We start from the raw sequence: 56985 nt of genomic DNA, 5'->3' as shown, positions 1-56985 counted from the left end.
GGGGCGCCCGTGGCCAGGGCCACCCGGGCCAGGCCGCCGGGCTTGCCGCGGTAGAGACGGCCGTCGGGGGAACGGGTGCCCTCCGGGTAGATGCCGAACAGCTCACCGCGCTCCAGCACCTCGATGCCGCTCTTGATCGCGGCCTCGCCGGCCCCGCGCGCACCCGAGCGGTCCACGGGCAGCTGGCCGACGCCCTTGAAGAACGCCGCCGTCAGCTTGCCCTTGACCCCGGGGGAGGTGAAGTACTCCTGCTTGGCGATGAACGTGATCTTGCGGTCCAGCACCGCGGGAAGGAAGAAGGAATCCGAGAAGGACAGATGGTTGCTCGCGAGGATCGCGGGCCCCTCGGCCGGTACGTTCTCCAGCCCCTCCACCCACGGCCGGAAGGCAAGCTTCAGCGACCCGCCGATGGACAGCTTCATAGCGCCGTAGAACAACCGAGAACCTCCTGTGTGTGACGAGGAGACCTTAACCTGCCTACCCCCCGTGCGGCGCTCCGCGTAGGCTGAGGGCTCAAAGCCCCTCGTGTCCGTTGTCCCGTTGCTTCGATCGGAGATTCCGGTGCTGCTCCTCCCCGGAGCCGAGCCGTTCCGCCATGAGGGCGGAGAGGTCGGCGTCCTTGTGTGTCACGGCTTCACCGGTTCCCCGCAGTCCGTCCGGCCCTGGGCCGATTATCTCGCGGAGCGGGGCCTGACGGTGTCCCTGCCGCTGCTTCCCGGGCACGGCACGCGCTGGCAGGACATGGCGATCACGGGCTGGCAGGACTGGTACGCCGAGGTCGACCGCGAGCTGTGGCGGCTGCGGGAGCGCTGCAGGCAGGTCTTCGTGTGCGGCCTGTCGATGGGCGGCGCGCTCGCCCTGCGCCTGGCCGCCCACCACGGCGATGCGATCTCCGGCATCGCCCTGGTCAACCCGGCCAACAAGGTGCACGGCCTGGCGGCCCGTGCCCTGCCGGTGGTGCGCCACCTGATGCCCACCACCAAGGGCATCGCCAGCGACATAGCCAAGCCCGGCGTGACCGAGACCGGCTACGACCGGGTGCCGCTGCACTCCGCGTACTCCTTCCGCCGCTTCCTGCAGCAGCTCGACCGCGAACTGCCCCAGGTGACCCAGCCGTTGCTGCTGATGCACAGCCCCCAGGACCATGTGGTCCCACCGGCCGACTCCGCGCGCATCCTGGCCCGCGTCTCCTCCCTCGACGTCACCGAGCGGCTGCTGGAGAACAGCTTCCACGTGGCCACCCTCGACCACGACGCACCGAAGATCTTCGAGGAGACGCACGCGTTCATCGGCCGGCTCACCCTGGCCGCCGAGCTGCCCGGGGCGGCCGCTCATGGCTGAGCCCGACGCCGGTCGCGACCGCGACGACAGCCGCGACCCCCTCGACGAGGACCGCGCCTGGGCCGAGCTCGTCGCCGCCTACGGCGAGCAGCCCGACCCCGAGAAGGGCCTGTGGCCCGCGACCGGCAACGACGAGCCGACCGGTTCCGGCCACCGCACGGCGGAGCGTACGGAGGAGGCCGGCACCACCGCGGACCGCGCCCCGAAGGACCCCGGCACCGACCCCGGCCCCACCCCCACCGCCCCGCCCGCCGACAGCGGCCCCGTCGTGCGCGCCGCCGCCTCGCCGGGCCCGCGGGACTGGAGCCCGGTGGAGAAGGCGGGCGACGCGGACGACGAGGGTCACTTCGTCCCGCCGGAGCCGCCCCCGCTGCCCACGGGGGACACCACCTCCCGCTTCGCCTGGATCGCGGTGCTCGGCGGCCCGTTGCTGCTGCTGGTGATGGTGCTGCTGCGCCAGGAGCTCACCTGGTGGATCACCACCCTGGGCGTCGGTGGCTTCCTCGGCGGCTTCGCCACGCTCGTGCTGCGCATGAAGGACGGCGACGACGAGGACGACGACGACCCGGGTCGCGGAGCCGTCGTCTAGACCGTCCGGCCTTCCTCGTTCAGACCCGCTCGTCCCGCAGGGCCTTGAGCCGGGCCACGTCCGCGGCGTGCCCCTCCTTGCCGCCCGGCGTCTCGATCGTCAGCGGCACGCCCGCCGTCTCCGGGTGCGCGAAGAGCTCCCCGAAGGGCTCCGCGCCGATGTGCCCGGCGCCGATGTTGGCGTGCCGGTCCTTGTGGGCGCCGACGACGTCCTTGGAGTCGTTGGCGTGGATCAGCCCCAGCCGGCCCTCGCCCACCACGGACACCAGCTCGTCCAGCGTGGCCTTCACCCCGCCGGGCTCGGCGAGGTCGTGGCCGGCCGCGAAGAGGTGGCAGGTGTCCAGGCACACCCCCAGCTTCGGATGGTGCTCCAGCGCCTCGAAGTACGGACCGAGGTCGGCCACCAGGGAACACAGCGACGCCCCCTGGCCGGCCGTCGGCTCCAGCAGCAGCCGCGGATCGTCGTCGTGGGTGAGCTCCGCCAGCAGCGGCAGCAGCCGCTCGTGCACCTGGGCCAGCGCGATCTCCCGGCCCCGGCCGCCGGTCGCCGAACCGGTGTGCACCACCACGCCCAGCGCACCGATCTCCCGGCCCCGGCGCAGCGAGTGGCGCAGGGAGGCGACCGACTGCTCGACGGTGGCCTCGGTGTGCGAACCGAAGTTGATCAGGTAGGGGGCGTGGACGTAGACGGGGAGCTCCTCGGCCGCGCACGCGGCGCGGAAGGCCTCGTCCTGGGCGGGGTTGCCCGGCGGCGTCGCCCAGCCGCGCGGGTTGGCGACGAAGACCTGCACGGCCTCGGCGCCCATCCCGCGGGCGTACGGCAGGCCCGTCCTGGCCAGCCCGCCGGCCACGGGGATGTGGCCGCCGACAGGATTGCGCAGCCGGCCGCTCACCGGGCTCGTGGTGCTCACAGTCCGCCCTTCATCCTGATCACGATCGTGTCGCCCTTGGCCGCCTGGTCGCCGCCGCGCACCGACTGGGCCTCCACGGAGTCGCGCGGGAAGAAGAACGGGCGGTCGACCTGTACCTGGAAACCGGCGGCCTGCAGGATCTTCTTGGCCTCGGCCTCGCTGCGGCCGGTGACGTCCGGGACGATGACCATCTCCTTGCCCTTGGAGACCGTCACGGTGATCTCGTCGCCCTCGCCGGCGGTCTGCCCCTTGCCCGGCGTCTGCTGGGCCACGGCGCCCTTGGGCTTGTCGGAGAAGACCTGCTCGTCCGCCACCTTCACCGCCAGGCCCGCGTCACGCAGCCGGGCGGTGGCGTCCGCGACGGACAGCCCGGTGACGTCCGGCACGGAGATCTGGCGGCCCTTGCTGACCACGATCGCCACCTGCGACTCCGGCCGCATCTGCGTACCCGGCGCGGGGTCGGTGGAGAGCACCGAGTCCTTGGGGGTCTCGTTGCTGAACTGCCTGGTGATCTCGCCGACCGCCAGGCCCTGGTCCTCGATCTTCTTCTTGGCCTGGTCGAAGGGCATGCCCGCGACGTTCGGCACCTCGGCCTTCTGCGGGCCGCGGGAGACGGTCACCGTCACCTTGCCGGTGTTGCGGATCTTCTGGCCCGGCTTGGGGTCGGTGGCGATGACGTGCCCGCGCTCGACGGTGTCGCTGAACGCCTGCTTCACGCCGATCTCCAGGCCGGCCTTGTCCAGCTCCTGCTCGGCCTTGGCCTGGGTCATGTCCAGCACGGCGGGTACGGAGGTGAACTGGCCGGAGTTGATGTACCAGATGCCGGTACCGGCCAGGATCGCCAGCAGCGCACCGGCCGCCGCGAGCAGCCACAGCCGCGGGCGTCCGGGGCGCGGACGCGCGGGGACGGGCGGCGCCGCGGGCGGTGCGGGGGGCGGCGTGGCCGGCAGCTCGATGCGGGTCGTCCGGTCGATGCCGGGGTCCGCCGGCACCGTGCGCGGGATCACGCTCGTACGGTCATCGGCCGGCACGGGGCGGGGGATCACGCTCGTCCGTTCCTCGGAGCCGACCGGCTGCGGGCCCTGCTCGGGCGTCCGGGCACCCGGCGGCACGAGGTCGAGCTGAGCGTCGTCCAGGCCCGCCCGCACCTGCCGGACCTGCGCCAGCAGGGCCGCGGCGTCGACCGGCCGCAGCTCGGCGTCGCGCGCGGTCGCCGCGGCGACCAGCGCGTCCAGCCCGGGCGCGAGGCCGGGCACGGCCTGCGACGGCGCGGGCACGTCCTCGTGCAGGTGCTGGTAGAGGATCTGCGCGGGGGTGCCGCCGGTGTGCGGCTTGGCGCCGGTGAGCATCTCGTACAGCACCACGCCGCAGGCGTAGACGTCGGCACGGGTGTCGGCCGTGCCGTGCTCGATCTGCTCCGGGGCGAGGTAGGAGACGGTGCCCAGCACCGAACCGGTACTGCTGCTGGTGTTGGCGTCCACCGTCCGCACCAGGCCGAAGTCGGCGACCTTGACCCGGCCGTCGTCGCCGATCAGCACGTTCTCCGGCTTCATGTCCCGGTGCACCAGCCCGGCACGGTGCGCCGCGCCCAGCGCCGCCAGCACCGGCTCGGCGATGTCGAGCGCCGCCCGCGGGCGCAGGGCGCCGCGCTCGCGCAGGATGTCGCGCAGGGTGCAGCCGGCGACGTACTCCATCGCCAGGTAGACGTACCGGCCGTCGGTGCCCTGGTCGAAGACCCCGACCACATTGGGGTGGTCGAGCCGGGCCACGGCCCTGGCCTCCCGGATGAAGCGCTCCACGAACGCCCCGTCGGCGGCGAGGGAGGGGTGCATGACCTTCAGGGCGAGCACGCGGTCCAGCCGGGTGTCCAGGGCGCGGTACACCGTGGCCATGCCGCCCACGGCGACACGCGCCTCGACGCGGTAGCGGCCGTCGAGCAGCTGGTCGACGAGGGGGTCCGGCAGGGTCGTATCCACGGCACACGAGTCTACGAGCCGAGCCGGGCCCCCCTGCAGGGCCTTCGGCCCGCACGCCCTTTCTGCAGCCGAACAGTGACAGGAGCCGGCTTTCCCGTGCCCCGGGGGCAACGGCTCAGACGGGACCGAGCCCCGCCTGAGCCTTGATCGTGTCCACGGCTTCCCGGGTGAGCAACCGCAGGGGGACGACCGTCCAGCGGTCCCCCTTGCGCATGACCACGGCCTGGCCGTCCCTGGTGCGGCCGATGTGGACGAACCCGTGATCACGCCGCAGGTCCTCCGCCAGGTGTTCGCCGTGGATCACGGGGCTACTTCCTCTCGCGCTCCTCGTCGTCCGCAGCGGACGACCAGACGTCGCCGTTCTGGGACACGCGGGTGCCGGGGTCGGTGGCGGTGCCCTGGTTCTCCTGCGGGTCCCACTCGTCCTCGTTCTTCTTTCCCATGGTCCTGTGCTCCTTCCTGGTCATCAACACGGTGATGAGGTCTCTCGGTGCCGGTGCCGGTGCCGGTGCTGCAGCTCGTGGCGGCGGCGGAGCACGACCAGATCGGTGGCCAGGCTGTGGTCGCTGGCACTTCGTGCCTCGGCGCGGAGGCGCTCAAGGCGAGCACATTCCTGGCACGTCGCCTGTGCGAGTTCGCTTCTCACCGGCTCACCGCCGTCATCGATCTCGTGAGCCGGTAGGTGTCCAGCAGAACGCGTCCTTCGGGACAGGCCTTGTGCATTGTGCAGCGGCTGCATCGCGAGCCGTGGGCCAGGTAACGTGCCCGGGCTCTTTCGACAGCCTCGGGGGCCCAGCTGTCTGGGACCGGAAGGATGATCAAAGCTCCGTCTCCGAGGCGCATCCTTCGCCTTCCCCGCGCTCCTGTCGCGCTGCGGCGACGTGCCCCTCGGGCCACAGGCCGACGGCCGCGTCAGCAAGTGCAGCACGGCGGTGACGATCGCAGGAGGAGCGCCGCGAAGTGCTCTGCGCGCTGCGGCCGCAGAGGAGATCGTGCAGCTCGGCGCCGAAAGCGGTGGCCTCGTCGTGGGGCATGACGAGTACGCCGTCGCCGACGTGCGAGCCGTCGATGAGTACCCGGAGTTCCATTGCGAAACGGCCCGCCTCGGTGAGCTTGAGACGCCTTCCGGGAACGCGTTCGATCCGCAGCCCCTGTGCCGGGTTGGCAGTGGTGGTGGGCAACCCTTCTCGTGATCGCCCCTGTGTGGTCGTCATGTGACGGACGGTAGGGGTCGAGTCGTGCGTCGGCCCGGAAAATTCTTCCGGGCCTGGCAGGCTTCCGGGTTACGCGCCGGCCAGCATGCCGACGTGTGCCGCCAGCTCGCGCACCTCGCGCCGGTACGTCGGCCGGTCCCGCTTCAGCAGGGCGCCGAGCGCGTCCCGTACAAGAGGGAAGTAGCGGATTTCCTCGGGCGAGACTTCCTTGATGTTCCGGAGCACATGAAGTGTCCCGTAGTCGTCCCCCACCAGTCGGTTCGCGTGCATGACCTCGACCAGGTAGCGCGTGGTGCGCTCCAGCGGCAGGACACCACCCGCCTCCGGTACCTCCACGGTGTCGGCGAGCCGCAGGGCCTCACCTGCGTCGCCTTCCTCGACGGCCAGGTGCACGGCGTGCATGGCCACATTCGTGGGGCCGAACGAGGTGTGGAACTCATTCCTGTCGTTGCCGAGCCGTGCCGCCACTGCGTCGGCTTGGTGCAGCAGGTCCCAGGCTGCCGCTGCCCGGCCGCTGCGCACGGCAGCAATGACGGCTGCCAGGTGCAAGGCGCCGTACGCCGAGAGGTGCTCGGCACCGGCATCGTCGCCGGGCCGCACGTGGTCGATGGTCGAGCGCGCCAGCTCGAAGGAGTCGGCGACATCGCCCGAGCTGGTCAGGATGCCGCATACGTTCCAGGCCGAGGCCGCGATCAGGGCGGGGTCTCCCGTACTGTCCGCGATCTGCATCGCCCGGTCCGCGGCCGCCGTCGCCAGTGTGCGCTCACCGACGCGGCGCAGATAGACCTGGAGGAGGTGGAGCAGCGAGATGAGCGATCGCGCTGCCGAGGCTTCCTCCTCGCCCTGTGATGTGCGCAGGGTCAGGTACGCCTCGGCCAGCAGCCCGGGCAGCATCTCGCCCACCGGCCCATAGCGCTCTGTATGCGTCTCGTAGATTTGCCATGCTTCGTCGACGCGTTGTGCGAGCTCCGCCGCTGTCAGGGGCTCCCCGGGAAGGTCCGCCCCCAGCAGGGAGGGCAGGGTGTTCAGGGCGCGGCTGATCGCCGGTACCGCCGGATGCCTCGGTGATGCGGTGAGGGACAGTGAGACGGCAGGTCCGGTGAGGTCCGACAGGTCGCGCACACCGAGAACGCGCGCGATGTCGAGGAGCAGCGAGAAGTTGTTGACGGGGATCAGGTTCCGCTCGACCTTTGAGACCCAGTCCTCGGAGCGCCCCACCAGGCCTCCCAGAACCGCTTGCGACTTGCCGCTCCTGATCCTGAAGTGCCGGATGCGTTCGCCGATGCCGAGCTCAGGTACATCGATCATGTGTTCCCCTAGTGTGAGCACTCAACTACCAGAGTACGCATGTAGTTTGGCGCCGGTCTGCTGCCTGCTCGCAGACTACGGCCGCCGCCCCGCCCGGCCTGCCTCCGTAGGCTCGTCACTGTGACCGAGAACGAGCATGAACAGTGCATGGCACGCCCACGCATGGCGGCAGGCGCCCTGTTCTTCGACGAACAAGGGCACGTGTTGCTGGTGCGCCCGTCGTACAAGCCGAAGTGGGAGATCCCGGGCGGGTACATCGAGACGGGAGAATCACCTCTGAATGCCTGCCGACGTGAAGTGCGGGAAGAACTCGGCATCTCGCCGTCGATCGGCCCCCTCCTTGTCGTCGACTGGGCGCCGAGCGACGCCGAAGGCGACAAGGTGCTGTACGTCTTCGACGGCGGTCGGCTCAACGCCGACGCAGTGGGTGCGATCGAACTCGCGTCGGATGAACTGCTGGCCGCCGCATTCCACCCCGTCGACGTGCTGGACGAGCTACTGATCCCCCGCCTCGCCCGCAGGGTCCGGCATGCTGTCAAGGCGAGAGCGGAGGGACATCCTCAGTACCTCGAACACGGCGAGCCCGTCTGAGACGGCTCACGCGAACGCCGGCCGCTCCGGGTCCAGCGTCGCCAGGCCCTCCGTGGGGGAGGAGGCCTCGGCGAAGTGGCGGCGGGGGATGCGGCCTGCGCGGTGGGCGAGGCGGCCGGCTTCCACTGCGTGGCGCATCGCCTCCGCCATCAGGACCGGTTCCTGGGCCCGGGTGACCGCCGAGGCGAGCATCACCGCGGCGCAGCCCAGTTCCATGGCCAGGGCCGCGTCGGAGGCGGTGCCGGCTCCGGCGTCGAGGATCACCGGGACCGTGGCGCGTTCGGTGATCAGCTGGAAGTTGTGGGGGTTGCGGATGCCCAGGCCGGAGCCGATGGGGGCGCCCAGGGGCATGATCGCGGCGCAGCCGACGTCCTCCAGTTTGCGGGCGAGGACGGGGTCGTCGTTGGTGTAGGGCAGCACGGTGAAGCCGTCGTCGACGAGGATCTCGGCGGCGTCCAGGAGTTCGATGGGGTCGGGCAGGAGGGTGCGCTCGTCGGCGATGACCTCCAGTTTGACCCAGTCGGTGCCCAGGGCCTCGCGGGCGAGGCGGGCGGTGAGGACGGCCTCGCCGGCGGTGAAGCAGCCGGCGGTGTTGGGCAGGACGCGGATGTCGTGCTTCTCCAGGACGGAGAGGACCGAGCCGCGGACGGTGGCGTCCAGGCGGCGCATCGCGACGGTGGTCAGTTCGGTGCCGGAGGCCAGGAGGGCGCGTTCGAGGACCTCCAGGCTGGGGGCGCCACCGGTGCCCATGATGAGGCGGGAGGTGAAGGTGGTGTCGGCGATGGTGAGCAGGTCGTCCGCCATGGGGGTCAGCCTCCCTGGACCGCGGTGAGGACCTCGACGCGGTCGCCCTCGCCGAGGGTGGTCTGCGGCCACTGGCCGCGCGGTACGACGGCCTCGTTGACGGCGGCGGCGACACCGCTGTGCGCCGCGGTGAGGGTGGCCACCAGGCCGTCGAGGGTGGTGCCGGCCGGGACGGCCCGGCGCTCGCCGTTGACGCTGATGACGTGGGTGGTCATGCGGGCTGCTCCTGGAGTGCGGGGGTGAAGCGGAGGGGGGAGAAGGGGCGGGCCTCCGCGGGCAGCCGTCCCTCGGTGAGGACCTCGGCCATGACGTCGCCGGTGACGGGGGTGAGCAGGACGCCGTTGCGGTGGTGACCGGTGGCGAGGTGCAGGCCGGGCAGGGCGGTGGGGCCGAGCAGCGGGGCGTTGTCGGGGGAGCCGGGGCGCAGCCCGGCGAGGGTCTCCACCAGGGGCAGCTCGGTGATGCCGGGCACCAGTTCGTGGGCGTCGCGCAGCAGTTCGTAGACGCCGCCGGCGGTGACGGTGGTGTCCCAGCCCTGTTCCTCGGTGGTGGCGCCGACGACGAGCTCGCCGTTCTCGCGCGGGACGAGGTAGACGTGCCCGCCGCGCACCACGGCCCGTACGGTGCGGGAGAGGAACGGCCGGTACGGGCCGGGTATGCGCAGCCGCAGCACCTGGCCCTTGACGGGCCGTACGGGGGGCAGGACCTCCTCGGGCAGGCCGGCGAGGCGGCCGCTGTGGCTGCCGGCGGCCAGCACCGTCCGTTCGGCGGCGACACGAGTGCCGTCGGCGAGCTCGGCGCCGGTGGCCCGGCCGCCGGCGAGCAGGGCCCGCACGGCGGGGGAGCGGTGGAAGGTCACCCCGGCCCGCTCGCAGGCGACGAGCAGGGCGCCGGCCAGGCGCCGGGGGTCGGTCTGGTGGTCGCCGTCGACCCGCAGGCCGCCCTGGACGGCGGGGGCGAGCATCGGTTCGAGCCGGCGGCACTCGCGCCCGGACAGCCACTGGGAGTCCAGGCCGCAGCGCTGCTGGAGGGCGTGCAGTTCCTTCAGGTGGGCCCGGTCGTCGGCGTCGAGCGCGACGGCGAGGGTGCCGCAGGCGCGGTAGCCGGTGTCGAGGCCGGTGGCCTCGTGCAGTTCCGCGGTGAAGGCCGGGTAGCGGCGGGCGGAGGCGAGGTTGAGGGCGAGCAGCGTCTCCTCGCCGTAGTGCAGTTCGGTGACGGCGGCGAGCATGCCGGCGGCCACGCGTGCCGCGCCGCCGCCGGGCTCCGGGTCGGCCACGACCGTGGTGAGGCCGCGCTGTGCGGCGCGCCAGGCCGTGACCAGGCCGATGATTCCGCCGCCGACGACCAGGACGTCGCAGGACGTGTCGGACGTGCCGTTCGCAGCGTGCATGGGCGTCCAGCCCCTCCCTTCGCCGGCATGACCCGGATCAGGTTCGTACGGTCGGAGGCCGTCCAGCCTCCCTCTCAGCCCGGTGCGCCGGGCTCCCGCGAGTGCTTGCAGCCTGCCACCCTAGTACGGGCCGCGGGCCACCCGGAAGGCAGCGGTGCGCCCGGCGGGGGTGACGCTGTGTCAGAGGTCTCGCCGGCGGATGCTCCGGCGCGCGCGGCCCGCGGGCCTAGAGTTGATCGGGTGAGCGAGCAGACGAACACCTCCGGTGACCGCCGCGTCGTCATCGTCGGAGCGGGCATGGCGGGCGTGCAGACCGCCGTGGCCCTGCGCGAACAGGGCTGGACCGGCAGCATCACGCTGCTGGGTGCCGAGCCCCACCCGCCCTACGACCGCCCCCCGCTGTCCAAGGCCGTGCTGCTGGGCACCGCCGAGGACTCCGCCTTCGCCGTGGACTTCGGCTCGCTCGGCATCGACGTGCGCCTGGGCACCGGGGCCACCGGGCTGCGCGCCGAGGAGCGCACGGTGCTCACCCCGGCGGGAGAGGTGCCCTACGACATCCTGGTCATCGCCACCGGCGCCGAGGCGGTGGCCCTGCCCGGCAGCGAGGACGTGCCGGGTGTGCACGTCCTGCGTACCTTCGACGACGCGGCCCTGCTGCGCCCGCTGCTGACCGAGCGGCGCCGCTTCGTCGCGGTGGGGGCGGGCTGGATCGGCGCGGAGTTCGCCACGGCCGCCCGCGAGGCGGGCTGCGAGGTGACGGTGGTGGAGGCCGCCGGCCAGGTGCTGCCGGGGGCGCTGCCGTCGGAGGTCGCGGCGCCCATGGCCGCCTGGTACGAGGAGAGCGGCGTGCGGCTGCTGACCGGTACGCCGGTGACGGCCGTGGAGGCCGGCGCGGTCGTCCTCGCCGACGGCACGCGGCTGCCCGCCGACGCGGTGGTCGTGGGCATCGGCGCCCGGCCGGCCACCGGCTGGCTGGCGGGCTCGGGCGTCGAGCTCGCCGAGGACCGCTCGGTGCGCGCCGACGACCGGCTGCGCACCTCGCTGCCCGGCGTGTACGCGGTCGGCGACTGCGCCTCCTTCCCCTCCGCCCGCTACGGCGAGCGGCTGATGGTGCACCACTGGGACAACGCCCTGCAGGGCCCGCGGACGGTGGCCGCGAACATCGTCCACGGCCCCGAGGAGAGCCCGGTCTACGACCCGGTGCCCTACTTCTGGTCCGAGCAGTTCGGGCGCTTCGTGCAGTACGCCGGGCACCGCGCGCCCGGTGACGAGCTGCTGTGGCGCGGCGACCCGCAGGGCGCGGCCTGGACGGTGTGCTGGCTGCGCGGGGACGTCCTGGTGGCCCTGCTGGCCGTGGGGCGGCCGCGCGACCTGGCCCAGGGGCGCAGGCTCGTCGAGCAGGGCGCCGCCCTGGACCGGGAGAAGGCGCGGGACGCCGCGGTGCCCCTGAAGGCGGCCGTGCTGACCCCTGCGGGACGGCCGGTGGAGTGACCTGCGGGCGACTTGTGGCCCCGGCTCGGGTCAACCCGGCTACCGGCTGTCAGTCCCGGATGGCAGGCTTGTCCCTGTGACCGAGATTGACACGAAGATCGATGCTCTCGTTCCTGCCTGGCTCAACCTCCCCGACATCGCCGAGAAGCTCGGTGTCGAGGTGACGCGCGTGCGGCAGCTGGTGAAGGAAGGCCAGCTGATCGCCGTCCGCCGGGGCGAGAACCGAGTGCTCATGGTGCCCGCCGCCTTCATCGGCGAGGGCAAGGTGGTCAAGGGCCTCGCCGGGACCTTGACGCTGCTGCGGGACGACGGCTTCAGCGACGAGGAGATGCTGGAGTGGCTCTTCACCCCCGACCCGACCCTGCCGGGCACCCCGGCCGACGCGCTGCGGGAGAATCGCGGCACGGAGGTCAAGCGCCGCGCCCAGGCGCTGGCCGTCTGAGCCGGCACCAGCAGTACGACCTGCATCACCAGAACCACTGAAACCGTCCGGTTGTACGGGCCCGGGGCAGCGCGCCCCGGGCCCGTACCGCCGCCGACCCGGGGGAGCCACCGCCCATGTCCGTCGCCGCAGCACGCGAGCGGCTCGCGAACGCCCGGCTGTACCTGTGCACGGACGCCCGCAAGCGCCAGGGCGACCTGCCGGAGTTCCTCGACGCCGTCCTCTCCTCGGGAGTGGACGCGATCCAGCTGCGCGACAAGGGCATGGAGGCCGGCGAGGAGCTCGAGCACCTCGCCCTCTTCGCCGAGGCGGCGCGCCGGCACGGCCGGCTGCTGGCCGTCAACGACCGCGCCGACGTCGCGCACGCGGCCGGCTCGGACATCCTGCACCTGGGCCAGGGCGACCTGCCGGTGCCCGCGGCCCGGGCGATCCTGGGGCCCGACGTGCTCATCGGCCGCTCCACGCACGCCGAGGCCGAGGTCGAGGCGGCCGTGGCCGAGCCCGGCGTGGACTACTTCTGCACCGGCCCCTGCTGGCCCACCCCGACCAAGCCCGGCCGCCATGCCCCGGGCCTGTCCCTGGTCCGCCACGCGGCGGCGCTGAAGCCCGAGCGGCCCTGGTTCGCCATCGGCGGCATCGACGCGGGCAACCTGGAGCAGGTGCTCGATGCCGGCGCCCGGCGGGTCGTCGTGGTACGGGCGATCACCGAGGCGGACGACCCGGGTGCGGCCACCGCCGACCTCGCCCGGCGCCTTCGCGCCTACGACCTGTGACCGTTTCCCGGTACGCCGTCTGTCCACGTACTGGGACGATTGACGGATCACCATCGGCGAATCGGACATAAAGCCGAACTCGGTTGGGGTCGGGTCGGAACGCGGGTTAACTTGCCGGTATGGCCCTTGGCACAGCGTCCACCAGGACGGACCACGCGCCCACCATCCGTGAGCTGCTCGCCTCGGGCGAGCGTTCGTACTCCTTCGAGTTCGCCGCGCCCCGCTCGGAAAAGGGCGAGCGGACGCTGTGGAACGCCATTCGGCGCATCGAAGCGGTGGCACCCACCTTCGTCTCCGTGACCTACGGCGCCGGCGGCTCCTCGCGCGAGGGCACCGTCCGGGCCACTGAGCGCATCGCCACCGACACCACCCTCACCCCCGTCGCCCACCTGACGGCCGTCAACCACTCGGTCGCCGAGCTGCGCAATGTCATCGGGCAGTACGCGGACGTGGGCATCCGCAACATGCTCGCCCTGCGCGGCGATCCGCCCGGCGACCCCATGGGCGAGTGGGTGCGCCACCCCCAGGGCGTGCGCTACGCCGCCGAGCTGGTGCGGCTGATCAAGGAGTCGGGCGACTTCTGCGTGGGCGTGGCCGCCTTCCCCGAGATGCACCCGCGCTCCACCGACTGGGAGACGGACGTCCGGCACTTCGTCACCAAATGCCGGGCAGGTGCCGATTTCGCCATCACGCAGATGTTCTTCCACGCCGAGGACTACCTCAGGCTGCGCGACCGGGTGGCCGCCGCCGGCTGCGACACCCCGATCATCCCGGAGATCATGCCGGTCACCAACGTCCGCCAGATCGAACGATTCGCACAGCTCAGCAACGCGACGTTCCCTTCCGACCTCGCCGAGCGGATCCTCGCGGTGCAAGGCGACGCGGTCGCTGTACGCTCGGTCGGGATCGAGTACGCGACCCGGTTGTGTGCCCGGTTGATGGCCGAGGAGATTCCCGGGTTGCACTTCATTACCCTGAACCACTCCACGGCGACGTTGGAAATCTACGAGAATCTGGGACTGCACCAGCGGTCCTGAAGGCCGGCCGGAAAGCGGCGGGCCGAACGAGAGGGGCGTTAATGGGCTGGACGGTCCTCTACATCGCGTTCGGTGTTGTCGCGCTCTGGCTGCTGGCCGAGGTGCTGCTGCAGTACAAGGCGCGCCTGCGCTGGCGGCTGCTCGCCTTCACCGGCTTCCTCGGCGTGGTCGCGGGCGTGGTCTTCCCGTCCGTGGCCGTCATCGTCGTGGGCGCCATCGCCTTCGCCGTCGGTCAGACCTTCGTCACGCTCTCCTTCCGCCGCGGCTTCACCATGGGCTGGGCCCTGCGCCGCGGGGACGCGCCCGACGCCCCGCCCCCCGCCGCGGCCCCGGCCCCCGGCGGCCGGGCGGCGGCACGCTCCGGGCGGCGCCGCAAGGGCGAGCGCCGCGGCGCATCCGCCCCCGCGCCGGCCCCGGCCCCGGCCCCCGACGTCACCCTCCCGGCCGGCGGCCCCGGCGCCCTGACCGCCGTCCAGGAGCCCCCGGCGGCCGAGGCCACCGCGCTGCTCGACCCGGTCCTGGACGCGGGCGTGCCCCAGCAGCCGACCGCCGAGCAGCCCCACCCGGCGGGCTACCCGGCACCCGGCCAGGGCGGCTACGACTACGGCCGGCAGCCGGCCGCGGAGACCCCCGCCCACGACGGCGTCCCCGCGGGCCAGTTCGACTACGGGCAGGGCCAGTACGCCTCGTACTCCGACCCCTACATCGGCAACCGCGCCCCGTCCTACGACCAGTACGACGCCTACGGCCAGCAGCAGCCGTACGGGCAGCAGGGCTACGCCTCCGGCGGCTACGGCCAGGGAGCCTACGGCGGCCAGCGCTACGACATGGACACCCCGCCCGGCGGCGTATGGGTGCCGCAGCAGCGTGACACCGACGCGGCCCCGCAGGCCGGCCAGCAGCCGCCCTACCCGCCGCAGCACCTGCCCGGACAGGGGCAGGGCCACGACGAACAGCCCTACCGCTACTGACCTCCTGGCCTACCGGCCGCAGGTCCTCACTGCGAGCCGCGGAAGCCGGCGCCCTCCACGATCAGCCCGGCCGCCAGGGCCCCCGACATCCCGGCGTGCGCGAGCCCGCCGCCGGGATGGGCGAACCCACCCACCCGGTACAACCCGGGCAGCGGTGTCGCCGTGCCCGGCCGCAGGAACGCGCCCTGTGCACCGGCCAGTACGGGCGCGGGCACCGCGCCGCCCGCGGCGCCCGTCTCGCGCTCGGTGTCCGCGGGGGTGCGCACCTCGTGCCACAGCACCCGCTCGCCCAGCCCCTCGACCACCGCTCCGGCGGCCTCGATCATCCGCTGCGCCCACGCGGCGGCGGTCGCCGCGTCCGTCCAGTCCACACCGCGGCCCTGCGGGGCCACCGTCGCGGTCAGCGTCACCGCTTCGTGGCCCTCGTCCGGGCGGGTGCCCGCGTCGTCGGGCCGCAGCACGGTCACCGTCGGCAGGTGGGCGGTCCCGCCGTGCGCGCCGAAGACGCCCTCCAGCTCCGCGGCCCGGTCCGGGGCGTGCACCACCGTGCGGTGCGCCGTACCCGGGGGCCGCGCGCCGCGCAGGGCCAGAAACACGCCGAACCGGCCGGCCGCCACCGGTCCCACCGGCTCGCCGGCACCCGGGGCGAGCGCCGCGAGCCGCTCGGGCGGGACGCCCGCGACGACCGCGTCCGCCTCGACGACCTCACCGCCGGCCAGGCGCACCCCGGCGGCCCTGCCGTCCTTCTCCACCACGTCCACGACCTCGGCGCCGAAGAAGAACTCCACGCGCCGCGCCCGGCACCGCTCGTACAGCGCCTCCGCCAGACCGTGCAGCCCGCCGCGCACGTACCAGGTGCCGAAGGTCTGCTCCATGTACGGCAGGACGGTCGCGCTCGCGGGCGCGGTGCGCGGATCCAGACCGTGGGCCAGCGCATGGCCCTCCAGCAGCGCCACCAGGCGCGGATCCTTCAACTCCCGCGCACCCACCTGCGCCAGCGTGGCCGGCGCAGCACGCCGCAGCAGCCCGCGCCGGCGCGGCGCCGGGTAGGGGTCCTGCCCCAGGGGCCCGACGCGCTCGGGCCGCAGCGGCTCCTCCAGCAACGGCCGGCGCGTGGCGTCCCACACCTCGCGCGCACGCACCATCAGCTCGCTCCAGCGCTCTCCCGCCCCGGCGCCGACGGCGGCGTCCAGCGCGGCCACGACACCGGCACGGGAGGCGTCGGGCAGGGCGAAGGAGGTGCCGTCGGCGAAGACGTGCCGGGCGGCCGGGTCGACCTGGACCATCTCCAGGCTCTGTTCCAGCGACTCCTTGCCCGTCTTGACGAACAGGTCGCGGTAGACGGCCGGCAGGTGCAGCAGCCCCGGCCCCGTGTCGAAGACGAACCCGTCCCGCGCCAGGCGCCCCAGACCGCCGCCGTACGTACCCGACCGCTCGTACACCGCCACCCGGTGACCCGCGACGGCGAGCCGGGCGGCGGCGGCCATCGCGCCCATCCCGGCGCCGATCACCACAATCCGTGCCATGCGCCGACTCTATCCGCAGGCAGGAGGCGTCTGAGTACCCGTACTCAGGCCCGCGGATGAGTATGTGCGCGGATGGGCCGGCCCCGCCCGGTGCGCGAGAGTGGAGCCCGCGGAAAGGGAAACCGCCGGGGCCGGCGCCCGCCGGCACGGGGCGGCGGAACGGCCCCGGCGGCCCTCGCCGCGACGGGGGGGAGAGACCAGGGGGGAACCACGGGGGGAACCGCGGGGGAGAGCCGTGGCGGTGCGGGCCGAGGGGGATCGGCCCGTACCGTCACGGCCGTGCGCCGCTGACGCGGCCCTGCAGCAGGCGCGAGAGCGCCGAGTGCACCTCGTCGATGGACCGCTCCGGCTGGAAGGACTGCCAGTCCAGCGCCGCCACCAGCACCATGCCGAACAACGCCGAGGCCGTCAGCGGGACGTCGAGCTCCTCGCTCAGCTCGCCGCCCGCGACCGCGTCCCGCAGCACCGACTCGATGACCGCGATCGCCTTGCGCCGCACATGCATCAGCGTCGACTGCCAGGCCCGGTTGGTGCGCCACAGCTCCGCCACGTACAGCTGCATCAGCGCCGGATAGCGGGTGATGAAGTCCAGGCCGGCGCGGATCATCGCGTCGAGCGCGTCCACGCGGCTGCCGCCGCGCTCGGCCGTGTCGTCGGCGGCGGCCTGCAGGGAGTCGGTCAGCAGCTCGATGCCGTGCCGCAGCAGCTCCTCGAAGAGGACGGTCTTGCTGGCGAAGTTGTAGTAGACCGTGCCCTTGGCCACGCCGGCGCGCTCGGCGATCTCGTCCACCGTGGTGGAGGAGAAGCCCTGTTCCGCGATGAGGGTGACCGCTGCCTCGAAGAGCCGGCGCCGGGTGTTCTGCCGGCGCGTACCGCTGCTGTCCATGCCGGTGATTCTCCCCGTACCGACCGCCTGCGCGCTCACAGACTCAGCTCCGGGTGCAACCGGTCCACGGACCAGACCTGTTTGCCGCGCGCCGCCCACGCCGTCAGCGCCAGCGCACCGGCGGTGAACGCCGCCAGGACGCCGCACGCCTGCCACACCGGCGCCGACGGGCCGCCGGTGATCAGGTGCCGCAGCGCGTCGACGACGTAACTCATCGGCAGGAAGGGATGCAGGGCGTTGAAGAAGCCGGGGCTGGTCTGCACCGGGTAGGTGCCGCCCGCCGAGGTCAGCTGCAGCATGAGCAGGGCCAGGACGAGGATGCGCCCGGCCGGCCCGAAGCGGGCGCCCAGCCACTGCACGATCGCCGCGAAGCAGGCCGCCACCAGCACGAGGAAGCCCGCCGTGCCGGCCGCGTCGGCCATCTGCAGGCCCACCGCCCAGTGCAGGACGGCCAGCAGGGCGCCGGCCTGCAGGGCGCCGACGGCCACGACCGGCAGCCAGCCGGCGAGCGCGATCCGCCAGCCGGGCGCCCCGGCGGCCAGCGCGCGCCGGTTGAGCGGCGGGATGAGCATGTAGGCGACCATCGCACCGACCCACAGGGACAGCGGGATGAAGTACGGGGCGAACCCGGTGCCGTAGTTGGGGGCCTTGTGCAGGGCCTGGGAGGCCAGCCGGACCGGGTCGGCCATCACGTCGGTGCGTGCGTCGCGGTCCTTCGGCCCGTAGTCGGGGATCTTCGCGGCGCCGTCGTGCAGTCCGCCCGCCAGTTTGGCCGAGCCGTCCGAGAGCTTGACCATGCCGCCTTCGAGCGTGTCCGCGCCGTCGCGCAGCTTGCCGATGCCGCCGTCGAGGCGGGCCGCGCCGTCCTTGGCGTCGCCCAGCCCGCTGTGCAGGCGGCCGGCGCCCTGGTGGATGCGGCCGGCCCCGTCGGCCAGGCGCTGGGCGCCGTCGTTGAGGGCGTTGACCTTGGCGACGGCGCTGTCGATGTCCTGTCCCAGGCGCGGGGCCTCGTCGGCCAGGCGCCCGGCGTAGGTGCGCAGGGTCTCCAGCTTGCCGGCAAGCGTGCCCAGTTCGCCGTTCTTGTTCTGCACGAGGGTGTGCAGGCGTTCGGCCGCGTCCGCCGACCGGCGGGCGGCCGTCACGGCCTTCTGCAGGACGGGGCAGTAGTCGGCCGGGGCACCGCGGGCCGGGGCGCTCGTGCAGCTCTTGTCGTACGCGGCGGACAGGGCGTCCGCGCTGTCCGCGGCGGCCCGGGCCAGGGCGGCCGCCGTGGCGGGGGAGGGCAGGTCGGACAGGTGCTCGCGCAGGGTGCCGGCGGCGGTGGCCACCAGGCGGGCGGTCCGCCCGATCTCCTCGGCGTTGTCCTTGACGAACGCGCCGCCCTCGCGGGCCGCGCGATTGACCTTGTCGGCGAGCTGCTGGGTGCCGGCGGCCACCTTCTCGGCGCCCGTGGCGAGTTCGCCGGAGGCGGTGTCCAGGGTGCCGGCGCCGTCCTGCAGTTTGCCCACGCCGTTCTGGAGGCTGCCGCTGCCGCGGCGGGCCTCGGTCAGGCCGTCCTTCAGGTCGCCGGCGCCCTTGCCGGCCTTGTCGATGCCTTCCCCCAGCTGGTCGGCGCCCTGCGCCGCCTGGACGGTCTTGCCGTGAATGCCGGAGAAGGAGACGAAGATCTTGTCGTAGAAGGAGCGCGAGGTCTTGCGGGAGGCTGCCGCGCGGACCTCGGAGAAGACGGAGCGCGATATCTGTCCGACGATGTAGTTGTTGGCGTCGTTGGTGCGCACCTGCAGGGCGCCGGTGACGGGCCGGTCGCCGGAGCTGGAGGCGAGCCGCTCGCTGAAACCGGCCGGAATGGTCAGCGAGAGGTAGTACCGGCCCTTGTCCAGCCCGTCGCGGGCCCGCGCGGCATCCGTCTCGTGCCACTGGAACGTCCGGCTCTCGCGCAGCCCTTGGACGATGCTGTCGCCCGCCGCGAGGCGCTTGCCGTCCACGGTGGCGCCGCGGTCCTCGTTGACGAGCGCGACGGGCACCTTGTCCAGCCGGCCGTAGGGGTCCCAGAACGACCACAGGTACAGGGCGCCGTAGAGCAGGGGCAGCAGCAGGAGCGCCACCAGCGCGGCCCGCGGCAGCCGGCCCCGGCCGAATCGTTTCAGCTCAAGGGCGGCCAGCTTCGGCGAGCGCATCCGCCTCTCCCTTCGTGGTGGAGGTCGTGGCGGTGGCGGTGGTGGCGATCGTGGAGTCGACATCGCTGTTGCCGGCATCGGTGCTGCCGGCATCGGTGCGCACCACGACGGCGCCCTCGGGCGCCTCGGAGCACACGGCGAGCACCGTCACGTCGCCCCGCGCGGCGAGCGAGCGCAGCAGCGCCCAGACGGCCTGCCGTTCGGCAGGGGAGAGCTTGAGGTCGGTGTCGTCCACGGCGAGCAGCCGCGGTCCGCCCAGCAGCGCCACGGCGAGCGAGAGCCGCAGCGCCTGGAGCCGGCCCAGGTCGCGCACGACGGTCCGGGCGCCCTTGGGCAGGGCCTCGACGTCCAGCCCGACCGCGGCCAGGGCGGCCTCCCTGCGGGCCGCCGCGGCCGCGGCGCGCCCGGCGCGCGGCCGCAGCAGGCCGCGCAGGGAGCCGAAGCGCTGCTGCAGCAGGGCGCCCTCCCGCAGGTGCTCGGCCACGGTGAGCGAGGCGTCGAGCTCGGCGACGCCGGGCACGTGGGCGAGCGCGCTCACCCGCCGCACGGCCGCCATCCGGCGCGGCAGCGGCAGCCCCGCGACCTCGGCGTGTCCGGCGCTGGGGCGCATACGTCCGGTGAGGGTGAGCAGAAGACAGGTGCGGCCCGAGCCCGAGGGGCCGGCGACCGCGACGAGCGAGCCCGGTGGCGCGCTGATGTCCACGGACCGGAAGACCCAGCCGCGCGGGCCCTTGACGCCCAGGCCGCGGGCCGCGATCGCGGCTGCGGTGCCCATGGTTCCGTCCGGTGCGGTGCTGCTGCTCATGTGCCCTCCGATACGCTCGGCGAACTTTTGACTGACCAGTCAGTGCAAAAAGTATGGCGGACGCGGCGCGCGGGCCTCAACCCGGGGTCGCCTCCGGGGAGTTCGCGCAGGTGGGAGCCGGTCGGCGGCGGCCGGACGGCAGCCCCAGTAGGCTGGCCCCGATCACCGCACGGTCGATCAGCGCACCGCCGTCACCGCCGAGGAGTCATCCGCCGTGTCCGACCCCCTGCGCCCCCGGGCATCCCTGCGTACCGCCGTGGTCTGGGACGTCCTGCGCGACGCCCTCGGCCGCCGGGTCGAGGCCACCGGCCGGCAGGCCCTGGAGGTCCTCGACACCGGTGGCGGCTCGGGGAAGTTCGCGGTCCCGCTCGCCCGGCTCGGCCACCGCGTCACCGTCGTCGACCCCAGCCCCAACGCCCTGTTCGCGCTGGAGCGCCGGGCCGCCGAGGCCGGCGTCGCCGACCTCGTGCGCGGCGTCCAGGGCGACGCCCACGGCCTGTTCGACGTCGTCGAGCGCGACGGCTTCGACGTCGTGCTGTGCCACGGCGTCCTGGAGTACGTCGAGGACCCGGCCGAGTCCGTGCGCAACGCCGTCGCCGCCCTGCGGCCCTCCGGCACCCTGAGCCTGCTCGCCGCCGGTCTCGGCGGCGCCGTCCTCGCCCGCGCCCTCGCCGGGCACTTCACCGAGGCACGGACGGCCCTCGCCGACCCCGCCGGCCTGTGGGGCGCCGGCGACCCGCTCACCCACCGCTTCACCGCCGAACAGCTCTCGGCCCATGTCACCGACGCGGGGCTGGAGGTCTCCGCGGTGCACGGCGTGCGGGTCTTCGCCGACCTCGTGCCGGGCGTGCTCGTCGACGCCGAGCCGGGCGCGATGGACGCCCTGCTGCAGCTGGAGGCCGCCGCGGCCGAGCTGCCGGCCTTCCACTCGGTGGCCACGCAGCTGCACGTCCTGGCGGAACGCGGCTAGGGCATATCCGGCGAACCTTCGCCCCGTAAGGGGCGCGGGGAACTGCGCGACAAGCCACGACGCACCCGCAGATGACATGCCAGCCGCAGATCGGCACTGCCCTGCGCCCTGAGGGGCACCGCACGATCCGTCGGACAGGCCCTGTTTCCGGCCGCCTCCCGCGGGCGGTGCACGGCCCGCCCGATCAGGGCGTCCGCCCCGTATGATCGAGGGACACCGTCCGGCATGGCGGGTCGGCGGGCAGGGAATGTACGTCCCGACGGCATCGTTCGCACACCGGGTCCGGTGGCCGAATTGGCGCACAGGGGCGGGTTTCACGGGGGCGATTCCCTGCCTATCCTGAAAGGGTCGCACCCCGGTCGCCCCCCGCGACCGACGAGTAGGAGGACTCCGTGCCGCTCTCGGAGCACGAGCAGCGCATGCTCGAGCAGATGGAGCGAGCGCTGTACGCCGAAGATCCCAAGTTCGCGACAGCGCTCGAGGGCAGCGGCCTGCGTACGTACACCCGGCGACGGGTCTACCAGGCGGTCGCGGGTTTTCTGGTGGGCATCGCGCTCCTCATGGCCGGAATGGTCGCCCAGCGCATCTGGATCAGCGTCGTCGGCTTCCTCGTCATGCTCGGCTGCGCGGTGCTGGCGGTCACGGGCTGGCGCAAGGCGCCGCGCCCCGGCGCGGCTCCCCAGCGGGGCGGCGGCCTCCACATGCCGCGCCGGCGCGGCATGATGGACCGCATCGAACAGCGCTGGCAGCGCCGGCGCGATGAGCAGGGCCACTGATACTTCTGCGCTCGCGGGGCCGGGACGACATCGTCGTCGCCGGCCCCGCGGCGTACGAGCACCCTCCAAGGGGTGCGGAGCGGCGTCGGTCTGCGGCTGCCGCCGCGCGGGCGCGACCGGCCACCGACGGCCCACGGTCGACGTGCCGGCACGGGACCCTGCGGGCGCGTCGTGGCTTGTCGCGCAGTTCCCCGCGCCCCTACGGGGCGCCGTGGCGGCGCAGTCGCGCCGTGGTCCGGGCCCAGCGGGCCCGTGCCGCCCACAGCAGCCGCACCGCCGACCGTGGCGCCAGTACGGCCCGTATGCGGGCGCGGCGCCGGGCCGACGCCCGCAGGGCATCGCGCACCACGGCGACATCGGCCGTGACGCTCGTGACGTCCGTGGCGTCGGCGCGCCCGGGTGGCGCGTACAGCACCTGCTCCACCGCCACTGCCACACGCCCCGCCGCCTCGGCGGGCGCGCCGGCCAGGCCCGTGGTGCGGGCGAGGTGGTCGACGGCCATGCGTGGTGTCAGTGCGTCATCGTGGATGAGCGCACCGTAGTCCCACGCGGAGTCCGTGAGTTCGCGCCAGGCGGCGAGGGTGGGCTCGGGAGCCTTGCCGCCCAGCCGCCGGCCTCTCACCGTCACCCGCCACAGCAGCGGCAGCGCCGGCAGCAGCAGGGCGGCCAGGGCCGCCAGGACGACTGCGACCACGGTCAGTGGCCCGGGGCCGGTGTCGGCACCGCCGTCCGCCGCCTGCGGCGCGGGGGCCGTGCAGCCGTCGAGCTTCTTCAGCTCGGGCGGGCAACCCTGAGGGATCGCCGGCGCCCCGGACGGCACCGAGCGCGGGCGCGGAGCGGGCTGCGGGGCACCCGGGTCGGGCACGGGGGCCTGCTGCGCCACGCTGTAGTCCGGTGTCGTCCCCCGGCTCGGGGTCGGCTCGAACCGCGTCCACCCGGCCCCCTCGAAGTACAGCTCGGGCCAGGCGTGCGCGTCCTTGGTGCCCACAGACACCGAGCCGTCCGACTGCGGGGTGCCCGGGGTGAAGCCGACGGCCACCCGCGCCGGGATGCCCAGCGTCCGGGCCATGGCGGCCATGGAGAAGGAGAAGTGGACGCAGAAGCCCTGCCGGTCGCGCAGGAAGCGGGCCAGGGCGTCGGTGCCGCCACCTGCGGCCGCTTCGGTGTCGTAGCGGAAACCGCCGCTGACCGCGAACCAGTCCTGCAGCCGGACGGCCTGCTCGTAGGCGTTCGCGGCGCCGGCGGTCACCTCACGGGCCGTCTGCGCGACGACCGCGGGCAGGGACGAGGGCACCTTGGTGTACTCGCGCAGCAGGTCCTCGGGCGGTGCGGGGGCGGCGGCGAGCTGAGCGGCCGTCGGTTCCACGTGCAGGCTGGTGACTTGGTAGCGCACGCCGCGCGTGGTCTGGCCGTGGTCGCCGACCAGCGTCCGCCCGGCGGGCTCGTAGCGCCACTTGCCCGGTGCCGTGACCTGTGCGGCCGGATACGGCATGGGCAGATAGTTCTGGCCGTAGCCGGCGGCGGCCGCGACGGAGGTGCCGACCGGGGTGACGCGGGTGGCCGGCGACAGCCCGGCGGGCGTCGGCAGGGGGCTGGGCACGTCGGTGATGCGGCGCTCCGAGGCCCGCCATGACGCGCCGTCGAACCGGTCGAGGGCGACGATGCGCAGATAGAGGTCCTGCACGGACTGGGAGGTGCTGCGGTAGCGCAGGACCTCGCGGTTCTCCGGCTGGTTGAGGCTGTTCTGCAGGGAGACCAGGGGATTGACGGCGGAGATGGTGCCCCCGCCCGGCCCGTCGCCCTCGCTCCGGCCACGGGCCCCGAGCAGCCCGCCGCCGATGGAGGGCAGCACGGCGGGCAGGGCGAGGGCGATGCCGAGCGAGAGCGCGGCGATGCGCCGCCCGGTGCGCACCGGGGCCAGGGCGGGCCCGCCGGCCGTCGTGGCCGGGCTGCCCGCAAAGCCCGGTGGCCGGGTGCCGGCGGGGAAGACCCGCCCCCAGCGGGCGAGGCGGTCGCGGCCCTCGGCCAGCAGGAGCAGCAGCAGGTAGCCGCCGGCTGCGGTGAGGAACCACAGCCAGCCGGTGTGGCCCTTGGCCAGCCCGGCGCCGATCGAGTACAGCGCGAGGAGCGGCAGCCCGGCCGGGGCCGCGCTGCGGAAGGTGACCGCGAGGGCGTCCACCACCAGCCCGACGGCCAGGACCCCGCCCACGAGCAGCAGCCGGATGCCGGGCGTGGCGGGGGCCGGGATGGCGTAGCGGCCCACGTCCTGGGCGCCCTGTTGCAGCAGGTCGCCGAGCGCGGCCAGGGCGTCGGGGCCGGGCAGCACCCCGGCGACGGCCCGGGAGCGGGCGAAGGCGAGGGTGAGCAGCAGCACGGTGCTCGCGGCCTGCAGCGCGAGCGTCAGCCAGCGGGCGAGCGGCACCCGGCGGGTGGCGGCGCCGACAGCGGTCTGCAGGGCCAGCAGCACGGCGGCCTGGGCGGCCCACACGGGCCGCTCGACCAGCGGCAGCATGGCGCAGGAGGCGGCGAGGGTGGCCAGCAGCCCGCAGATCGCCAGTCGTGTCCGTCCGCTCATGCCCGCTCCCTCGCCGCGCCGCCCGCTGCCGCCGTGCGTGCCTCGGGGGAGGCGGCCAGCCGCCACAGCGCGGCCAGCGGGGTGCCGGGGCCGACGGCCAGCGCCGACCAGCCCGCGGCGCGCAGGACCTCCAGGTGGTCCGCGGCCGGCGGGCTCCCGGGGCGCCCGGGGGCGGGGACGGGCCGGGAGACGCTGTCGAGGACGAAGGCCACGGCCGTACCGGCGCGCTGGCGCATCCGTGCGGCCACCGCGGCCTGCTCGTCGTCGAGGGTGCCGAGGAAGGCCACGAGCAGGCCCGCCCCGCCGCCCGTGCGCAGGGCGTCGTACGCGGCGGACAGACCGTCCTCCTCGGAGTGGTCGACGACGGCGAGCGTGTCGAGCAGCAGGCCCGCCGCGTCGGCCCCCTGCGGGCCGGGGCCGGTGGGGCCGCCGAAGCCGTCCGGGCCCGGCACGATCGTGCCGGTGTCCGTCAGCACCCGGACGGCGAGGCCGCGCTCCAGCAGGTGCAGGGCCGCGGAGGCGGCGGCGGAGACCGCCCACTCGAACGGCGCGTCGGGGCCGGCGCCCGCGTAGGCGATCGCCCGGGTGTCGAGCAGCACGGTGGCGTGCGCCCGCTGCGGCTGCTCCTCCCGGCGGACCATGAGCTCGCCGTGGCGGGCGGTGGAGCGCCAGTGCACCCGGCGCAGGTCGTCGCCGTGCCGGTAGCCGCGGGGGATGACGTCGTCCTCGCCGGCCAGGGCCAGGGAGCGCAGGCTGCCGTCGCCGTGGCCGGCGGTCTCGCCGCCCAGCCGCAGGGGCGGCAGCGTCTCGGTGCGCGGCACCACGGTCAGCGTGTCGTGGGTGCTGAAGCCGCGGGTGAGCTCGCACATGCCGAACGGGTCGGTCAGGCGCAGCTGCAGCGGCCCCAGCGGGTAGCGGCCGCGCAGGTCGGCGCGGATCCGGTAGGACACCTCGCGCCGGGCGCCGGGCTCCATCCGGTCCAGGACGAACCGTGGGCGCGGCCCGAGCACGTAGGGCAGGCGGTCCTGCAGCATCAGCAGGCCGGTGGGCAGCCGGGAGACGTTGGCGACGCTCAGGTCGACCCGGGCCTCGCCGCCCGCGGGCACCCGGGCCGGCGACAGCTGCCGGCTGCTGGCGACCCGGTGGCGGGTGAGGTGCAGCACCACCACGCACACCAGCGGCAGCACGGCCAGCAGCAGACCCACCCGCAACAGGTCGGCCTGGCCGAGGACGTATGCGCAGCCGGCGGCGGCCAGGCCCGCGGCGAGGAAGGAACGACCCCGGGTGGTCAGCCCCCCGAAGGCGGCCCGCAGCCCGCCGCGTCCGCCGGTGCGCCCCGGCGGACCGGAAAGGACGGACATCACCGTCTCCGGGCGCCCGGCGGCTGCTGCCCGAACGGGTCGGGCAGCGGGGTGTGCCGCAGGATGTCGGCGACGATCTGCTCGGCCGTGCGCCGGTTCAGCTGTGCCTGCGCCGTCGGCAGCAGCCGGTGCGCGAGCACCGCCCCCGCCAGTATGCGCACGTCGTCGGGCAGCGCGTAGTCGCGCCCGGCCAGGGCGGCCGCGGCCTTCGCCGCGCGCATCAGGTGCAAGGTGGCCCGCGGCGAGGCGCCCAGGCGCAGCTCCGGGTGGTGCCGGGTGGCGGTGACCAGCTCCACCGTGTAGCGCCGCACGGCCTCGGAGACGTGCACCGCGCGCACGGCGTCGACGAGCTTGAGGACCTCGTCGGCGTGCGCCACCGGCTGCAGCTCCTCCAGCGGGGAGAAGCCGCCGTGCAGGTCGAGCATCCGCAGCTCCGCCTCGGGGCCGGGGTAGCCCATGGAGACCCGGGCCATGAAGCGGTCGCGCTGCGCCTCGGGCAGCGGGTAGGTGCCCTCCATCTCCACCGGGTTCTGCGTGGCCACCACCATGAAGGGGCTGGGCAGCTCGTAGGTGTGGCCGTCGATGGTGACCTGCCGCTCCTCCATCGACTCCAGCAGCGCGGACTGCGTCTTGGGGGAGGCCCGGTTGATCTCGTCGCCGATGACGATCTGCGCGAAGATCGCGCCGGGCTTGAACTCGAAGTCGCGGCGCTGCTGGTCGTAGATGCTCACCCCGGTGATGTCCGAGGGCAGCAGGTCGGGGGTGAACTGGATGCGGCGCACCGAGCAGTCCACCGACCGGGCCAGCGCCTTGGCGAGCATCGTCTTGCCCACGCCCGGCACGTCCTCGATGAGCAGGTGCCCCTCGGCCAGCAGCACGGTCAGCGCGACCCGGACGACCTCGGGCTTGCCCTCGATCACGCTCTCCACCGACCGGCGCACCCGCTCCGCGGTCGCGGTCAGCTCGCTCGGATCGCTGCTCAGGCCCGCTCGCTCGTCATAGGTCGTCACCCGGCCCTCCTCGGCCCGTCCCAAGGACCGGGGCCCGACGGACATCCCGACGAACTCCACCCGGCCCAGCCCCGTGGCGCAAACGCCCCGACCGCGCCTTCGGGCCGGGCGTCCTTCCGGCATTCTGTCCGCCCGCGCGGCGTCCCGTCACCGCCTGTGGATAACTCGCCCGGGAGCGCCGCCCCGGCCGCGGGCCTCACGGCCGCGGGTCGATCTCGCGCAGCCGTCCCGTGGTGACGTCGAAGACGAAGCCCCGCACGTCGTCGCGGTGGGGCAGGAAGGGGGAGGTGCGCACGCGCTGCATGGACTGGCGCACGTCCTGGTCGAGGTCCTTGAAGGCCTCCACCGCCCAGGCGGGCCGCTGGCCGACCTCGGCCTCGATCTCGTGCCGGAAGTCCTCGGTCAGGTTGAGCAGGCCGCAGCCGGTGTGGTGGATCAGCACCACGGAGCGGGTGCCCAGCGCGCGCTGGCTGATGGTGAGGGAGCGGATGATGTCGTCGGTGACCACACCGCCGGCGTTGCGGATGGTGTGGCAGTCGCCGAGCTCCAGGCCGAGTGCGGCGTGCAGGTCGATGCGGGCGTCCATGCAGGCCACGACCGCGACCTTCAGGACGGGACGGGCGTCCATGCCCGGGTCGGTGAAGTGCTCGGCGTAGCGGGCGTTGGCCTCGACCAGACGGTCGGTGACCGTGGGTTCGTGCCGTTCCGGGGAGGCGGGGGACGGCGAGGGCGACGGCGACTGCGATATCGACATGGAGATCAAGGTAGTCGCCGTCCTGCTTCGATGCACCCCGCGAGCGGGACGCGCAGGTCGGTTGGTTGACCGGGGGGACGAGTGCACTAAAGTGGCGCGAAGTGGGAGGCCCGACGCTCCCCGGAACCGAAGAACCACCACGTGGCACGGTGCGTACGTACCCCTCGGCCTCCTCCCGCTCCGGTTCGTCCCGGCGTCCCTTCCCCGGCGCCCGGCCGCACCCCTTCCCCTTCGAGCGGGCGGGGACCCGGTGGGTGCGTGCCGCCGCGCTCGCCGTAGCCGACTGAAGGGCGCATGAGCAGCAACGCGCGACACGTCCCCGTCATGCTCCAGCGCTGTCTGGACATGCTCGCCCCTGCCCTCGCCACCCCCGGAGCGGTCGTCGTCGACTGCACCCTGGGCCTGGGCGGCCACAGCGAGGCGCTGCTGAAGACCTTCCCCGACGTCCGGCTCGTCGCCCTCGACCGCGACCCCTCGGCCCTGGCCCTGGCCACCGAGCGCCTGGCGCCCTACGGCGACCGCGCCACGCTGGTGCGGGCCGTCTACCACGAGCTGCCCGAGGTGCTGGAGCGCCTGGGCATCGACCGCGTCCAGGGCGTCCTGTTCGACCTCGGCGTGTCCTCCATGCAGCTCGACGAGGCCGACCGCGGCTTCGCCTACGCCCAGGACGCCCCCCTGGACATGCGCATGGACCAGACGACCGGCATGAGCGCCGCCGAGGTCCTCAACAGCTACCCGCCCGGCGAGCTGGTGCGCATCCTGCGCGCGTACGGCGAGGAGAAGCAGGCCAAGCGCATCGTCTCCGCCATCGTGCGCGAGCGCGAGAAGGAGCCCTTCACCAACAGCGCCCGGCTCGTGGAGCTCATCCGCGACGCCCTGCCGCAGGCCGCCAAGCGGCACGGCGGCAACCCGGCCAAGCGCACCTTCCAGGCCCTGCGCATCGAGGTCAACGGGGAGCTGGCCAGCGTGGAGGCGGCCATTCCCGCCGCCGTCGAGGCCATCGCCGTCGGCGGCCGCGTCGTCGTGCTGTCGTACCAGTCGCTGGAGGACCGCATCGTCAAGTCGGTCTTCGCGGCCGGCGCGACGAGCACCGCCCCGCCCGGGCTGCCGGTGGTGCCCGAGGAGTACCAGCCGCGCCTGAAGCTCCTCACGCGCGGCGCCGAGCTGCCCACCGAGGAGGAGGTCGCCGAGAACCGGCGAGCCGCCCCCGCCCGGCTGCGCGGCGTCGAACGCATCCGCGAGGACGTCCGGTGAGCCCGGCCGCCCGGCGCGGCACCCGCCTGGCGCGGGTCCTGCCGGCCGGGCCCACCGGCGCCCGCCGCACCCCCTTCGTCCTGCTGGTCGTGGTGCTGCTGGGCTCCGGGCTGATCTCCCTGCTGCTGCTCAACTCCTCCCTCAACCAGGGCTCCTTCGAGCTGAGCAGGCTGCAGCGCAAGACCACCGAGCTCACCGACGAGCAGCAGGCCCTGCAGCAGGAGGTCGACCAGCTCGCCGCGCCCGACGCCCTGGAGCGCCGCGCCCGCGAGATGGGCATGGTCCCCGGCGGCAGCCCGGCCTTCCTGGGCCCCGACGGCACCGTACGGGGCGTCCCCGCGCCCGCCGGCACCGAGGACCCCGCCGCCCCGGCCTCGTACACCGCGCCCGCGGCGCCGCACGAGCCGGCCACCGCCCCCGACCCGCTGCTGGTGCCCCCCGCGACCGTGGCCCCGCAGGCGCCCCCCGCGCCGCCGGCCGCCCCCGGGACGGCGCCCACGGGCGGCCGCGCGCCCGCCGCGCCGCCCGCCGAGCAGCGCGGCGACGCCCCCGAGCGGCCCGCGGCCGACGCCCCCGCCCCGGCGCTCCCGCCCGCGCCGGCCCTGCCCCAGCCGCCGGGCGGGGCGGGCCCGCAGGCCGGGCACCGCACCGGCTAGGAGCGGGCCGGCGCACGGACGGCACCCGTGGCGAGCAGCAGGCAGACGAAACCACAGCAGACAGGCAGCACCCGCAACGGATTCAGGTAGGTGAGGTCGTGACGGCGCCCAGGCAGCCCCGCCGCCCCGTCCCCGGGCCCGCGCGCCCGGCCGCGCGGCCCGCCCGTCCCCGCCCCGGCGCGCAGGCGCTGCGGCTGGGCAGCCCCCGGCCGCGGCTGCGCGCCATCGGCGTGGGGCTCACGCTGGTGATGCTGGTCTTCACCGTGCGCCTGCTGCAGGTGCAGGCCGTCGACGCCGACGCGTACGCCGCCCGGGCCAACCTCAACCGCTACATCCCCGTGACGCTGGCGGCCGAGCGGGGGGCCATCACCGACCGTACGGGCGTGGATCTGGCCACCACCGTCGACGCCTACGACGTCACCGCCGCCCCCGACCTGCTGACCCCCGAGCGGATCAAGGTCGAGGGCGCCGCCCGGCAGGCCGCGGAGCTGCTGGCGCCGGTCCTGGCGGAGGAGGTGGACGTCCTCGAACAGAAGCTGACGGCGAACCCGAAGTCCAAGTACGTCGTCCTCGCCCGCCGCCAGACCCCGCAGACCTGGCGCAAGATCGCCCAGCTCAAGCAGGCCCAGGCGGACAAGGCCCGCCACGGCAAGGCCGCCAACGTCCTGGCCGGCGTCAACCGCGAGGCCCACAGCAAGCGCGTCTACCCCAACGGCGAGCTCGCCGCCGGCCTGCTGGGCTTCGTCAACGGCGACGGCCGCGGCGGCGGGGGCCTGGAGGCCCAGCTCGACGAGGTGCTGGCCGGAAAGAACGGCAAGCGCGTCTACGCGCAGTCCGGCGGCCGCCAGGTGCCCACCGGCGACGTCAAGGAGCAGGCCGCCGTCCCCGGCTCCGACGTCGAGCTGACCATCGACCGCGACATCCAGTGGGCCGCCCAGAACGCCGTCTCCCGGCAGGTGCGCGAGTCCGGCGCCGACCGCGGGTACGTCGTCGTCCAGGACACCCGCACCGGCGAGATCCTCGCCATGGCCGGCGCGCCCGGCTACGACCCCAACGACCTCGCCCACGCCGACCGCGCCGCGCTCGGCAACCCGGCCCTGCAGGACGCGTACGAGCCCGGCAGCGTCAGCAAGGTCATGACCATGGCCGCCGTGCTGGAGGAGGGCGTGGCCACCCCGATGACGCACGTGGAGGTGCCCAACCGGCTGCCCCGGGCCGACCGCGCCTTCGCCGACGACATCGACCACCCCACCTGGCACCTGACCCTCAACGGCGTCCTGGCCAAATCCAGCAACATCGGCACCATCCTCGCCAGCGAGCAGCTCGGCAAGACCCGCGAGGAGGCCAACGAGGTCCTCTACACCTATCTGCGCAAATTCGGCATCGGCCGCCCCACGGGCCTGGACTTCCCCGGCGAGACCCCCGGCCTGCTCGCCAAGCCGGCCGACTGGAAGTCCTCCCGGGCCTACACCATCCCCTTCGGCCAGGGCCTGTCCCTCAACGCCGTCCAGGCCGCCTCCGTGTACTCCACCATCGCCGGCGGCGGCGAGCGCGTCCAGCCGTCCCTGGTCCGCGGCAGCAAGGGCCCCGACGGCCGCTTCACCCCCGCTCCCACGCCGCCGCGCACCCGGGTGGTCAGCGAGAAGACCGCCCGCGAGCTCACCGGGATGCTGGAGTCGGTCGTCGACGACCAGGAGGGCACCGGCACCAAGGCGAAGATCCCCGGCTACCGCGTCGCCGGCAAGACCGGCACGTCCAACCGGGTGGACCCCACCACCGGCCGCTACCACGGCTACACCGCCTCCTTCGCCGGCTTCGCCCCCGCCGACGCGCCCCGGGTCACGGTCTACTGCGCCCTGCAGAACCCCACCCGCGGCAGCTACTTCGGCGGGCAGGTCTGCGGCCCGGTCTTCAAGCAGGTCATGGAGTTCGCCCTGAAGACCCTCCAGATCCCCCCGTCCGGCTCGCAGCCGCCCCGGCTGCCGGTGAGCTACGACGGCCAGTGAAGCCGGAGCGGCCGTGACGACGATCACTCCCGATCGCGGGAACCGCGGCCCGGAGCGCCCCTCGCTTCGCGACGAGGCGGGTGCGCCCGGTACGCTCACCGCCGTGCCACACGCTGATCAGTCCCACACCACCCCCCAGGCCGCCCCTCCCGCCACCCCGGGAGCGCCCCGGCCCGCCGGGGTCACTCCCGTGCCCCTCGCGGAGCTGGCCGGTCAGCTGGGCATCGCCGTGCCCGAGGGCGCCCGCGCCGTGGAGGTCACCGGCATCACCCACGACTCGCGGGCGGTGCGCCCGGGCGACGTCTACGCCGCCCTGCCCGGCGCCCGCTTCCACGGCGCCGACTTCGCGGCCCAGGCCGCGGGCCTGGGCGCCGTCGCCGTGCTGACCGACCCGGCCGGCGCCGAGCGCGCCGCCGCCACCGATCTGCCCGTCCTGGCCGTCGACGCCCCGCGCGAGCGCATGGGCGCGCTGGCCGCCACGATCTACGGCGAGCCCGGCGAGGACCTGCTGCAGATCGGCATCACCGGCACCTCGGGCAAGACCACCACCGCGTACCTCATCGAGGGCGGGCTGGGCGCCCTGGCCGGCCCGACCGGCCTGATCGGCACGGTCGAGTCCCGCATCGCGGGCGAGCGGATCAAGTCCGAGCGCACCACGCCGGAGGCCACCGACCTGCAGGCGCTGTTCGCCGTGATGCGCGAGCGCGGCGTGCGCTCGGTGGCCATGGAGGTCTCCAGCCACGCCCTGCGGCTCGGCCGCGTCGACGGCTGCGTCTTCGACGTCGCCGTCTTCAACAACCTCAGCCCGGAGCACATGGAGTTCCACTCCGGCATGGAGGACTACTTCGCCGCCAAGGCGGAGCTGTTCACCAAGCAGCGCAGCCGCCTGGGCGTGGTCAACCTCGACGACGAGTACGGCCGCCGGCTGGCCCACGGCGAGGCGGAGGTCCCGGTGATCACCTTCTCGGCCGAGGGTCGCGAGGACGCCGACTGGCGCGCCACCGACGTCGAGATCGGCCCCTTCGACTCCACCTTCACCGTGCGCGGCCCCCAGGGCGTGACCGTACGGGCCCGCTCGCCGCTCGCCGGACCCTTCAACGTGGCCAACGCGCTCGCCGCGATCGTGGCGCTGGTCGCCGCCGGTGCCGATCCGCAGGCCGCCGCCGACGGCGTCGCCGCCGTGCCCGGCGTCCCCGGCCGCCTGGAGCGCGTCGACGCCGGCCAGCCCTACCTGGCGGTGGTCGACTACGCCCACAAGACGGATGCCGTCGAATCGGTTCTCCGCGCGCTGCGCAAGGTCGGCACCGGCCGCGTGCACGCCGTCCTGGGCTGCGGCGGGGACCGCGACACCACCAAGCGGGCCCCCATGGGCGCGGCCCTGGCCAGGCTCGCCGACACCGCCGTGCTGACCTCCGACAACCCCCGCTCCGAGGATCCCCTCGCGATCCTCGCCACCATGCTTTCGGGCGCCGCCGAGGTGCCCGCCGCCGAACGCGGTGCCGTCCTCGTCCTGGAGGACCGCGCCGCAGCCATCGCCGCCGCCGTCGCCCGCGCCGAACCCGGCGACACCGTCGTGGTCCTGGGCAAGGGCCACGAACAGGGCCAGGACGTCGCCGGAGTGGTACGCCCCTTCGACGACCGCCGGGTGCTGCGCGAGGCCATCGAGCACAGCCGGGCGACCGCGCCTGCGACCAAGCACCGGAACGACCAGGGATGACCAACCGCCATGCGCGCACAACCCTCCCCCCGGCAGCTCTCCCGCACGATGGGAGGTGACGACCGGTGATCGCACTCTCCCTCGCGGAGATCGCCGCCATCACGGGCGGGCGGCCGCACGACATACCGGACCCGCAGTCGGTCGTGACCGGCCCGGTCGTCATCGACTCCCGCCAGGTGCGGCCCGGCGCGCTGTTCGCGGCGTTCGCCGGGGAGCGCGTCGACGGCCATGACTTCGCCGCCCGGGCGGTCGCCGACGGCGCCGTGGCCGTACTGGCCGCCCGGCCCGTCGGCGTGCCCGCCGTCGTCGTCGACGACGTCGTCGCGGCCCTCGGCCGGCTCGCCCGGGCCGTCGTGGAGCGACTGGGCACCACCGTGGTGGGCCTGACCGGCTCCGCCGGCAAGACCAGCACCAAGGACCTCGTCGCCCAGCTGCTGCAGCACGCCGGCCCCACCGTGTGGACCCCCGGCTCGCTCAACAACGAGATCGGGCTGCCGCTGACCGCGCTGAGCGCCGACGAGGAGACCCGGCACCTGGTGCTGGAGATGGGCGCCCGCGGCATCGGCCACATCCGCTACCTGGCCGAGCTCACCCCGCCGCGCATCGGCGTGGTGCTCAACGTCGGCACCGCCCACGTCGGCGAGTTCGGCGGCCGCGAGCAGATCGCGCAGGCCAAGGGGGAACTGGTCGAGGCGCTGCCCGCCGCCGAGGCCGGCGGCGTCGCCGTGCTCAACGCCGACGACCCGCTGGTGCGCGCCATGAGCAGCCGTACCAAGGCCCGCATCGTGCTGTTCGGCGAGGCGCCGGACGCCGCCGTGCGTGCCGAGGACGTCCGCCTCGACGAGCGCGGACGGCCCGCCTTCACGCTGCACACCCCCACCGGGTGCGGCGAGGTGACCATGCAGCTGTACGGTGAGCACCACGTGTCGAACGCGCTCGCCGCGGCCGCCGTCGCCCATGAGCTGGGCATGTCTGCCGAGGAGATCGCTTCCGTGCTCGGCGGTGCGGGCCAGCTCTCCCGCTGGCGGATGGAGGTCACCGAGCGCGCGGACGGCGTGACGATCGTCAACGACGCCTACAACGCCAACCCCGAGTCCATGCGGGCGGCGCTGCGCGCGCTGGCCGCCATGGGCGAGGCCGCCCGGGCTAGGGGCGGGCGTACGTGGGCAGTACTCGGTCGGATGGCCGAGCTGGGCGGGGAGTCACTCGCCGAGCACGACGCGGTCGGACGGCTCGCCGTCCGGCTCAACGTCAGCAAGCTCGTGGCAGTCGGGGGTCGGGAAGCGGCCTGGCTGCAGATGGGCGCCTACAACGAGGGTTCGTGGGGTGAGGAGTCGGTGCACGTGTCCGACGCGCAGGCGGCGGTCGACCTGTTGCGCAGTGAGCTGCGCCCGGGAGACGTCGTACTGGTGAAGGCGTCCAGGTCGGTGGGTCTGGAGCGGGTGGCCGACGCGCTGCTCGCGGTCGACGGTGAGGTCGCCGGTCGATGAACCAGATCCTCTTCGCGGGTGTCATCGGTCTGTTCCTGACCCTCATCGGCACCCCGCTGCTGATCAAGTTCCTCGCCCGCAAGGGCTACGGCCAGTTCATCCGGGACGACGGCCCGCGCACCCATGGCAGCAAGAAGGGCACGCCCACCATGGGCGGCATCGCCTTCATCCTCGCCACCCTCATCGCGTACGCCGTCACCAAGGTGATCACCAGCCAGTCGCCGACCACCTCGGGCCTGCTGGTGCTCTTCCTGACCGCCGGCATGGGCCTGGTGGGCTTCCTCGACGACTACATCAAGATCGTCAAGCAGCGCAGCCTGGGTCTGCGCGCCAAGGCGAAGATGGCCGGCCAGCTGATCGTCGGCATCGCCTTCGCGGTGCTCGCCCTGCAGTTCGCCGACACCCGGGGCCAGACCCCGGCCTCGACCCGGCTGTCCTTCACCCAGGACTTCGGCTGGTCCGTCGGCCCGGTGATCTTCGTGGTCTGGGCGCTGTTCATGATCCTTGCGATGTCGAACGGCGTGAACCTCACCGACGGCCTCGACGGCCTGGCCACCGGTGCCTCGGTGATGGTCTTCGGCGCCTACGTCTTCATCGGCACCTGGCAGCACGGCCAGTCCTGCGCCAACGCCCTGACCGCCGGCGCGTCCTGCTACGAGGTCCGCGATCCGCTCGACCTCGCGGTCGTCGCCTCCGCCCTGATGGGCTCCTGCTTCGGCTTCCTGTGGTGGAACACCTCGCCGGCCAAGATCTTCATGGGTGACACCGGCTCGCTCGCCCTCGGCGGCGCGCTCGCGGGACTTGCGATCTGCTCCCGCACCGAGCTGCTGCTCGCGCTCCTCGGCGGCCTGTTCGTCCTGATCACCATGTCCGTGATCATCCAGGTCGGCTCCTTCCGCCTGACCGGGAAGCGCGTCTTCCGGATGGCCCCGCTCCAGCACCACTTCGAACTCAAGGGGTGGAGCGAGGTCCTGGTCGTGGTCCGCTTCTGGATCATCCAGGGCCTGTGCGTGGCCGTCGGCCTCGGAATCTTCTACGCCGGATGGTTGGCCATCAAGTGAGCACCGCACAGTACAGCGGCAAGCACATCACCGTCGCCGGTCTCGGCGTGAGCGGCGTCAGCGCCGCCCGCGCCCTGGCCGGCCTCGGCGCGCGCGTCACCGTCGTCGACGGCGGCGATGGCGAGACCCTGCGCGAGCGGGCCGCCTTCCTCGACTCCCAGGGCATCACCGTCCGCCTCGCGGACGCCGACACCCTGCCCGAGGGCACCGACCTCGTCGTCACCTCGCCCGGCTGGCGGCCCGACAGCCCGCTGTTCGCGGCGGCCGCCGCGGCCGGCGTCGAGGTCGTCGGGGACGTGGAGGTCGCCTGGCAGCTGCGCGGCGAGGGCGCCGCCCCCTGGCTCGCGATCACCGGCACCAACGGCAAGACCACCACCGTCCAGATGCTGGCCTCCATCCTGCAGGCCGCCGGGCTGCGCACGGCCGCCGTCGGCAACATCGGCACGCCCATCATCGACGTGGTGCTCGGCGAGCAGCAGTACGACGTGCTCGCGGTTGAGCTCTCCAGCTACCAGCTGCACTGGGCGCCCTCGCTGCGCGCCCACTCCGCGGCCGTCCTCAACGTCGCCCCCGACCACCTCGACTGGCACGGCTCCCTGAACGCCTACGCCGCCGACAAGGGCCGCATCTACGAGGGCAACACGATCGCCTGCGTCTACAACGTCGAGGACCCGGCCACCGAGCGCCTGGTGATGGCGGCCGACGTCGAGGAGGGCTGCCGGGCCATCGGCTTCACCCTCGGCGCCCCCGGCCCGTCCATGCTGGGCGTGGTCGACGACCTCCTGGTCGACCGGGCCTTCGTCGCCGACCGGCACCACCAGGCGCAGGAGCTCGCACAGATCTCCGACATCGCGCCCGCCGCCGGCCCGGCCGCCCCGCACAACATCGCCAACGCGCTGGCTGCCGCCGCCCTGGCGCGCGCCTTCGGCGTGGAGCCGGCGGCCGTCCGGGACGGCCTGCGGGCCTTCCGCCCGGACGCCCACCGCATCGCCCACGTCGCCGACGTCGACGGTGTGGCCTACGTGGACGACTCCAAGGCCACCAACCCGCACGCCGCCCAGGCCTCCCTGGCCGCGTACGAGTCGGTGGTGTGGATCGCCGGCGGCCTGGCCAAGGGCGCGACCTTCGACGAGCTGGTGGCCGCCTCCGCGAAGCGGCTGCGCGGCGCCGTCCTCATCGGGGCCGACCGGGCACTGATCCGGCAGGCGCTGGCGCGACACGCCCCGGATGTGCCGGTGGTCGACCTCGAACGGACCGACACTGGGGCGATGGCCGCGGCGGTCCGCGAGGCGACGCGGCTGGCGGGGCCGGGGGACACCGTCCTGATGGCCCCGGCCTGTGCGTCGATGGACATGTTCACCAACTACAGCAAGCGCGGCGAGGCCTTCGCCGAGGCGGTACGGGAGCTGGCCGCCGGCCGCGACGGCGAACAGTAGCGGCCGCCCGCCGGCGGTGCGGGCGCCGCGCTTGCCACCATGACGAGCGCGGCGGCCCGGGCCCGGCAGCGGATCGGGCGGCCCTGACCAGCGAAGGGGCGACCCGGGATGCACGCCGAGAACGCCATGACGCCGCTTCGAGCCCTGACGGCCCTGCGCGGCCAGGCGGCCCGTTCCCGGCCCGCACGGGCCCCGCGGCCGGCCGGCCGCGGCTTCGGCAGCCCCTCGCCCCGGCGCCCCGGGCGCGGCGGCGCCGGCGGCCTGCGCGCTCTGCACGCCCGGGCCCGGCGGGCCTGGGACCGTCCGCTGACCGCCTACTACCTTGTGCTCGGCGGCTCGCTGCTGATCATCGTGCTGGGCCTGGTCATGGTCTACTCGGCCTCCCAGATCAAGGCCCTGCAGAACGGCCTGGCACCCAGCTACTTCTTCCGCAAGCAGCTGCTGGCCGCCGCCATCGGCACCGTGCTGCTGCTCGCGGCGGCCCGTACGCCCGTACGGCTGCTGCGGGCGCTGGCGTACCCGCTGCTGGCCGTCTCCGTCTTCCTGCTGTGCCTGGTGCAGGTGCCGGGCATCGGCGAGACCATCAACGGCAACACCAACTGGATCTCCCTCGGCGGGCCCTTCCAGCTGCAGCCCAGCGAGTTCGGCAAGCTGGCCCTCGTCCTGTGGGGCGCCGACCTGCTGGCCCGCAAGCACTCCAAGAAGCTGCTCGGCCAGTGGAAGCACCTGCTGGTGCCGCTGGTGCCGGTCACCTTCCTGCTGCTGGGCCTGATCATGCTGGGCGGCGACATGGGCACCACCGTGGTGCTCACCGCCGTGCTGCTGGGCCTGCTGTGGATCGCCGGCGCCCCCACCCGGCTGTTCGCCGGCGTCTTCGGCGTCACCGCCGCCCTGGCCATGCTCTTCATCAAGACCAGCGCCAACCGCATGTCCCGCCTGGAGTGCATCGGCGCCACCGACCCTGGGGTCAACGACCAGTGCTGGCAGGCCGTGCACGGCATCTATGCGCTGGCCAACGGCGGCTGGTTCGGCGCAGGTCTCGGGGCGAGTGTGGAGAAATGGGGTGAACTGCCCGAGCCCCACACCGACTTCATCTTCGCCATCACCGGCGAGGAGCTGGGGCTTGCAGGGACGCTGTCGGTGCTCGCCCTGTTCGCGGCTCTAGGCTATGCGGGTATCCGCGTGGCCGGACGCACGGAGGACCCCTTCGTGAGGTACGCCGCGGGAGGCGTGACCACCTGGATCACGGCACAGGCCGTGGTGAACATCGGTGCGGTGCTCGGCCTGCTGCCGATCGCCGGCGTCCCCCTCCCGCTGTTCTCCTACGGAGGGTCCGCCCTGCTGCCGACCATGTTCGCCATCGGGCTGCTCATCGCCTTCGCACGCGACGAACCCGGTGCGCGGGCGGCACTGGCCATGCGGCAGCCTGGGGTGAGATGGAAGACGATGAGACGGCGCGTCAAGAAGCGACCGTCCGGAGAGCGGTGAATTTCGGTGCATGTCGTACTCGCCGGCGGGGGGACCGCCGGCCACATCGAGCCCGCGCTCGCCCTCGCGGACGCCCTGCGCAGGCAGGACCCGACCGTGGGGATCACGGCGCTCGGCACGGAGCGGGGCCTGGAGACCCGCCTGGTGCCCGAGCGGGGCTACGAACTCGGGCTCATCCCGGCGGTGCCGCTGCCCCGCAAGCCCACCCCGGAGCTGATCACCGTCCCCGGGCGGCTGCGCGGCACGATCAAGGCCGCCGAGCAGATCCTGGAGCGCACCCGGGCCGACTGCGTGGTCGGCTTCGGCGGCTACGTGGCCCTGCCCGGCTACCTGGCGGCCAAGCGGCTGGGCGTGCCGATCATCGTCCACGAGGCCAATGCCCGCCCCGGCCTGGCCAACAAGATCGGCTCGCGCTACGCCTCGGCGGTCGCGGTGTCCACCCCGGACAGCAAGCTGCGCAACGCGCGCTACGTGGGCATCCCGCTGCGCCGCACGATCGCGACCCTGGACCGGGTCGCCATGCGCCCGCAGGCCCGGGCCGCCTTCGGGCTGGACCCCAACCTGCCCACGCTGCTGGTCTCCGGCGGCTCCCAGGGCGCGCGCCGGCTGAACGAGGTCGTCCAGACCGTCGTGCCGTTCCTGCAGCGCGCCGGGGTGCAGGTGCTGCACGCGGTCGGCCCGAAGAACGAACTGCCGCGCGTGGACAACATGCCCGGAATGCCCCCTTACATCCCGGTATCGTATGTTGACCGGATGGACCTCGCGTACGCCGCGGCCGACATGATGCTCTGCCGCGCGGGCGCGATGACCGTCGCGGAGCTGTCCGCCGTCGGCCTGCCGGCGGCCTATGTCCCGCTGCCCATCGGCAACGGCGAGCAGCGGCTCAACGCCCAGCCGGTGGTCAAGGCGGGCGGTGGCCTGCTGGTCGACGACGCCGAGCTCACCCCCGAGTGGGTGACGTCCCACGTGCTCCCGGTGCTCACCGACCCGCACCGGCTGTACGAGATGTCCCGGTCCGCCGCCGAGTTCGGCCGGCGCGACGCCGACGAGCTGCTCGTCGGCATGGTGTACGAGGCGGTCGCCGCAGCGCGCAGGGCGGGCTGACGACCCGTAGGAGCAGGAGGCTGGGAGCGTGGCCGGACCGACGACCGCCCGGCGCGGCGGTGAGAAGAAGGCGAAGGCCGCGAAGGGCGCCGGCGCCGCGAAGGGCGCCCGGCCGGGCAGGGGCGCCAAGGGGTCGTCCCGGCCCGCCCGCCCCGCCCGGCCGGCCCGCGGCCGCATCCGCCTGCTCCCCGCGCTCCTGCCGCCCCGCCGCACCCGGCGGGGCGGCAGGAGCCGTACGGCCCCGCTCGGGCGCCGCGGCCTGCTCCTGCGGGCCGGCGCCGGAGTGCTGCTGCTCGGGGCGGTCGTATGGGTGCTGTACGGCTCCAGCTGGCTGCGGGTCACTCGTGTGGAGGTCAGTGGCACCACCACGCTGACGCCCGACCAGGTGCGCGAGGCGGCCGAGGTGCCGCTCGGTCAGCCCCTGGTCGCCGTGGACGGCGACGCCGTCGAGGCGCGGCTGCTCGCCCGGCTGCGGCGCATCGCCTCGGTCGATGTCGAGCGGTCCTGGCCGCACACGATCGGTCTGAAAGTGACCGAACGCGAGCCCAAGGCCCTGCTCGAAAAGGGCGGTAAGTACATCGAAATCGACAGCGCGGGCGTGCGGTTCGCCACAGTCGACCGGGCCCGTCCGGGCGTGCCGCGCCTCGTGGTCGAACAGGACGATTCGCCCAGCAACCGCCGATTCGGCACCGAGCGACTGGAGCGCGAGGCGGTCCGGGTGGCCGCCGGGCTGCCCCCGGCCGTGCGCAAGGACACCCAGGTCATCCGCGTACGCTCGTACGACGCCATCACCGTGGAACTGACGGGGGATCGGACGGTGGTCTGGGGCAGCGGGGAGCGCGGCGACGCCAAGGCCCGTACGCTCGTTGCCCTGATGAAGGCCGCAGGGGGCGCGAAACGCTTCGACGTCAGCGCTCCGGCCGCCCCTGCGGTGTCCGGGAGTTGACGCCGGGAGCGACCGGCCAGCACCCTGGTTGGCTACGGCTATGGGTGATCACATAGGGTGAAAAGAAAAACGGGAGGTTCGGCGTGTTCGTTGAAGACGCGCCGCTTGTCGACTTAGTGTCCTGGTTCAGAGAACCCAGGGAACAGTGGCACCGGTAACCCTAAACTTCAACGTTAGGGTTCGGGTCGGCATTGAGAACCGCCCCCAGGCATACGTAACTCGAGGCGAGAGGCCTTCGACGTGGCAGCACCGCAGAACTACCTCGCAGTCATCAAGGTCGTCGGCATCGGCGGCGGTGGCGTCAACGCCATCAACCGGATGATCGAGGTCGGTCTCAAGGGCGTCGAGTTCATCGCGATCAATACCGATGCACAGGCCCTGCTGATGAGCGACGCCGACGTGAAGCTCGACGTCGGCCGCGAACTCACGCGCGGCCTCGGCGCCGGCGCGAACCCCGATGTCGGCCGCAAGGCGGCCGAGGACCACCGCGAGGAGATCGAGGAGGTCCTCAAGGGGGCCGACATGGTCTTCGTCACCGCCGGCGAGGGCGGCGGCACCGGCACCGGTGGCGCGCCCGTGGTCGCCAACATCGCCCGTTCCCTGGGCGCCCTGACGATCGGTGTGGTCACCCGCCCGTTCACCTTCGAGGGCCGCCGGCGCGCCAACCAGGCCGAGGACGGCATCGCGAGCCTGCGCGACGAGGTCGACACCCTCATCGTCATCCCCAACGACCGGCTGCTGTCCATCTCGGACCGCCAGGTGAGCGTGCTCGACGCGTTCAAGTCCGCGGACCAGGTGCTGCTGTCCGGTGTGCAGGGCATCACCGACCTGATCACCACCCCGGGTCTGATCAACCTCGACTTCGCGGACGTGAAGTCCGTGATGTCCGAGGCCGGCTCGGCCCTGATGGGCATCGGCTCCGCCCGCGGCGACGACCGCGCGGTGGCGGCGGCCGAGATGGCCATCTCCTCGCCGCTGCTGGAGGCGTCCATCGACGGCGCCCGCGGCGTGCTGCTGTCCATCTCCGGCGGCTCCGACCTCGGCCTCTTCGAGATCAACGAGGCCGCCCAGCTGGTCAGCGAGGCCGCCCACCCCGAGGCCAACATCATCTTCGGTGCCGTCATCGACGACGCCCTCGGCGACGAGGTGCGCGTGACGGTCATCGCCGCGGGCTTCGACGGCGGCCAGCCGCCGGCCAAGGGCAGCCGCGACAAGGTGCTCGGCTCCACCTACGGCTCGGCCCGCGAGGACAGCGCCCCGTCCGCGCCGGTCTCCCGCCCGGTCGCCGCCGCGCCGGAGCCGGCCCGTCCGTCCTTCGGCGGGCTGGGCAACGTCACCCCGCGCACCGAGGAGCCCGTCCCGGCCGACCCGGCGCCGGTCGCCGAGGTCCCCCCGCCGCCGGTCACCTCCCCGCAGGTGCCCCCGGCCCGGCCCTACCAGGACTCCACCGCCGAGGAACTGGACGTCCCCGACTTCCTGAAGTGACCCCCGCGCCCGACGGCACCAGGCCCGACGGCGCCTCACGGAACGGCTGACCGGCACCGAGTGATAGGGCAACAGAACATCGTGCCCCCCGTACACCACGTGGCACATGCAAGCGGCGCGCACTTCGCCTTCACCTCCCGGTGGGGCGGAGTGAGCGCCGCTCCGTATGCGGAGCTCAACCTCGGCGGCGCGGTCGGCGACGACCCCGCCGCCGTACGGACCAACCGTGCGCGCGCGGCCGAGGCCCTCGGCCTGGACGCGGCGCAGGTCGTCTGGATGAACCAGGTGCACGGCGCGGACGTGGCCGTGGTGGACGGACCGTGGCAAAGAGGGGAAATCCCGGCGGTCGACGCGGTGGTGACCACGCGTCGGGGCCTGGCCCTCGCGGTGCTCACCGCCGACTGCACCCCGGTACTGCTGGTCGACCCGGTGGCCGGCGTCGCCGGCGCCGCCCACGCGGGCCGGCCCGGCCTGGTCGCCGGGGTGGTGCCGAACACCGTGGCGCGGATGATCGAGCTGGGTGCGGAGCCGGGCCGGATCCTCGCCCACATCGGCCCGTCCGTGTGCGGTCGGTGCTACGAGGTGCCCGAGGCCATGCGCGCCGAGGTCGCCGCGGTGGTGCCCGAGGCCCGGGCCACCACCCGGCAGGGGACGCCGGCCGTGGACGTCGCGGCCGGGGTCGAGGCCCAGCTGGGCCGAACGGGTGTCAAGGTCGCGGGCCGGTCCGGTGTGTGCACGCTGGAGTCCGCGGACCACTTCTCCTACCGGCGCGAGCGCACCACCGGCCGGCTGGCGAGCTACGTCTGGCTGGAGGCGGGGGCATGACGGACCGCAAGGACCAGCTGGCCGAGAACCTCGCCCGGGTGGAGGAACGTATCTCCACCGCCTGCGCCGCGGCCGGCCGGGCGCGCGAGGAGGTCACGCTCATCGTGGTCACCAAGACCTACCCGGCGAGCGATGTGCGCCTGCTCGCCGAGCTGGGGGTGCGTCATGTCGCCGAGAACCGCGACCAGGACGCCGCCCCCAAGGCCGCGGAGTGCTCGGATCTGCCCCTTACCTGGCACTTCGTCGGTCAGCTGCAGACGAACAAGGTCCGGTCGGTGGTGAATTACGCCGACATGGTGCACTCCATTGACCGAAGCAGACTGGTCACGGCCCTGTCGGCCGCGGCCGTCCGGGCCGGCCGGGAGCTCGGCTGCCTCATCCAGGTGGCGCTCGACGCCGGAACGCAGGAGCGCGGAGAAAGAGGGGGCGTCGCACCCGGCGGCGTCCTCGCCCTGGCCGACGCGATCGCCGAGGCGGAAGGGCTGCGAGTGGCGGGACTGATGACGGTCGCTCCGCTCGCGGGCGAGTTCGCGGGCAGGCCCCGGGCCGCGTTCGACAGGCTGATGGAAATCGCAACGGACCTGCGCGCGACCCATCCGGCTGGGAACATGGTCTCCGCAGGGATGAGCGCGGACCTCGAGGACGCCATTGCGGCCGGTGCGACACATGTACGTGTCGGCTCGGCGGTACTCGGAGTCCGACCCCGGCTCGGGTAACGTCGCCAGGAAGTCGGACCACAGCAGAAAATATGGTCATTCCCGCCAAAAGGCGGGCGGACCACGTGGATCCGGGCGCCGTTGACGGAGCCGATCCACCACAGAGCGGAGGACGCAGAGAATGGCCGGCGCGATGCGCAAGATGGCGGTCTACCTCGGCCTCGTGGAGGACGATGGGTACGACGGCCCGGGGTTCGACCCCGACGACGAGTTCGAGCCCGAGCCGGAGCCGGACCGGCGCCGGCAACACCAGGCACATCAAGCACAACAGACGCAATCGGACGAACCGGTTCGAGTCGCCCAGCCGCCCGCGCAGCGTGAACCTGCTCCGCTGACAGCGGAAACGGGACGACCCGCCCGAATCGCCCCCGTGTCGTCCATCACACCCGAACGCCACTCTCTGGAGAAGAACGCACCGGTGATCATGCCCAAGGTTGTGTCCGAGCGGGAGCCCTACCGCATCACGACGTTGCACCCTCGGACCTACAACGAGGCCCGTACCATCGGGGAACACTTCCGCGAGGGCACTCCGGTGATCATGAATCTCACCGAGATGGACGACACCGACGCGAAGCGTCTGGTCGACTTTGCGGCCGGTCTGGTGTTCGGACTTCACGGGAGCATCGAGCGGGTGACGCAGAAGGTGTTTCTGCTGTCTCCTGCTAACGTCGATGTCACGGCGGAGGACAAAGCCCGCATCGCAGAGGGTGGGTTCTTCAACCAGAGCTGAGACGCAAGTCCGGGCAATCCGGACAACGGCCAGTCAGGCCACGGTACGAGCAAGGGGAGAGGGAAGCGCGAGATGGGCATCGCACAGCAGGTGATCTACATCGCGCTGTACTGCTTCCTCATCGTGCTGATCTTCCGACTGGTGATGGACTACGTCTTCCAGTTCGCCCGCTCATGGCAACCCGGTAAGGCGATGGTGGTGCTCCTCGAGGCCACCTACACTGTCACCGATCCGCCACTCAAGCTTCTGCGGCGGGTCATCCCGCCGCTGCGTCTCGGGGGCGTAGCGCTCGACCTGTCCTTCTTCGTACTGATGATCATCGTCTACATCCTGATCACCGTCGTGAGCCGGCTGTGAACGCGGCTGTGAACGATACGGTCTTGCCGATTGCCGACGACAACGTTGAGGTGAAGAAGAGATGCCGCTGAGCCCCGAGGACGTGCGGAACAAGCAGTTCACGACCGTCCGCCTCCGAGAAGGCTATGACGAGGACGAGGTCGATGCCTTCCTCGACGAGGTCGAGGCAGAACTGACCCGCCTGCTCCGCGAGAACGAGGACCTGCGCGCCAAGCTGGCCGCCGCAACGCGTGCCGCCGCGCAGAACCAGCAGCAGGCCATGCGCAAGCCCGAGCCCCAGGACCAGCGTCCGGGTGCTCCGGTGCCCGCCGCCATATCGGGACCGCAGCCGGTGCCGCCGAACCAGCAGCAGATGGGCGGCCCGCCGCAGCTTCCGGGCGGTGCCCCGCAGCTGCCGGCCGGCCCCGGCGGCCACGGCCACGGTCCCCAGGGCCCGCACGGTCCCGGCCCGATGGGACAGAACGGTCCGATGGGTGGCCCGATGGGCGGACCCATGGGACAGAACGGACCGATGGGGCAGAACCCCATGGGCCAGAACGGCCCCATGGGCGGCCCCCAGCTGCCGCAGCCGGGCCAGGGCCCGGGTGGCGACAGCGCAGCCCGTGTCCTCTCCCTCGCTCAGCAGACGGCCGATCAGGCGATCGCGGAGGCCCGTTCCGAGGCCAACAAGATCGTCGGCGAGGCCCGCAGCCGTGCCGAGGGCCTGGAGCGCGACGCCCGCGCCAAGGCGGACGCCCTCGAGCGGGACGCGCAGGAGAAGCACCGCGTGGCCATGGGCTCCCTGGAGTCCGCCCGCGCCACGCTGGAGCGCAAGGTCGAGGACCTGCGCGGCTTCGAGCGCGAGTACCGCACGCGTCTGAAGTCCTACCTGGAGAGCCAGCTGCGCCAGCTGGAGAACCAGGCGGACGACTCGCTGGCCCCGCCGCGCACCCCGGCCGCCGCGTCGCTGCCGCCGGCCCCCTCCATGAGCGGGTCGATGGCCTCGGCCGGTGCCGGCATGGGCGGCCACTCCATGGGTGGCAACTCCATGGGCGGCAACCAGACCATGGGCGGCCACGGCGGCCCGTCGTCGGGCACCCCGTCGTACGGCGGTCAGCAGCAGATGTCGCCGGCCATGACGCAGCCGATGGCACCGGTGCGGCCGCAGGGCCCGCAGCCGATGCAGGCGCCGTCGCCGATGCGGGGCTTCCTGATCGACGAGGACGACAACTGACGGGCTGAGCCCGTCGGCACACATGGGCCGGGCCCCTGGGAATCCCAGGGGCCCGGCCCATTTCCGTGCACCCCGACGTCATGCACGGCAAAGGCCCCCGGCGCTGCAGCGCCGGGGGCCTGGTGTCACCCGATTGCTTACGCCTTACGGAGGCGGAACGTCAGTCCGAGGCCCTCGTCGGTGAACGGCTCGCCGTACGAGTCGTCGGCGTCACCGGACGAGAAGTCCGTGGCCAGGACCTCGTCCGCGATGAGGCCCGCGTGCTCGCCGAGGGCGGTCACCGTCTCCTCGTCGGACGACTGCCAGCGCAGAGCGATCCGGTCGGCCACGTCCAGGCCGCTGTTCTTGCGCGCCTCCTGGATCAGGCGGATCGCGTCGCGGGCCAGGCCCGCGCGCCGCAGCTGCGGGGTGATCTCCAGGTCGAGGGCCACCGTGGCACCCGAGTCGGAGGCCACCGACCAGCCCTCGCGCGGCGTCTCGGTGATGATCACCTCGTCGGGAGCCAGCTCGACGCGCTCGCCGTCGACCTCGACGGCCGCCGTGCCCTCGCGCAGCGCCAGCGACAGGGCCGCCGCATCGGCCGCGGCGATCGCCTTGGCCACCGCCTGCACGCCCTTGCCGAAGCGCTTGCCCAGGGCACGGAAGTTCGCCTTCGCCGTCGTGTCGACGAGCGAACCGCCGACCTCCGACAGCGACGCCAGTGAGGAGACGTTCAGCTCCTCGGCGATCTGCGCCCGCAGCTCCTCGCCCAGCGACTCGAAACCGGCCGCCGCGACCAGCGCGCGCGACAGCGGCTGACGCGTCTTGACGCCGGACTCGGCGCGCGTGGCGCGGCCCAGCTCGACCAGGCGCCGGACCAGCACCATCTGCTTCGACAGCTCCGGGTCGATCAGCGCACTGTCGGCCTGCGGCCACGACGAGAGGTGGACGGAGTCCGGGGCCTGCGGCTCCACCGTCACGACGAGGTCCTGCCACACGCGCTCGGTGATGAACGGCACCAGCGGCGCCATCAGCTGCGTGACGGTGCGGACGACCTCGTGCAGCGTACGCAGCGCGGCCGGCTCGCCCTGCCAGAAGCGGCGGCGCGAGCGACGGACGTACCAGTTGGACAGGTCGTCGACGAACGACGACAGCAGCTTGCCCGCGCGCTGGGTGTCGTAGGCCTCCAGGGCCTGCGTGACCTGGTCGGTGAGCGTGTTCAGCTCGCCGAGCAGCCAGCGGTCGATCAGCGGGCGGTCGGCCGGAGCCGGGTCGGCCTCGCTCGGCGCCCAGCCGGAGGTGCGCGCGTACAGGGCCTGGAAGGCGACGGTGTTCCAGTAGGTGAGCAGCGTCTTGCGCACCACCTCCTGGATCGTGCCGTGACCGACGCGGCGCGCCGACCACGGGGAGCCGCCGGCCGCCATGAACCAGCGGACCGCGTCCGCGCCGTGCTGGTCCATCAGCGGGATCGGCTGGAGGATGTTGCCCAGGTGCTTGGACATCTTCCGGCCGTCCTCGGCCAGGATGTGACCGAGGCAGACCACGTTCTCGTACGACGACTTGTCGAAGACGAGGGTGCCCACCGCCATCAGGGTGTAGAACCAGCCGCGGGTCTGGTCGATGGCCTCGGAGATGAACTGCGCCGGGTAGCGCTTCTCGAACAGCTCCTTGTTCTTGTACGGGTAGCCCCACTGGGCGAACGGCATCGAGCCCGAGTCGTACCAGGCGTCGATGACCTCCGGCACGCGGACGGCGGTGTGCGCGCAGCCCTCGGCCGTACAGGTGAAGGTCACCTCGTCGATGAACGGGCGGTGCGGGTCGAGGTTGCTCTTGTCGGTGCCGGTCAGCTCCGACAGCTCCGCCAGCGAACCGACGCAGGTCAGGTGCCCCTCCTCGCAGCGCCAGATGGGCAGCGGGGTGCCCCAGTAGCGGTTGCGGGACAGCGCCCAGTCGATGTTGTTGTTCAGCCAGTCGCCGAAGCGGCCGTGCTTGACCGACTCGGGGAACCAGTTGGTCTTCTCGTTCTCCTGGAGCAGCCGGTCCTTGATCGCGGTCGTCCGGATGTACCAGGACGGCTGCGCGTAGTACAGCAGCGCGGTGTGGCAGCGCCAGCAGTGCGGGTAGCTGTGCTCGTAGGCGATGTGCTTGAACAGCAGACCGCGCTCGGACAGGTCCGCGACGAGCTTCTCGTCGGCCTTCTTGAAGAACAGGCCGCCGACCAGGCCGAGGCCCTCCTCGAAGGTGCCGTCCGGACGGACCGGGTTCACCACCGGCAGGTCGTAGGCGCGGCAGGTCCTCAGGTCGTCCTCACCGAAGGCGGGCGCCTGGTGCACCAGACCGGTGCCGTCCTCCGTCGTGACGTACTCGGCGTTGACGACGAAGTTCGCGCCCTCCAGCTCGACCAGGTCGAACGGGCGGCGGTAGGCCCAGCGCTCCATCTCGCGACCGGTGAAGGACTGGCCGGTCGCCGTCCAGCCCTCGCCGAGCGCCTTCTCCAGCAGCGGCTCGGCGACGACGAGCTTCTCGTTGCCGTCCGTCGCCACGACGTAGGTGACGTCGGGGTGCGCGGCGGCCGCCGTGTTCGACACCAGCGTCCACGGGGTGGTCGTCCACACCAGCAGCGACGCCTCGCCGGCCAGCGGGCCGGAGGTCAGCGGGAAGCGCACGAAGACGGAGGGGTCCACGACCGTCTCGTAGCCCTGTGCCAGCTCGTGGTCGGACAGACCGGTGCCGCACCGCGGGCACCACGGCGCGACGCGGTGGTCCTGGACCAGCAGGCCCTTGTTGAAGATCTCCTTCAGCGACCACCAGACGGACTGGACGTAGTCCGGGTCCATCGTCCGGTAGGCGTCGTCGAGGTCGACCCAGTAGCCCATGCGCGTGGTCAGCTCGGCGAACGCGTCCGTGTGGCGCGTCACCGACTCACGGCACTTCGCGTTGAACTCGGCGATGCCGTACGCCTCGATGTCCTGCTTGCCGGAGAAGCCCAGCTCCTTCTCGACGGCGAGCTCCACCGGCAGACCGTGGCAGTCCCAGCCGGCCTTGCGGCCCACGTGGTAGCCCTGCATCGTCCGGAACCGGGGGAAGACGTCCTTGAAGACGCGCGCCTCGATGTGGTGGGCGCCGGGCATGCCGTTCGCGGTCGGCGGGCCCTCGTAGAAGACCCACTCGGGGCGGCCCTCGGACTGCTCGAGGGTACGGGCGAAGGTCTTGTTCTCACGCCAGAACTCGAGCACGGCGTGCTCGAGCGCGGGCAGGTCGACCTGTGCGGGTACCTGGCGGTACTGCGTCATCGGCTCCTCCGGCGGGACGATTGGTGCGCTGTCCGTCGGAGGGACGAGACGCGCCCTCGCGCTCCCGCGGTACCACCCTCCTTGGCCGTGGACGCGCGTGTGCCGTCCCCGGCCCCCTCATTGGGCCGCGATGCCGGTTCTACTGACCCCGGACGGGGCGTTCCTCCGGCGGCTCCGGGCTGATCTTCACGACCGCGCACACCTCCGGGCTCCCACCGTCCCCGGCTCGCTGCTGGCTGCGTGCGGCGCTACTGGTCCCATCGACGCCTTTCGCTGCGCCCCAGTGTACGGGGCGCACGCCTGGGCGGCCGACCCATTTGAGGGCCGGAGGCGGGGCGCATACCGGCGGACCGGCGTGCCCCGTTGCCGCATGCCGTGCGCCGATTTATCGTTCCCGCACGATTTGCGCGCAAGATCGTAAAATGTGAAGGGGTAGCGGCATGGCGGAAAAGTCGACGACGCGCAAGTCGGCTGCGCCCCCGGCCGCGAAGGCCGCGAAGGCGGCCAAGAAGACGACCGGCCCGGCCGCGCCCGGCGGGAAGGCGACGGCCGCCCCGTCCGCAGGCGCGGCGCCAGCGGGCGCTCGCGCCAAGAAGGCGGCCCCCGCGAAGAAGACGGCGGCCAAGGCCGCCCCGGCGAAGAAATCAGCCGGCTCGGCGGCAGCGCCGGCCCCGTCCGGCGCGGGGGCCGGGAAGAAGACGGCGGCCGCCCCGTCCGGAGGCGCTGCAGCGGCGGAGGGTGGCGGGAAGAAGGCCGCCTCCGCGAAGAAGGCGGCGGCCAAGGCTGCCCCCGCGAAGAAGACGGCCGGCTCGGCCGCAGCGGGGGCCGGGGCAGTGGCCCGGTCCACGGAGGGCACCGCGAAGAAGGCGGTGGCCAAGAAGGCTGTACCCGGCAAGAAGGCGGCCGGCTCGGCGGCAGCCTCGTCCGGGGCGGGGGCCGGGAAGAAGGCGGCTGCCGCCCCGTCCGGAAGCGCGGCAGCGGGGGAGGGTGGCGGGAAGAAGGCGGCCCCCGCGAAGAGGACGGCGGCCAAGGCCGCCCCCGCGAAGAAGGCGGCGGCCAAAAAGGTTGTGCCCGGCAAGAAGACCGTGGCCAAGAAGGTCTCGCCCGGCAAGAAGGCGGCAGCGCCGGACCCCTCCGGGGTGGGGGCCGGCAAGAAGGTGGCGGTTGCGCCGTCCGAGGGCGGCGCAAAGAAAGCGGCCGCCAAGGCTGCGCCCGGGAAGAAGGCGACGGCCAAGAAGACGGCCGAGCTGCCTGAAAACGCAGCCTCGGCGGGAGGCGGCACCAAGGCCGCACCGGGCAGGAAGGCGGCCGGCTCCGCCGGAACTGGTGCGGGGACCGCCAAGAAGGCCGCACCCGGCCGGACGGCGGCCTCCGACGGCGGCGGCGGGTCCGCGGCCGGTGGCCGCAAGGCGGCCCCGGCCAGGAAGGCCCCGCCCTCCGGGGGCGCCGGGGCCGAGGGGGTGGCTGGGTCCGGTGGGAGCGTCGCATCGGCCAAAAAGGGGGCGGGGGCGGGGAAGTCGGCTGTTGCGGGGAAGACTGCCACGGTGACCGAGGCGCAGGCCGCCGAGGGCACCGCGCGGGCCCGTGGGGGTTCCGTGGTGAAGAAGGCCCCGGCCGCCCCGGCCGCTGCGGCCGAGGAGTCCGCACCGGCGGCGACGGCGGTGCCCGCTGAACAGACGGGAGCCAGGACGGTGGCTGCGAAGAAGACCATGGGTGCGAAGGTTCCGGGGGCCCGGACGGTGGCTCCGGGGGAGCTCGTGGTGCGGCCGGGGGAGGAGCCCTGGTCGCCGGCGGAGGTGGCGGAGGCCCGGACGCTCCTGACGGACGAGATGGGGCGGTTGCGGTCGGAGATCGAGGCGTCGGAGGCGGCGATCAGCGGTCTGATGCGGGATTCCGGTGACGGGGCGGGTGACGATCAGGCGGACACGGGGACGAAGAACATCACCCGGGAGCACGAACTGGCCCTGGCGGCGAACGCCCGCGAGATGCTGGTGCAGACGGAGCGGGCGCTGGAGCGGCTGGAGGCCGGTACGTACGGCCGGTGCGAGAACTGCGGCAATCCGATCGGCAAGGCGCGGATGCAGGCGTTCCCGCGGGCGACGTTGTGCGTGGAGTGCAAGCAGCGGCAGGAACGCCGCTGACCGGCCCCCCTGTGCGTGCCGTACCCTCGTCCTCAGTCAGCAGGACGACACTCCAGGGACTCACGTGACTGAGGCGGAACAGACGGGACGGCCCACCGAGGCGGCGGCCGGCGGGGAGGCCGGGCCCAGGGGCCGGCGGCGGATCGCGGTGCTGCTGGTGGTGGCCGCCCTGGCCTATCTCCTGGACCTGGGCAGCAAGCTGCTGGTGGTGGCCCATCTGGAGCACCATGATCCGATCCGTGTGATCGGTACGTGGCTGCAGCTGGAGGTGATCCGCAACCGGGGTGCGGCGTTCGGCATCGGCGAGGCGATGACCATCGTCTTCACGGTCATCGCCGCGGCGGTGATCGTGGCGATCGCCCGGATCGCCCGCAAGCTGTACAGCCTGCCGTGGGCGGTCGCGCTGGGGCTGCTGCTCGGCGGGGCGCTGGGCAATCTCACCGACCGGCTGTTCCGTTCGCCGGGTGGTTTCGAAGGCGGCGTGGTGGACTTCATCGCGCCCGCGCACTTCGCGGTCTTCAACCTTGCGGATTCGGCGATCGTCTGTGGCGGGATCCTCATCGTGATCCTGTCGTTCCGGGGCCTGGACCCGGACGGCACCGTCCACCACGACTGAGCCCGGGACGGGCGCCGCGCGCCCGTCCGTCATACTCGACTGGTGAGCACGATTCCCGAGACCCGCGCCCTCCCCGTACCCGATGGCCTGGAAGGCGAGCGCGTCGACGCCGCGATCGCCCGAATGTTCGGCTTTTCCCGCACCAAGGCCGCCGAGCTGGCCGCCGCGGGCAAGGTCCAGGTGGACGGGGCGGTGGCGGGCAAGTCCGACCGGGTGACCGGGGGTGCCTGGCTGGAGGTCGAGATGCCGGCGCCGCCGGCGCCGGTGCAGGTGGTCGCCGAGCCCGTGGAGGGCATGGAGATCGTCCATGACGACGACGACATCGTCGTGATCGTCAAGCCGGTGGGCGTGGCCGCGCACCCCAGCCCGGGCTGGACTGGCCCGACGGTCATCGGTGGTCTGGCCGCGGCGGGCTACCGCATCTCCACCTCGGGTGCCGCGGAGCGCCAGGGCATCGTGCACCGCCTGGACGTGGGCACCTCCGGCCTGATGGTGGTGGCCAAGTCCGAGCGGGCGTACTCCCTGCTGAAGCAGCAGTTCCGCGAGCGCACGGTCGACAAGCGCTACCACGCGCTCGTGCAGGGCCACCCGGACCCGATGAGCGGCACGATCGACGCGCCGATCGGCCGTCACCCGCACCACGACTACAAGTGGGCGGTCATCGCCGACGGCAAGCCGTCGGTCACCCACTACGACCTGATCGAGGCGTTCCGGGCGGCCAGCCTGCTGGACATCAAGCTGGAGACGGGCCGCACCCACCAGATCCGGGTGCACATGTCCGCCCACCGTCACCCGTGCGTCGGCGACCTGACGTACGGCGCGGACCCGACGATGGCCAAGCGCCTGAAGCTCACGCGCCAGTGGCTGCACGCGGTGCGGCTGGGCTTCGAGCACCCCTCGGACGGCCGCTGGGTGGAGTACGAGAGCGCCTACCCGGACGACCTGCAGTACGCCCTGGACAGGGTGCGCGCCGAGAGCGCCTGACGCCAGGGGCCCGTGGGGCGGGCGCGGCGCGGTTGAGGCAGGCTGGAGGAGGTCTGTTCGATCGCACCGACCCGCCCGGAGGGCATCCGTGGACCAGCTCGCCCTGCTGTTCGTCCTCCTGCTCGGCGCGCTGGTCACAGTGCCGCTGGGGGACCGGCTGGGAGTGCCGTCCCCGGTCCTGATGACGATCGGCGGGATCGTCCTGGCCGTGCTGCCGTTCGTGCCGAACGTGAACATCCCGCCGGAGTACATCCTCCCGCTGGTGCTCCCGCCGCTGCTGTACGCCACCGCCCAGCGCACCTCGTGGCGGCAGTTCGCGGTCAACAAACGGCCGATCTTCCTGCTGGCGGTCGCGCTGGTCTTCGTCACGACCGCGGCCGTCGCCGCCGTGGCCAATGTGATCGTGCCCGGCATCTCCGTCGCCGCCGCCGTGGCCCTGGGCGCGCTGGTGGCGCCTCCCGACCCGGTCGCCGTCACCTCCGTCGCCGGCGAGCTGGGCCTGCCGCGCCGCCTGGTGTCCATCCTGGAGGGCGAGGGCCTCTTCAACGACGTCACGGCCATCGTGCTCTACCACGTGGCCATCGCCGCGGCCGTCAGCGGCACCTTCTCGGTGCCGCAGGCCATCGGCGCGCTGGTGCTCTCCGCCGTGGTCGCCGTCGCCGTGGGCCTGGGGCTCGGCTGGGTCGCCCGGCGGCTGATGACCGTCCTGGACGACGCCACGCTGCAGATCGGCCTGACCCTGCTGGTGCCGTTCGTCTCCTACGTCGTCGCCGAGGAGCTCAAGGGCTCGGGCGTGCTGGCCGTGCTGACCACCGCCCTGTACCTGGCCGAGTACACGCACGACCCCGACGACGTCCTGGGCCGGCTGGCCGGGCACACCTTCTGGGAGGTCGTCGACACCCTGGTCACCGGCGTCGCCTTCGGCCTGGTCGGCCTGGAGCTGCACAACGCCGTCAGCACGGCCTCCGGGCGCTGGGGCGAGATGCTGGGCATCGGCGGCATCGTGGTCGCGGTGGTGGTCGGCGTACGGCTGCTGTGGCTGCTGCCCGCGGCCTGGCTGACGAAGAAGCTGCACAAGCGCCGTGACGTGGAGGAGGAGATCCTGGTCAGCTGGCGCGAGACGGTGGTGACCTGGTGGTCCGGTATGCGCGGGGTGGCCACCGTGGCCCTCGCCCTGGCCGTCCCCCTGACCAAGCAGGACAAGTCGCCCTTCCCGGCCCGCGGCGAGATCCTCTTCATCGCCTTCGCGGTCATCATCGTCACCCTCGTCGTCCAGGGCCTGACCCTGCCGCGGCTGGTGAAGGTGCTCGGCGTCAGCGAGGACACCGACGCCAGCCGGGAGCTGGAGCGGCAGCTGGCCGCCCGGGCGGCGAAGGCGGCCCGACACCGGCTGATGGAGATCGTCGAGGCCGAGGACCTCTCCGAGGACATGATGGAGGCGCTCGGCCGGCGGGCCTACGACATCGGCGCGCGCATCAGCCCCGACATGGTCGACGAGGAGCGCCGCGAGGCCCAGGCGCAGCGCGTCGCCCGGCTGCGCACGCTGCACCGGGTACAGGCCGAGCTGCTCTCGGCGGCCCGGCGCGAGGTCATCGCCGCCCGCAGCGAGGCGGGCATGGACCCGGAGGTCGTTGACCGGGTGCTGCGGCACCTGGACGAGCGGACCCTGCGCGGTATCTGACGGGCAGCAGCCCCGGGCCGCCTCAGGTCGTGCCGGGGCCCGGCCCGATGTCGCCCGAGGTGGGCGAGGCCTGCCGGCGGTCGGGCGCGTCCTCGAGGCCCGGCGCGGGCGCGGTGTTGATGCGCGGCAGCGCGTACGGGTGCTCCCGGCGCAGCCAGGCCACCAGCTCCTCGCGCACCACGCAGCGCAGGGTCCACACGTCGTCGGGGTCCTTGGCCGTCACCAGGGCCCGTACCTGGATGGTCGACGGCGTCGTGTCGGTGATCACCAGGCTCCAGGCCCGCCCGTCCCACTCGGGCACGCCCTTGAGCAGCCGGTGCAGGTGCTCGCGCATCAGGTCGATGGGGGCCGTGTGGTCCAGGTGCAGGAAGACCGTGCCGGTCATCCGCGGATTGCCGCGCGACCAGTTCTCGAAGGGCCGGCCGGTGAAGTACGACACCGGCATGGTGATGCGGCGCTCGTCCCAGGTCTTGACGACGAGATAGGTCAGTGTGATCTCCTCGACGGTGCCCCACTCGCCGCCCACCACGACCGTGTCGCCTATGCGCACCATGTCGCCGAAGGCGATCTGCAGCCCTGCGAAGAGGTTGCCGAGCGTGGACTGCGCGGCCACACCGGCCACGATGCCGATCAGACCGGCCGAGGCCAGCATCGAGGTGCCCACCGCCCGCATGCCGGGGAAGGTCAGCAGCATCGCCGCGACCGCCACCACGGCCACCACGGCCGTCACGACGCGGCGGATCAAGGTGACCTGCGTCCGTACCCGGCGCATCCGCGCCGGGTCCCGCGCCCCGGCCGCGTACCGCGCGTACCCCGCCTCGACCACCGCCGTGGCCAGCCGCGCCGCCAGCCACGCGCAGGCGCCGATCAGCACCAGTGTCAGCGCCTGGCCCACCACGGCCTCCCGGTAGGCGGGCATGCGCAGCGAGGTGTAACCGCCGCGCAGCAGCGCCGCGCACAGCACCAGCCGCAGCGGCATGCGGCAGCGGTGCAGCAACGGCCACAGCGCATCCTCGGGGTGCCGGTCGGCGATCCGGCGGACGATCTGGTCGGCGATCCAGCCGACGACGAGCGTGACGAACAGCGCGCCGCCGACGACCGCGAGGGGACGCAGTACGTCCTCCATGGGCCTCAGCTCCTTCCGGCGACCTGCCGGCGCGCGTCCCTGCCACGACCGTAACTGGCACGATGGGGACACGCGATCCAGCAGTTAAGGAAGTGACCACGTGACAACCTCGGACCAGGACTCCCCTACCACGATCCTGCTCTTCCATTCGGCCTACGGTCTGCGCCCGGCCGTGCACGCCGCGGCGGACCGGCTGCGCGCCGCCGGGTACGAGGTGCACGTACCGGACCTCTACGAGGGCCGCACCGCCGACACCGTCGAGGACGGCATGGAGATCAAGAACGAGATCGGCCGGGAGGAACTGCTGCTCCGCGCCGTCCGGGCAGCGGCCCCGCTCTCGGCCCGCGGCCTGGTCTACGCCGGCTTCTCGCTCGGCGGCTCGATCGCGCAGAACCTGGCCCTCGGCGACGAGCGGGCCCGCGGCCTGCTGCTCCTGCACGGCACCTCCGACCTGCCGGAGGACGCCTCGGTGGACGACCTGCCCGTCCAGCTGCACGTGGCCGACCCCGACCCGTTCGAGCCGCACGACTGGCTGGGCGCCTGGTACCTGCGCATGCAGCGGGCCGGCGCCGACGTGGAGGTCCACCGCTACCCGGGCGCGGGCCACCTGTTCACCGACCCCGACCTGCCCGACTTCGACGCCGAGGCGGCCGAGGACGCCTGGCGCGTGGCCCTGGGCTTCCTGGCGGAACTGAAGGGCTGAGCGGAGCGCCCCGTAGGGCGCGGGCCAGGCCGTGTCCGGCGGATCGTCGTCACATGCCACCACGGCGCCCCTAAGGGGCGCGGGGAACTGCGCGACAAGCCACGACGGCCCGCAGAGGGGGTGCCGTGCCGCGCCCGGCGGCCGGGGTCGCGTCTCGGCTGCGGGCCGTCGGTGGCCGATCGCGCCCACGCGGCGGTAGCCGCAGATCGACACCGCCCCGCGCCCCTTCGGGGCGCGGGCTAGGGCGTGTCCGGCGGATCGTCGTCACGTGCCACCACGGCGCCCCGTAGGGGCGTGCGGG

General features: G+C 73.4%; 52 protein-coding genes and 1 riboswitch (1 of these 53 only partly in view). Of the genes, 32 read left to right on the top strand and 20 right to left on the bottom strand.

What is annotated here, in order from left to right; genetic code table 11:
- Positions 1 to 437 carry the 5' portion of a lysophospholipid acyltransferase family protein gene (locus AB0K17_RS25655; protein WP_365968267.1) on the bottom strand. It extends 337 nt beyond the left edge of the window, so the window shows 437 of its 774 coding nt (coding positions 1-437); it begins with the start codon at positions 435 to 437; its stop codon lies off the left edge, out of view.
- A gap of 118 nt (positions 438 to 555) precedes the next feature.
- Here AB0K17_RS25655 and AB0K17_RS25650 point away from each other — a divergent pair, with 118 nt between their 5' ends.
- Both AB0K17_RS25650 and AB0K17_RS25645 read left to right on the top strand, forming a co-directional pair.
- On the top strand, positions 556 to 1341 hold the full coding sequence (locus AB0K17_RS25650) for an alpha/beta fold hydrolase (RefSeq protein WP_365984375.1): 786 nt from the start codon (positions 556 to 558) through the stop codon (positions 1339 to 1341).
- Positions 1334 to 1930, top strand: coding sequence for a hypothetical protein (locus AB0K17_RS25645; RefSeq protein ID WP_365984369.1), 597 nt, complete (start codon positions 1334 to 1336; stop codon positions 1928 to 1930). Before AB0K17_RS25650 ends, AB0K17_RS25645 begins: the two co-directional genes overlap by 8 nt.
- Positions 1931 to 1949: 19 nt before the next feature.
- On the opposite strand, the gene AB0K17_RS25640 is transcribed toward AB0K17_RS25645, so the two are convergent.
- From AB0K17_RS25640 to AB0K17_RS25625, 4 genes are all read right to left on the bottom strand, one after another.
- Positions 1950 to 2810 carry a deoxyribonuclease IV gene (locus AB0K17_RS25640; RefSeq protein ID WP_365984374.1) on the bottom strand — a complete coding sequence of 287 codons (861 nt, stop codon included), beginning with the start codon at positions 2808 to 2810 and terminating at the stop codon, positions 1950 to 1952.
- Between the two features lie 26 nt (positions 2811 to 2836).
- Positions 2837 to 4816 (bottom strand): Stk1 family PASTA domain-containing Ser/Thr kinase, encoded by a 1980-nt coding sequence (gene pknB / locus AB0K17_RS25635; protein ID WP_365968265.1) that lies wholly within the window; start codon positions 4814 to 4816, stop codon positions 2837 to 2839.
- A gap of 115 nt (positions 4817 to 4931) precedes the next feature.
- Positions 4932 to 5120 carry a hypothetical protein gene (locus AB0K17_RS25630; protein ID WP_365984368.1) on the bottom strand — a complete coding sequence of 63 codons (189 nt, stop codon included), beginning with the start codon at positions 5118 to 5120 and terminating at the stop codon, positions 4932 to 4934.
- Between the two features lie 4 nt (positions 5121 to 5124).
- Entirely contained in the window at positions 5125 to 5259 is a 135-nt protein-coding gene (locus AB0K17_RS25625) for a hypothetical protein (protein ID WP_365984367.1), read from the bottom strand.
- A gap of 47 nt (positions 5260 to 5306) precedes the next feature.
- On the opposite strand from AB0K17_RS25625, the gene AB0K17_RS25620 reads away from it, so the two are divergent.
- Complete coding sequence (locus AB0K17_RS25620) at positions 5307 to 5498, top strand: hypothetical protein (protein ID WP_365984366.1); 192 nt, start codon at positions 5307 to 5309, stop codon at positions 5496 to 5498.
- Between the two features lie 136 nt (positions 5499 to 5634).
- On the opposite strand, the gene AB0K17_RS25615 is transcribed toward AB0K17_RS25620, so the two are convergent.
- Positions 5635 to 6030 (bottom strand): hypothetical protein, encoded by a 396-nt coding sequence (locus AB0K17_RS25615; RefSeq protein ID WP_365984365.1) that lies wholly within the window; start codon positions 6028 to 6030, stop codon positions 5635 to 5637.
- A gap of 69 nt (positions 6031 to 6099) precedes the next feature.
- Positions 6100 to 7359 (bottom strand): helix-turn-helix transcriptional regulator, encoded by a 1260-nt coding sequence (locus tag AB0K17_RS25610; protein ID WP_365984364.1) that lies wholly within the window; start codon positions 7357 to 7359, stop codon positions 6100 to 6102.
- A gap of 99 nt (positions 7360 to 7458) precedes the next feature.
- On the opposite strand from AB0K17_RS25610, the gene AB0K17_RS25605 reads away from it, so the two are divergent.
- Positions 7459 to 7929, top strand: a complete 471-nt coding sequence (locus AB0K17_RS25605) for an NUDIX hydrolase (RefSeq protein ID WP_365984363.1) — start codon at positions 7459 to 7461, stop codon at positions 7927 to 7929.
- A gap of 6 nt (positions 7930 to 7935) precedes the next feature.
- Here AB0K17_RS25605 and AB0K17_RS25600 read toward each other — a convergent pair whose 3' ends face one another.
- The 3 genes from AB0K17_RS25600 to thiO all read right to left on the bottom strand — a co-directional run bounded on the left by AB0K17_RS25600 (position 7936) and on the right by thiO (position 10123).
- Positions 7936 to 8733, bottom strand: a complete 798-nt coding sequence (locus tag AB0K17_RS25600) for a thiazole synthase (protein WP_344439313.1) — start codon at positions 8731 to 8733, stop codon at positions 7936 to 7938.
- A gap of 5 nt (positions 8734 to 8738) precedes the next feature.
- A complete protein-coding gene (gene thiS, locus AB0K17_RS25595) occupies positions 8739 to 8948 on the bottom strand; it encodes a sulfur carrier protein ThiS (protein ID WP_365968281.1) in 210 nt (69 codons plus the stop codon).
- A complete protein-coding gene (thiO, locus tag AB0K17_RS25590) occupies positions 8945 to 10123 on the bottom strand; it encodes a glycine oxidase ThiO (RefSeq protein WP_365968282.1) in 1179 nt (392 codons plus the stop codon). The genes thiS and thiO overlap by 4 nt, the downstream gene beginning before the upstream one ends.
- Positions 10121 to 10232: riboswitch (TPP riboswitch) on the bottom strand. (Overlaps the previous gene by 3 nt.)
- A gap of 188 nt (positions 10233 to 10420) precedes the next feature.
- On the opposite strand from thiO, the gene AB0K17_RS25585 reads away from it, so the two are divergent.
- From AB0K17_RS25585 to AB0K17_RS25565, 5 genes are all read left to right on the top strand, one after another.
- Positions 10421 to 11614, top strand: a complete 1194-nt coding sequence (locus AB0K17_RS25585) for an FAD-dependent oxidoreductase (RefSeq protein WP_365984373.1) — start codon at positions 10421 to 10423, stop codon at positions 11612 to 11614.
- A 76-nt stretch (positions 11615 to 11690) separates the two neighbouring features.
- Positions 11691 to 12056, top strand: a complete 366-nt coding sequence (locus AB0K17_RS25580) for an Rv2175c family DNA-binding protein (RefSeq protein WP_344439307.1) — start codon at positions 11691 to 11693, stop codon at positions 12054 to 12056.
- Between the two features lie 116 nt (positions 12057 to 12172).
- Positions 12173 to 12829: a thiamine phosphate synthase gene (gene thiE, locus AB0K17_RS25575; protein WP_365984362.1), complete on the top strand. Its 657-nt coding sequence runs from the start codon at positions 12173 to 12175 to the stop codon at positions 12827 to 12829.
- Between the two features lie 119 nt (positions 12830 to 12948).
- A complete protein-coding gene (gene metF, locus AB0K17_RS25570; protein WP_365984361.1) occupies positions 12949 to 13866 on the top strand; it encodes a methylenetetrahydrofolate reductase [NAD(P)H] in 918 nt (305 codons plus the stop codon).
- Positions 13867 to 13907: 41 nt separating this feature from the next.
- The gene (locus tag AB0K17_RS25565; protein WP_365984360.1) at positions 13908 to 14837 is read left to right on the top strand and encodes a hypothetical protein; all 930 of its coding nucleotides are present in this window, start codon (positions 13908 to 13910) and stop codon (positions 14835 to 14837) included.
- A 26-nt stretch (positions 14838 to 14863) separates the two neighbouring features.
- Here the strand turns inward: AB0K17_RS25565 and AB0K17_RS25560 are convergent, their stop codons facing one another.
- The 4 genes from AB0K17_RS25560 to AB0K17_RS25545 form a co-directional block, all read right to left on the bottom strand.
- Positions 14864 to 16363: an NAD(P)/FAD-dependent oxidoreductase gene (locus AB0K17_RS25560; protein WP_365984359.1), complete on the bottom strand. Its 1500-nt coding sequence runs from the start codon at positions 16361 to 16363 to the stop codon at positions 14864 to 14866.
- A gap of 271 nt (positions 16364 to 16634) precedes the next feature.
- On the bottom strand, positions 16635 to 17249 hold the full coding sequence (locus AB0K17_RS25555; protein ID WP_365984358.1) for a TetR/AcrR family transcriptional regulator: 615 nt from the start codon (positions 17247 to 17249) through the stop codon (positions 16635 to 16637).
- 35 nt (positions 17250 to 17284) lie between these two features.
- Positions 17285 to 19426, bottom strand: coding sequence for a YhgE/Pip domain-containing protein (locus AB0K17_RS25550; RefSeq protein WP_365984357.1), 2142 nt, complete (start codon positions 19424 to 19426; stop codon positions 17285 to 17287).
- Complete coding sequence (locus tag AB0K17_RS25545) at positions 19398 to 20231, bottom strand: ATP-binding cassette domain-containing protein (RefSeq protein ID WP_365984356.1); 834 nt, start codon at positions 20229 to 20231, stop codon at positions 19398 to 19400. The genes AB0K17_RS25550 and AB0K17_RS25545 overlap by 29 nt, the downstream gene beginning before the upstream one ends.
- 214 nt (positions 20232 to 20445) lie before the next feature.
- Between AB0K17_RS25545 and AB0K17_RS25540 the strand changes: the two genes are divergently transcribed.
- Together AB0K17_RS25540 and AB0K17_RS25535 are read left to right on the top strand one after the other, a co-directional pair.
- Positions 20446 to 21201: a methyltransferase domain-containing protein gene (locus AB0K17_RS25540; protein ID WP_365968290.1), complete on the top strand. Its 756-nt coding sequence runs from the start codon at positions 20446 to 20448 to the stop codon at positions 21199 to 21201.
- Between the two features lie 392 nt (positions 21202 to 21593).
- Entirely contained in the window at positions 21594 to 21977 is a 384-nt protein-coding gene (locus AB0K17_RS25535) for a DUF3040 domain-containing protein (protein ID WP_365968291.1), read from the top strand.
- Between the two features lie 199 nt (positions 21978 to 22176).
- Here the strand turns inward: AB0K17_RS25535 and AB0K17_RS25530 are convergent, their stop codons facing one another.
- From AB0K17_RS25530 to AB0K17_RS25515, 4 genes are all read right to left on the bottom strand, one after another.
- Positions 22177 to 24552: a DUF3488 and transglutaminase-like domain-containing protein gene (locus tag AB0K17_RS25530; protein WP_365984355.1), complete on the bottom strand. Its 2376-nt coding sequence runs from the start codon at positions 24550 to 24552 to the stop codon at positions 22177 to 22179.
- Positions 24549 to 25913, bottom strand: coding sequence for a DUF58 domain-containing protein (locus AB0K17_RS25525; RefSeq protein ID WP_365984354.1), 1365 nt, complete (start codon positions 25911 to 25913; stop codon positions 24549 to 24551). Before AB0K17_RS25525 ends, AB0K17_RS25530 begins: the two co-directional genes overlap by 4 nt.
- Positions 25913 to 26923 carry a MoxR family ATPase gene (locus AB0K17_RS25520; RefSeq protein WP_365984353.1) on the bottom strand — a complete coding sequence of 337 codons (1011 nt, stop codon included), beginning with the start codon at positions 26921 to 26923 and terminating at the stop codon, positions 25913 to 25915. The genes AB0K17_RS25525 and AB0K17_RS25520 overlap by 1 nt, the downstream gene beginning before the upstream one ends.
- A 196-nt stretch (positions 26924 to 27119) precedes the next feature.
- Positions 27120 to 27677, bottom strand: coding sequence for a carbonic anhydrase (locus tag AB0K17_RS25515; RefSeq protein ID WP_365968295.1), 558 nt, complete (start codon positions 27675 to 27677; stop codon positions 27120 to 27122).
- A gap of 294 nt (positions 27678 to 27971) precedes the next feature.
- Between AB0K17_RS25515 and rsmH the strand changes: the two genes are divergently transcribed.
- From rsmH to AB0K17_RS25435, 16 genes are all read left to right on the top strand, one after another.
- Positions 27972 to 28931: a 16S rRNA (cytosine(1402)-N(4))-methyltransferase RsmH gene (rsmH, locus tag AB0K17_RS25510; RefSeq protein WP_365984352.1), complete on the top strand. Its 960-nt coding sequence runs from the start codon at positions 27972 to 27974 to the stop codon at positions 28929 to 28931.
- Positions 28928 to 29587: a septum formation initiator family protein gene (locus tag AB0K17_RS25505; RefSeq protein ID WP_365984351.1), complete on the top strand. Its 660-nt coding sequence runs from the start codon at positions 28928 to 28930 to the stop codon at positions 29585 to 29587. Before rsmH ends, AB0K17_RS25505 begins: the two co-directional genes overlap by 4 nt.
- A gap of 98 nt (positions 29588 to 29685) precedes the next feature.
- Entirely contained in the window at positions 29686 to 31593 is a 1908-nt protein-coding gene (locus AB0K17_RS25500; RefSeq protein ID WP_365984350.1) for a penicillin-binding protein 2, read from the top strand.
- Positions 31594 to 31606: 13 nt separating this feature from the next.
- Positions 31607 to 33310 (top strand): UDP-N-acetylmuramoyl-L-alanyl-D-glutamate--2,6-diaminopimelate ligase, encoded by a 1704-nt coding sequence (locus AB0K17_RS25495; RefSeq protein ID WP_365968299.1) that lies wholly within the window; start codon positions 31607 to 31609, stop codon positions 33308 to 33310.
- A gap of 65 nt (positions 33311 to 33375) precedes the next feature.
- Positions 33376 to 34800 (top strand): UDP-N-acetylmuramoyl-tripeptide--D-alanyl-D-alanine ligase, encoded by a 1425-nt coding sequence (gene murF / locus AB0K17_RS25490; RefSeq protein WP_365968300.1) that lies wholly within the window; start codon positions 33376 to 33378, stop codon positions 34798 to 34800.
- The gene (gene mraY, locus AB0K17_RS25485; RefSeq protein ID WP_344439255.1) at positions 34797 to 35861 is read left to right on the top strand and encodes a phospho-N-acetylmuramoyl-pentapeptide-transferase; all 1065 of its coding nucleotides are present in this window, start codon (positions 34797 to 34799) and stop codon (positions 35859 to 35861) included. The genes murF and mraY overlap by 4 nt, the downstream gene beginning before the upstream one ends.
- Complete coding sequence (gene murD / locus AB0K17_RS25480) at positions 35858 to 37297, top strand: UDP-N-acetylmuramoyl-L-alanine--D-glutamate ligase (protein ID WP_365968301.1); 1440 nt, start codon at positions 35858 to 35860, stop codon at positions 37295 to 37297. Before mraY ends, murD begins: the two co-directional genes overlap by 4 nt.
- Before the next feature lie 108 nt (positions 37298 to 37405).
- A complete protein-coding gene (gene ftsW, locus AB0K17_RS25475; RefSeq protein WP_365968302.1) occupies positions 37406 to 38785 on the top strand; it encodes a putative lipid II flippase FtsW in 1380 nt (459 codons plus the stop codon).
- Between the two features lie 6 nt (positions 38786 to 38791).
- Entirely contained in the window at positions 38792 to 39889 is a 1098-nt protein-coding gene (gene murG, locus AB0K17_RS25470; RefSeq protein ID WP_365968303.1) for an undecaprenyldiphospho-muramoylpentapeptide beta-N-acetylglucosaminyltransferase, read from the top strand.
- Between the two features lie 196 nt (positions 39890 to 40085).
- Positions 40086 to 40835 (top strand): FtsQ-type POTRA domain-containing protein, encoded by a 750-nt coding sequence (locus AB0K17_RS25465; RefSeq protein WP_365968318.1) that lies wholly within the window; start codon positions 40086 to 40088, stop codon positions 40833 to 40835.
- Between the two features lie 240 nt (positions 40836 to 41075).
- Positions 41076 to 42320, top strand: a complete 1245-nt coding sequence (ftsZ, locus tag AB0K17_RS25460; protein WP_365968304.1) for a cell division protein FtsZ — start codon at positions 41076 to 41078, stop codon at positions 42318 to 42320.
- 99 nt (positions 42321 to 42419) lie between these two features.
- Positions 42420 to 43145, top strand: coding sequence for a peptidoglycan editing factor PgeF (gene pgeF, locus AB0K17_RS25455; protein ID WP_365968305.1), 726 nt, complete (start codon positions 42420 to 42422; stop codon positions 43143 to 43145).
- Entirely contained in the window at positions 43142 to 43861 is a 720-nt protein-coding gene (locus AB0K17_RS25450; RefSeq protein WP_365968306.1) for a YggS family pyridoxal phosphate-dependent enzyme, read from the top strand. Before pgeF ends, AB0K17_RS25450 begins: the two co-directional genes overlap by 4 nt.
- A 121-nt stretch (positions 43862 to 43982) precedes the next feature.
- The gene (gene sepF, locus AB0K17_RS25445; RefSeq protein ID WP_344439244.1) at positions 43983 to 44591 is read left to right on the top strand and encodes a cell division protein SepF; all 609 of its coding nucleotides are present in this window, start codon (positions 43983 to 43985) and stop codon (positions 44589 to 44591) included.
- 72 nt (positions 44592 to 44663) lie between these two features.
- On the top strand, positions 44664 to 44948 hold the full coding sequence (locus AB0K17_RS25440; RefSeq protein ID WP_086567466.1) for a YggT family protein: 285 nt from the start codon (positions 44664 to 44666) through the stop codon (positions 44946 to 44948).
- A gap of 61 nt (positions 44949 to 45009) precedes the next feature.
- Positions 45010 to 46161 (top strand): DivIVA domain-containing protein, encoded by a 1152-nt coding sequence (locus tag AB0K17_RS25435; protein ID WP_365968307.1) that lies wholly within the window; start codon positions 45010 to 45012, stop codon positions 46159 to 46161.
- Between the two features lie 137 nt (positions 46162 to 46298).
- On the opposite strand, the gene ileS is transcribed toward AB0K17_RS25435, so the two are convergent.
- Positions 46299 to 49433 (bottom strand): isoleucine--tRNA ligase, encoded by a 3135-nt coding sequence (gene ileS / locus AB0K17_RS25430; RefSeq protein WP_365984349.1) that lies wholly within the window; start codon positions 49431 to 49433, stop codon positions 46299 to 46301.
- Positions 49434 to 49873: 440 nt separating this feature from the next.
- Between ileS and AB0K17_RS25425 the strand changes: the two genes are divergently transcribed.
- The 4 genes from AB0K17_RS25425 (at position 49874) to AB0K17_RS25410 (ending at position 54855) form a co-directional block, all read left to right on the top strand.
- The gene (locus tag AB0K17_RS25425) at positions 49874 to 51574 is read left to right on the top strand and encodes a TraR/DksA family transcriptional regulator (RefSeq protein WP_365984348.1); all 1701 of its coding nucleotides are present in this window, start codon (positions 49874 to 49876) and stop codon (positions 51572 to 51574) included.
- A 64-nt stretch (positions 51575 to 51638) separates the two neighbouring features.
- A complete protein-coding gene (gene lspA, locus AB0K17_RS25420) occupies positions 51639 to 52190 on the top strand; it encodes a signal peptidase II (protein ID WP_365968310.1) in 552 nt (183 codons plus the stop codon).
- Positions 52191 to 52232: 42 nt separating this feature from the next.
- Positions 52233 to 53174: an RluA family pseudouridine synthase gene (locus AB0K17_RS25415; protein ID WP_365968311.1), complete on the top strand. Its 942-nt coding sequence runs from the start codon at positions 52233 to 52235 to the stop codon at positions 53172 to 53174.
- A gap of 88 nt (positions 53175 to 53262) precedes the next feature.
- Complete coding sequence (locus AB0K17_RS25410) at positions 53263 to 54855, top strand: Na+/H+ antiporter (protein ID WP_365984347.1); 1593 nt, start codon at positions 53263 to 53265, stop codon at positions 54853 to 54855.
- Between the two features lie 22 nt (positions 54856 to 54877).
- Here the strand turns inward: AB0K17_RS25410 and AB0K17_RS25405 are convergent, their stop codons facing one another.
- A complete protein-coding gene (locus tag AB0K17_RS25405) occupies positions 54878 to 55981 on the bottom strand; it encodes a mechanosensitive ion channel domain-containing protein (RefSeq protein ID WP_365968313.1) in 1104 nt (367 codons plus the stop codon).
- 100 nt (positions 55982 to 56081) lie between these two features.
- Between AB0K17_RS25405 and AB0K17_RS25400 the strand changes: the two genes are divergently transcribed.
- The gene (locus AB0K17_RS25400; RefSeq protein ID WP_365968314.1) at positions 56082 to 56684 is read left to right on the top strand and encodes a dienelactone hydrolase family protein; all 603 of its coding nucleotides are present in this window, start codon (positions 56082 to 56084) and stop codon (positions 56682 to 56684) included.
- Positions 56685 to 56985 lie beyond the last annotated feature (301 nt).

This window comes from Streptomyces sp. NPDC049585 (assembly GCF_040675615.1).
Lineage (GTDB): Bacteria > Actinomycetota > Actinomycetes > Streptomycetales > Streptomycetaceae > Streptomyces > Streptomyces luteosporeus.
This window is presented reverse-complemented; position numbering and strand designations above follow the sequence as displayed.

Bases quoted from the DNA above. Each gene is read 5' to 3' on its own strand.
- AB0K17_RS25645 (WP_365984369.1), top strand. From the start codon at position 1,334: ATGGCTGAGCCCGACGCCGGTCGCGACCGCGACGACAGCCGCGACCCC.
- AB0K17_RS25625 (WP_365984367.1), bottom strand. From the start codon at position 5,259: ATGGGAAAGAAGAACGAGGACGAGTGGGACCCGCAGGAGAACCAGGGC.
- AB0K17_RS25615 (WP_365984365.1), bottom strand. From the start codon at position 6,030: ATGACGACCACACAGGGGCGATCACGAGAAGGGTTGCCCACCACCACT.
- AB0K17_RS25600 (WP_344439313.1), bottom strand. From the start codon at position 8,733: ATGGCGGACGACCTGCTCACCATCGCCGACACCACCTTCACCTCCCGC.
- thiS (WP_365968281.1), bottom strand. From the start codon at position 8,948: ATGACCACCCACGTCATCAGCGTCAACGGCGAGCGCCGGGCCGTCCCG.
- thiO (WP_365968282.1), bottom strand. From the start codon at position 10,123: ATGCACGCTGCGAACGGCACGTCCGACACGTCCTGCGACGTCCTGGTC.
- AB0K17_RS25585 (WP_365984373.1), top strand. From the start codon at position 10,421: ATGGCGGGCGTGCAGACCGCCGTGGCCCTGCGCGAACAGGGCTGGACC.
- thiE (WP_365984362.1), top strand. From the start codon at position 12,173: ATGTCCGTCGCCGCAGCACGCGAGCGGCTCGCGAACGCCCGGCTGTAC.
- metF (WP_365984361.1), top strand. From the start codon at position 12,949: ATGGCCCTTGGCACAGCGTCCACCAGGACGGACCACGCGCCCACCATC.
- AB0K17_RS25565 (WP_365984360.1), top strand. From the start codon at position 13,908: ATGGGCTGGACGGTCCTCTACATCGCGTTCGGTGTTGTCGCGCTCTGG.
- AB0K17_RS25560 (WP_365984359.1), bottom strand. From the start codon at position 16,363: ATGGCACGGATTGTGGTGATCGGCGCCGGGATGGGCGCGATGGCCGCC.
- AB0K17_RS25555 (WP_365984358.1), bottom strand. From the start codon at position 17,249: ATGGACAGCAGCGGTACGCGCCGGCAGAACACCCGGCGCCGGCTCTTC.
- AB0K17_RS25550 (WP_365984357.1), bottom strand. From the start codon at position 19,426: ATGCGCTCGCCGAAGCTGGCCGCCCTTGAGCTGAAACGATTCGGCCGG.
- AB0K17_RS25545 (WP_365984356.1), bottom strand. From the start codon at position 20,231: ATGAGCAGCAGCACCGCACCGGACGGAACCATGGGCACCGCAGCCGCG.
- AB0K17_RS25530 (WP_365984355.1), bottom strand. From the start codon at position 24,552: ATGAGCGGACGGACACGACTGGCGATCTGCGGGCTGCTGGCCACCCTC.
- AB0K17_RS25525 (WP_365984354.1), bottom strand. From the start codon at position 25,913: ATGTCCGTCCTTTCCGGTCCGCCGGGGCGCACCGGCGGACGCGGCGGG.
- AB0K17_RS25515 (WP_365968295.1), bottom strand. From the start codon at position 27,677: ATGTCGATATCGCAGTCGCCGTCGCCCTCGCCGTCCCCCGCCTCCCCG.
- rsmH (WP_365984352.1), top strand. From the start codon at position 27,972: ATGAGCAGCAACGCGCGACACGTCCCCGTCATGCTCCAGCGCTGTCTG.
- mraY (WP_344439255.1), top strand. From the start codon at position 34,797: ATGAACCAGATCCTCTTCGCGGGTGTCATCGGTCTGTTCCTGACCCTC.
- ftsW (WP_365968302.1), top strand. From the start codon at position 37,406: ATGCACGCCGAGAACGCCATGACGCCGCTTCGAGCCCTGACGGCCCTG.
- AB0K17_RS25450 (WP_365968306.1), top strand. From the start codon at position 43,142: ATGACGGACCGCAAGGACCAGCTGGCCGAGAACCTCGCCCGGGTGGAG.
- sepF (WP_344439244.1), top strand. From the start codon at position 43,983: ATGGCCGGCGCGATGCGCAAGATGGCGGTCTACCTCGGCCTCGTGGAG.
- AB0K17_RS25440 (WP_086567466.1), top strand. From the start codon at position 44,664: ATGGGCATCGCACAGCAGGTGATCTACATCGCGCTGTACTGCTTCCTC.
- AB0K17_RS25435 (WP_365968307.1), top strand. From the start codon at position 45,010: ATGCCGCTGAGCCCCGAGGACGTGCGGAACAAGCAGTTCACGACCGTC.
- ileS (WP_365984349.1), bottom strand. From the start codon at position 49,433: ATGACGCAGTACCGCCAGGTACCCGCACAGGTCGACCTGCCCGCGCTC.
- AB0K17_RS25425 (WP_365984348.1), top strand. From the start codon at position 49,874: ATGGCGGAAAAGTCGACGACGCGCAAGTCGGCTGCGCCCCCGGCCGCG.
- AB0K17_RS25405 (WP_365968313.1), bottom strand. From the start codon at position 55,981: ATGGAGGACGTACTGCGTCCCCTCGCGGTCGTCGGCGGCGCGCTGTTC.